The organism is Gordonia sp. SID5947, from assembly GCF_009862785.1.
Lineage (GTDB): Bacteria > Actinomycetota > Actinomycetes > Mycobacteriales > Mycobacteriaceae > Gordonia.
The window spans coordinates 2,242,684-2,300,354 of the sequence record NZ_WWHU01000001.1 but is presented as its reverse complement, the minus strand read 5'-3'; the positions used below and the strand labels follow the sequence as shown (position 1 = coordinate 2,300,354).

The following is a 57,671-nucleotide window of genomic DNA, read 5'->3' as shown; positions in this document are numbered from 1 at the left end:
ATACCGGAAGGGGCAAGATGCGTCGCGAGCTCATGGATGTACTGGGAGAGAGCTCGTTTCGAGAAGACGTAGGCGACGCCGCCCAGATCCTTGCCGGGCACGTCGGTCTTGCTGATGTCCATCAGCGCCGCAATCGATCCGGTGGCGATGATCGATGCGCCCTCGCGCAGATGGGGGAGTGCGACCTGCACTGCGTTCATGGTGCCGATGAGATTGGTGTCCACCACGTCGCACCAGGCCTGAGTCGCGGGCTCTCCCTTCATCCCGGCCACGCCGGCCTGCGCGACGACGATGTCGAGCTTGCCGAGTTCGTTGATGCCGCGCTCGAGTGCACTGCGCAGTTGTGAGGCCTCGCGGACGTCGGCCTCGATGGCCACGACCCGCCGCCCCTCCTTCTCGACCAGTCGGGCGGTCTCCTCGAGGTCTTCGGGGGCGGCCATGGGGTAGCCGATCGTGTCGATGTTCTTGCAGAGGTCGACGGCGATGATGTCGGCGCCCTCTTCGGCCAGCCGTACGGCGTGACTGCGGCCCTGGCCGCGCGCCGCGCCGGTGATGAACGCCACCTTGTCCTGAACGCGTCCCATGTCGAATCTCCTTCTGTGGGGCCGCGTCGTGTTCGATCCGCGGCGTTGGGTGGACGGTTTCCGGCCGACTCGGGGAAACCGGGTGATCAGGTGTTCCGGCCTCCGTTGACGCCGAGGATCTGTCCGGTGATGTAGCTGGCCTCGTCGGAGATGAGAAAGGCGCACGCGGCGGCGATGTCTTCGGGTCGACCGACCCGTCGCACCGGTGTCCGCTCGATGTGATCGTCGACCGTTCCACCGAGACGCTTGTGCCCCTCGGCATTTCGCAGCATCGGGGTGTCGATGAACCCGGGTGGTACCGCGTTGACGGTGATGCCCTGCGGGCCCAGCTCGAGGGCCAGTGCCTTGGTCAGTCCGTTGACCGCGGACTTGGCTGCGACGTAATGCGTCATATACGGCTGACCTGAATGGGCGCTCGAGGACGAGATGTTGACGATCCGTCCCCAACCCGCGTCGACCATGTCCGGTAGTACCGCCTGGGTGCAATGGAAGACGCCGTTGAGGTTGACGTCGATGACCTTCTGCCATTCGGCGAAGTCGAGTTTCGCGAATCGCTTGAACCCGTCGACTCCTGCCGCGTTGACCAGAATGGTGATCGGTCCGAGGTTTTCGCGGATCTTCCCCATGGCGGTGTCCACCTGCTCGCGGTCGGTGACGTCGGCGGCCTCGGCCGACGACTCGTCACCGGGTCGGAGATCGATGGTCGCCACGTGATAGCCCTGACTGCGGAGGCGTTCGGCGACCGCGAGCCCGATTCCGGAGCCGCCGCCGGTGACGACAGCGTTCTTCACGACCACGCCTCGTCTCCGGCTATGGTCGTCCGGTGCATGGTCCGTTCCGACGACGGGTCGTAGGGCAGTGCGCGATGTAGCATCCCGGTGTTGTCCCAGATCACCACGTCGTCCTTTTCCCACTCGTGGACATAGGAGAACCGCTCCTGAGTCGACCAGGCGAGTAGCTCGTCGAGCAACTCGCGACTCTCTTCCGGGCGCATGCCGACGATGTGATCAGCGGTCGCCCCGATCACCAGCGACCGTCGTCCGTCCCGTCGCTGCCACACCAAAGCACTCTCATGCGAGGGCAGGGTGCGCCAGGCGGAGAGCTGCTCGTCGGTCGGATCCGGATGCACCAGCCGCTGTGACGCCTCGAAGGTGTGTACGACGCGGAGGCCGTCGTACCGCTTGCGATCCTGTTCGGGCAGGTTCTCGTAGGCGGCGTAGGTGCTGGCGAACTCGGTGCCGCCGCCGACCATCGCCACATGACGCGCCGTCAGCATGGTCGCCCGCGCGGGGACGTCGTTGGTGGTGTCGTCGATATGCCAGTGGAAGGTGCCTTTGAGGTACTCCGCCGACCGGGACTTCGCCGGATCGAGTGACACCACGAAGACCTCTTTGCCGGCAGGTGCGAGGACCGGTCCGAGCTGTTTGCTGAACGCCACCTGGGCCTCGTCGTCGAGGTGCAGGCCCCGGATGAGCAGGACGCCGCGCCATTTCAACGCTTCGAGGCACCGACCGATCACCGCAGGATCGCGTAGATCGTCGATTCCGGACACTTTCACGCCCATCGCGGGGGTGAGGGCTGAGGTCTCGATCACAAGAATCTCCCTTCCATAGGTGAGAACGGTACTCTCGAAAAATAGTAATCGGCAAGTGTCAGATGGGGTTGATCTGTCGTGAAGCCACTGTCCGACTTGCGGCCTGTGTGGCATCTGTGGCCGGCCGCCTCCCTTGCGTCCTCGGTCATTGTATGCGAATGTGACGTTAGTCATATACGAGAATGACATTTTCAATCAAGGGAGTGGGAGGGCGCGTGGTGGCCCAGGACACGATGACGACCAGCGGCTCGAATGCGGTCGATTCGAGGCAGGTTTCCGGCGGTATCCAGAAGCGACTGTTGATCGACGGGCAGCTCGTCACATCGGCGGAAACCTTCGAGACGATCAATCCGGCAACAGGTGAGGTGCTGGGCTCGGCACCGGACGCCGGCGTGGACGACGCGAATGCCGCGATCGCCGCTGCGCGAACGGCATTCGAGAAGTCAGGGTGGGCCACCGACATCGCGCTCCGCGCACGGTGCCTCGATCAACTGCACAAGGCGCTGCTCGAGCACGCGGAGGAACTCCGTGACCTGACGATCGCCGAGGTCGGCGCCACCAAGATGCTCACGAAGGGCAACCAGCTCGACGCCCCCATCGAGATCGTCCGCTATTACGCCGATCTCCTGGAGAACCACTCGTTCACCGAGGATCTCGGGGAGATCGAGATCCGCGGGCAGCAGCACCGTCGCTGGACCGAACGCGAACCCGCGGGTGTGGTTTCGGCCATCATCGCCTACAACTACCCGAACCAGTTGGCGCTGGCGAAGCTCGCGCCCTCGCTGGCGGCAGGTTGCACGGTGGTCCTCAAGGGTGCTCCGGACACACCCCTGGTGACGCTGGCGCTGGGTGAGATCATCGCCGAGCACACCGACATCCCGGCAGGCGTCGTCAACATCATCACCTCGTCGAAGGTCGAGGTCGGCCAGACGATGGTGGCACATCCCGATGTGGACGTCGTCACCTTCACCGGGTCGACACCGGTGGGCAAGCAGATCATGGCCGATGCAGCCGGCTCGCTGAAGCGGGTCTTCCTCGAACTGGGCGGAAAGTCGGCACTCATCGTCCTCGACGACGCGGACCTGATGAAGGCAGCTCAGTTCGCGGCGTTCACGATCTGCAGTCACGCGGGCCAGGGGTGTGCACTGACCACTCGGCTGATCGTGCCGCGCGACAAGCACGATCAGCTCGCGGAGATGGTCGGGGCGATGCTCGACCATGTGACCGTCGGTGACCCGACCGACGACAAGACCTACATGGGACCGCTGATCAGTGAGCGCCAGCGTGACAAGGTCGACGGGCTGGTCCAGCGTGCCGTCGAGGCCGGCGCTCGCCTCGTCCGTGGCGGACAGCGCATCGATCCCGGATTCTTCTACGCGCCTACGCTTCTCGCCGGTGTCGATCCCGACAGCGAGATCGCGCAGGAAGAGGTCTTCGGCCCGGTGCTGGCAATGATCCCGCATGACGGAGACGAGCACGCCATCGCGATCGCCAACAACTCGAGATACGGGTTGTCGGGCGGTGTCCTCACCACGGATTCGGCTCGAGGTGCCGCGGTCGGCCGGGCGATCCGGACGGGTACGTTCAGCATCAACGGCGGCAACTACTTCTCCGCCGACGTGCCGTTCGGTGGATACAAGGAGTCCGGAATCGGCCGGGAGATGGGCGTCGCGGGGCTGCACGAGTTCACCGAGATCAAGGCCTTCGCCGAGGCGGTGGAATCATGAAGCCGCTGGAGGGTTTCACCATCCTCGAGGTCGCGATGTACGGGTTCGTGCCCTCCGCGGGTGCGGTCCTGCGCGAGTGGGGAGCCGAGGTCATCAAGGTCGAGCACGCGGTGACCGGCGACCCGCAGCGCGGACTGCGCCAGACCGGTACCTTCCGCGTCGAGGGCGATCCCAATCCCAATGTCGAACATGCCAACCGGGGTAAGCGCAGTATCGGCATCGACATGTCGCGTCCGGAGGGGCGCGAGGTGGTCTACGAGCTGGTGCGCAAGGCCGACGTCTTCCTCACCAGTTTCCTGCCGGGGCCGCGGGCGAGGTTCGGGATCGATGTCGACGACATCCGAGACGTGAACCCGTCGATCGTCTATGCGCGGGGGAGCGCGCTCGGTCCGAGGGGTGCCGAGTCCGACAAGGGTGGTTATGACATGACCGCCTTCTGGTCACGCGGTGGCATCGCGGCGACGCTGACACCATCTGGCACCGAGGGCCTCATCAGCCCGCCCGGCCCGGCGTTCGGTGACACGATCTCGGGAACCAACCTGGCCGGGGGTATCGCCGCCGCGCTGCTCAAGCGGGAACGGACCGGTGAGCCCTCGGTGGTCGACGTCTCTCTCCTGGGCAGCGGCCTGTGGTCGATGGGTCACACCGTGGCCCTCTCGCTGCATCTCGACAAGCCGATGGAGGCGCCTGCGCAGGGCGGCCACGGGTCGCCGACCAACCCGTTGTCGGGGCTCTACAAGACCGCCGACAACCGCTACATCTCATTCGTCATGCTGCAGGCCGGGAAGTTCTGGCCCGACGTATGTAAACACGTCGAACGTCCGGAACTCGCTGAGGACCCGAGGTTTGCCAGCGCAGAGTTGCTGGCGGAGAACACGTCCGAGGCGGTGGCCATCCTGCGGGAGATCATCGCCGAACGCACCCTCGGAGACTGGACGGAACGATTCGCGACCCTGGCGGGTCCGTGGGCGCCGGTGCAGGATTCGCGGCAGGTCGGTGACGATCCCCAGATCCGGGCCAACGACTACATCGTGAACGCGGGTGAACTCGAACTGGTGGGAAATCCGGTCCAGTTCGACGTCGCTGCGGCGGCGGTCACCGCCGCACCCGAGTTCGCCGAGCACACCGACGAGATCCTCCAGGAACTCGGGATGGACTGGGACCGGATCATCGAATTGAAGACCGCGGGCGCGGTCACCTGAGATCGGACGAGGAACACCCATGCCGTTCATCACCACGATAGGTACATATCTGCCCAGATGGGGTTCGGGGAATCGCCGCGTGGCCGGCGACGACGAAGATGCGATCACGCTGGCGGTCGAGGCCGGACGTGCCGCGTTGGAATCGGGCGGATCGGTCGATTCCGTCGTCGTGGTCAGTCGAGAACTCCCTCTGCTCGAGAGTAGCAACGCCGCAGTGCTGTTGGCCGGGTTGGATCTCGATCCGGAGCTCGAGGTGGTCGAGCGTCTCGGCGGCGCACCGGCCACGCTGGATGCGTTGAGTTCCGCCCGATCCCGGACGCTGATCATCGGCGTCGATCTCGATCCGGCCGGCGCCTCAGCGGTTCTCACCGCGGACCGAGGGCTCGGCGTGCGCACATCCGGCCGGATCGCCCGCAGCCTCCCGGTGCGTACACGTAAATCCACTGGTGCCGTGCACGATTACGGTGATCCCCGACTTCTGCACGATCGCGGCCTGGTCGCATCGCTGGCCGAGTCCTGGCTGGATCGGCCGACTGTGGTGGCCGGGGTCGAGGACAAACACGCCGCCGACCTTGCCGAGGTCGATGCCGGCCTGCCGACCATCGGCGCCAGTTCGGTCCTGTTCGCACTGGCGTACATGGCCGAGCACGGTCTCGACGGCCGGCTGGTGGCCGTCGAACAGGCGAGTCTGTCGGGAGTGACCGCCACCGAAGGCGATGTCACGGTGCATCGCCGGGAGCCGTCGGCACGTCCGAAGTCGGAGGAGCCGATGGCGTCCGACGACGAACTGCGGATCTCGCTGGCCGCCTACGAGCGAGCCTTTGTCGCCAAGGTGCGCTGGGAGGCAGGGAGGTTCGCCGACAGTGACGTCCTCGACTTCCCGCCCCGGTATCACGTGGCCGCCGGAGGTGAACTGCGCACCGACTATGAGCTCGTACCGTTGCCCCGTTCCGGCGTCGTCTATTCGGAGGCCACCGTTCATGTCCCCATCCCGGGCCTGCCGTCGCCCTATTCGCTTGTCCTCGTCGAGCTCGACGAAGTCGGCGTGCGTGCGTTGGTGAAGGTGACGGGCGCGCACGTGGGATTGGTGGGGATCGGGGACCGGGGGCGTCTGGTGCTGCGCCGGCTGGCCGTCCGGTCCGGCGTACCCGACTACGGCTACGCCTTCGAGCCGGAAGGATTGACCGCATGAAGAGAGTGGCGATCGTAGGCGCCGGGATGACGCCGTTCGCAGAGCATTTCGCGCTCGGGGTCAAAGATCTCGTACCGATGGCGTTCGCGGACTGCGCCGCCTCGGTCGACAAGGGTATCGACAAGGGAGACATCGAGGCGGCCTGGTTCGGCGCGGTCGGGACGACCGACGGGTTTGCATCGGGAATCGTCGCAGACTCGCTCGGAATCGACGGGATACCGGTGACGCGAGTCGAGAACTCTTGTGCCACCGGCAATGACGCCGTGCGCAACGCGGTGTACGCGATCGCCTCGGGCGCGGTGGACGTCGCGCTGGTGGCAGGTGCCGACAAGCTGCGTGAGACCGCGTCGAAGAATGTCGTGTGGGAGTGGGAAGCCATGTCACGGGACATGGCCTGGGAGTACCCCCTCGGCCTGGTGGCACCTGCCGGTGTGGCATTGCATGTGAACCGATATCTCCACGAGTCTCCGGCCACACGAGAGCATCTGGCCATGGTCGCGGTCAAGAATCATCACCACGGGACCACCAACCCCAAGGCCCGGCTGCAATTCGAGATCACCCGGGAACAGGCGCTGTCGGCACCCACCGTGGTCGAACCGTTCAGCGTGTACGACTGCGCGCCGTTGAGCGACGGGGCGGCCGCACTGATCCTGGTGTCCGAGGACGTTGTCGATCGGTACACCGACAGGCCGGTCTGGGTTGCCGGCGTGGGCCTCGGGCTCGACTCTGTGATGCATCAGCACAAGACCGATCTGACATCGTTCCCCGCGACGGTGCGTGCGGCGCAGCGTGCATTCGACATGGCGGGCCTGTCGCCAGGCGACATCGACGTGGCCGAGGTGCATGACTTCTTCACCGGAATCGAACTCATCAGCTACGAGGATCTGGGGTTCGCCAACCGATTCGAGGGCTACAAGCTGCTCGAGGCGGGGGAGACGACGATCGGCGGGTCGCTACCGGTGAACACGAGCGGCGGTCTGAAGTCGAAGGGCCACCCGCCCGGTGCGACAGGTGTGGCACAGTGCGTCGAGTTGTTCGAGCAGTTGCGGGGACCGCGGCCAATCAGGTCGACGGCGCGCGGACCGGTCTGGCACACAATGTCGGGGGCCGACATCGGTCGCAGCGGTGACGATCCTCTGCGGGCCGGGCACCATGGCGAGGTGAACGCAGACGTGGTGCCGGCCACCCACGGGCAACCGGCACCACGCCATCGGAGAGAGACCTGCTACCTCGCCGCCAGACGTGCCGAGAGTGATTCCGCATGATGACCCGTCGACGGAGCACTGGCGACCTCGAAGTCCTCTACGGCGTGGGCCACTGACACCGGCAGCCCCGATACTTCGAGCGCGCGACGCTTGAAGGCCTGCGCCGCGACACTCAGGTGATAACGCGTCGACGACGCGCTCAGTTCGAGGACGTCCGACGGTGCTGCGGCCCATGTGCGCAGATCGACCCGGCCGGTTTCGACTGCCGCCACCGCGCTCATCCGAAGTCGCTCGTGGACATCCAGGACGCTTGCCGAGATCGCCAGCGATTGTGGCCATGGATCATCCGTTGGGTGGTCGAGGGAGTAGCGCAGATCGAACACCCGCGCGCCCAAGATCTCCAACGGCAGGATCGGACCGTCCTCGAGCACGTGGACGCTGATATCCCAGCCTGCCATCGAATGATCGAACAACCACCCCCCGGCAAAAACGACCGCCTCCATCGGATCTCGGGCGATCGCCGCGAGACGGTAGCGCAGGGGGCGCTTCCGTGCCGAAGAACGTGCGCGAGCGACTTCACGTGCGCCGTGCACGTGCGGACCCGCGAAACTTGTTGTCAAAATGGTCACGTGGTCTCCGTCTTCCAGGTGTGGCGAGGCTGACCCTGGCCCGCCGGGCCAGGTCAGCCTCGCAGGCTTCTCAGAGCTGGGCGTACACGGTCTTGGTCTTCAGATAACTCTCGACACCGTCCCGGCCCCATTCGTGTCCCCAACCCGACTGTTTGTAACCGCCGAACGGCATCGATTGATCGAACACCATCTGGCAGTTGAGCGTCACGGTTCCCGCCTCGAGTCGCTTCGCCAGCCGATGGGCGCGGCCGAGGTCCTTGGTCCAGGCGGTCGCCGCGAGTCCGTAGTCGGAGTCGTTGGCAAGCGCTATGACCTCGTCGTCATCGTCGAAGGGCATGACCGCCACGACAGGTCCGAAGACCTCCTGCTGGAACAAGTCCATCGTCGGTCGGACGTCTGTGACGACGGTCGGGTGAACGAAATAGCCGCGGCGATCGAGGCGATGGCCTCCGGTCACCACCTCCACTCCGTCGCGTTTGCCCTCCTCGATGAAACCGGTGACACGGTTGAGCTGTTTCTCACTGATCAGCGGGCCGATCAGGGCGTCCTCTTCCGGGCCGCCGAGCGTGACCCCGTCGGCGACCATGGAGAGGCCTTCGAGGACCTGGTCGTACACGCCACGCTGGACGAAGATCCGGGACCCGCAGATGCATCCCTGACCGGAGTGGATGAAGATCCCCATCCCTGCCATCGTGATGGCCTGCTCGAGATCGGCGTCGTCATAGATCAGTACCGGCGACTTCCCGCCGAGTTCGAGCATCACCCGCTTGAGGTTGCCTGCTGCAGCTGCGACGATTTGCCTGCCGACCTCGGTGGAACCGGTGAAGGCGACCTTGTCGACGTCCGGATGCTCCGTGATCGCCTTCCCCGCGGTGTGGCCATAGCCGAGCACCAGATTGACGACTCCGTCGGGTACACCGGCCTCGGCGAGTATCCGCTCCAGAAGGAGGGCCGAAAGAGGCGTCTCCTCAGCTGGTTTGACCACCGCACTGCATCCTGCCGCAAGTGCCGGGGCGAGTTTGGCCGCAAAATTGAACACCGGTCCGTTCCACGGGAAGATCAGACCCACCACGCCGTACGGCTCTTTCAGAGTGTAGGCATGCATGTTCGAATACGCACCGGTGATACCGCCGGTCATCTGGACGTCGTGTGCTATCCCGTTCAGCTTGGTGCACCAGCCACCGTAGTACCGGAAGACTTCGGCACTCGTCCCGATGATCGACTTGGCCTGGTCACGGTTCATGCCGGTGTTGAGGGAATCGAGCGAGGCGAGATCGTCGGCGTGCCGGTCCATCAGATCCGCCACGCGCCACATGATCCTGGCGCGTTCGTTCCCGGGTAGTCCGTGCCAGACAGCGGCGTCATACGATGCGCGGGCTCGTGCGACCGCTTCGTCGACTGCCTTCGCACCGCCGTCGGGGAACTCGGCTATCGGTTCTTCGGTGACGGGGTTGATGATCGTGATCGCCTCGCCGTCGCCGGCGCGGCTGCGGAGATCATCCAGAATCGATTCAACACTGGTCATCACTTCTCACTTCTTCTCGTCGAACTCGATGTGCAATTCGGTCAGACCCCGCAGCAGGAAGGTTGGCTCGTAGGCAAAGCTTCGTTGCCCGGCCGACCCGTGGATCGATTCGTCGATTCTGATGTCGGTCATGCGATCGAGCAGTCGGTTGATCGTCACCCGACCCTCGACGCGGGCGAGCGGGGCGCCCGCGCAGGTGTGAATCCCACGGCCGAATGCGATGTGCTCGCGGACGTTCTTCCGATCCAGCCGGAACTCATTGGGATTCTCGAACTTTCGCGGATCACGGTTGGCTGCGCCGAGGCACAGCATGATGACGGAACCGGCGGCGATGTCGATGCCGCCGAGCGTGGTCGACTTGCGAGCCAATCGGAAGTCCACCTTCGTGGGACTCTCCATGCGCAGCGCCTCTTCGATGAACGGGACGATCAGCGTGCGATCGGCGCGCAACTCATCCTGGAGATCGGGTCGCTCACACAAGACCACCAGTGCCGAGCTGAGGAGTTTGGTGACCGTCTCCTGGCCGGCGGCGAACAGGAATGTTGCGGGATGAACCACCTCGATCACGGGTGGCACCGACCCGTCGGGGTAGGTGGCCGAGGCGAGTCCGCCGAGGACGTCGTCCCGGGGGGCTTCCCGCCGAGCCGTGATGTAACTCGCGAAGAGGTCATCGAGGTACTGAAGCGGGTTGCTTCCGACCGGCTCGTGATCGAGTGCCCCGACTCTGCTACCCGGCGCGTTGCCTGCGCCGAGATTGCGACGGACTTCATCGCGGTCTGCCTCTGGTACGCCGAGGAGATCGGCGATGGCAAGAGTGGCGAACGGCTTTCCGTAATCGGTGAGGAACTCGCAGCGCCGACGCTCGATGAACTCGTCTATCTGCCGGTCCGCGAGATTCCAGACGAACTCCTCGTTCTCTTGGAGTCGACGTGGTGTCAGCAGTCGGAGCAGGAGGGAGCGCGCCTTGTGGTGGTCCGGCGGGTCCATCGTGACCATGTGCTCGAAGATCGGGAACTCGTGCCGGTGGGCTTCGATCTGCTCGGTGATGTCGTCACCGTCGGGTTGGAAGGGCAGCGGGGGGAAAGGTCCGCCAATGGCGTTGACGGCCGAAAAAGAGTCGGTGTCCTTGAAGGCTTCCTGCGCTTCCTGGTATCCGGTCACTGCTATGACGTTCTGATAGGGCTCTCGGGTCACCGGGCCCAGACTCCGTAGATGGTCCCAATAGGCGTACGGGTCTTGGGACACGGCGCTGTCGGAGAAGTAGTCGACTGTGGCTGGGTTTGTCATCGCTGATGGACCTTTCAACATGCTTACAACACGGGCTGGGGAGATGGCGCCGGATTCGAACCGGGCGGACACGGAATCGAGCGAGACGACGCGGTCGGAAAGGACGGGATCGTCACAACGATGTCGGGAGGGCACAGGTTTCGGATGGCCGCCACTTCTAGAGTCCGATGCGGGTGTTCTTGACCTGTTGGAACTCGTGAAGTCCTTCAATGCCTCCCGACCTCCCGGTTCCGCTCTTCTTGAAGCCGCCGTAGGGGCCTTGAGGCGAAATGTCACTGTTTCGGTTGATCCAGACCGATCCGGATTCGAGAGCGCGTGAAAGCCTATGTGCCCGTTTGAGGTTTGCTGTCGCAACATAGGCATTCAAACCGAACTCGGTGTCGTTGGCGATGGCGATGGCATCGTCGTCCTCGTGGAATCTCATCACCGACACCACCGGACCGAAGGTCTCCTCGGTCGCAAGGGGCGAACGGTTGTCGACGTCGGCGAACACTGTCGGTTCGATGTAATAGCCCGTGCCGAGTTCTCCGCCGGCTCGATGACCTCCGGTGGTCAGCACACCGTGCCTGCTGTCGACTGCGTCATCGATGACGCCGAGGATTCGATGTAGTGCCGACTCGCTGATCACCGGGCCCACCATGACGGCGGGGTCGAACGGATCTCCCATCGGCGCCGCGTCCAGTACCGCGAGGAAGCGTTGCATGAACTCGTCGTAGACCGACTGCTGAACCAGGATTCGGCTACCGCAGGCGCAACTCTGGCCCGATTGCCCGAGGGGGCCCTGCCAGGCCGCGAGGATCGCGGCCTGTTCGAGGTCGGCATCGGCGAAGATGATGTTCGCCGATTTGCCGCCGAGTTCGGTGGCCACCGGAGTCAGGTTCGCCGCGGCGGTCGCCAATACCTTGCGCGCAGTGGTGCCGCCGCCGGTGAAGTGAATCTTTCCGATCCCAGGATGCGACACGAGCGCGTGCCCTCCGTCGGCGTCAGCCGGAAGGACATTCACCAGCCCGGGCGGCAGTCCGGCTTCGAGGCAAATCTCGCCGAATCGCAATGCGCTGAACGGTGACATCTCGGATGGCTTGAGGATGACCGCATTGCCCGCGGCCAGCGCGGGTGCGACGTTCAAACCGACGACCACCATCGGCCCGTTCCACGGAGCGATGACGCCGACCACACCGTAGGGTTCCCTGTCGATGATGTTGAGGTCGTGTCTACCCGAGACCGGTGAATTCTCCCCATGCGCTTTGTCGACGTGGCCGGCGTAGTACCGGATGAAGCTCTCCGCGAGCATGGCGTGCCCGGGTGCAGTACGTATGGGCACGGCGAAATCGTGGACGCTCAGTCGCCCGAGTATGTCGAGTTCGGCGTGTACCGCGTCGGCCAGGTCGAACAGGATGTCGCGTCGCCGACCCGTGGTCAGCGACATCCACTCGCGCTGGGCTTCGCGCGCCGCGGCGACGGCGCGATCGACCTCGTCGAAGCCGGCGAGTGTGACAGTGGCATTGGGCTTCCCGGTGGCCGGATAGATGTGTTCGTGGCTTCCCGCGGATGAATGGTTCACCCGGTCGCCGCCGATCAGCAGACCGGTCGGCAGCACATCGGCGGGAAGGGACTCAGTTCCGATGGTCATGAGTGCCTCTGTTCTCAAGGGAGGGAACAGTTGTCATCGCACCGTGAACCCCGCGTCGAGCGCCCACTGGGTGCCGGTGATGAACTTCGCCTCGTCGGACACCAGATACGAGACGGCACCGGCGACGTCCTCGGGTTCGAGCATCTGGATCGGTAGGGCATTCTGCATGCCGGAGATGGTGTTCGCGCCGCCGGCGGCCGCCTCGGCCATCAATTTCTGCATCGCTTCGTTGATCGTCATCCCGCTTGCCACCCCTGTCGGGTGGATCGTATTGACTCGAATCCACTCCGGAGCCAGATAGTTCGCCAGACCCTGCATGAGGGCGACGACGCCTCGCTTGGCCGACGCGTAGGCGTTGCCGCTTGCGTTGATCGAGGCCGAGGCCTTGATGCCGGCCGATGAACTCGTGATCACGATCGAACCGCCGCGCCCGCCCTGGCGCAGTGCAGGCAAGGCCGCCCGGATCGTGTAGAAGACGCCGGTCAGATTCGTGTCGATGACGTCGTTCCATTCGGCGAGGAAGTTGTCCGGGTCCTCAGGACCCATCTTGATGATGCCCGCATTCGCGATGATGATGTCGACGCGGCCGAACTCGTCGAACCCTTCTTGAAACGCTGCGGACAGCGCCGCGAAGTCACGGACATCCGCAGTGCGGGCCACGATGCGGCGCCCTTCCTTCTCGACCAGCCGCACCGTCTCGTCGAGATCCTCCGAGGAGCTGTTCGGATACGTCATCGATGCCACGTTCTCGCAGATGTCCACAGCGATGATGTCCGCGCCGTCCTGGGCGAGACGAATGGCGTGCGCACGGCCTTGGCCACGTGCCGCTCCGGTGATGAACGCGACGCGTCCCTCGAGTTGTGACATGTTGATGCTCTTCTACTTTCGTGTCGACGGCCGAGAGGGGCCGTGATGGTTCACCGATGGTGAGACGGCCGGCTACGGATTGAGCCGCGCCCAGGCTTCCTCGCTGGCGCAATGCAAGGCTTCCCCCTTGGCGAAGCCCGCATAGGCCGCGAGTTGTAGGACCACCTCATCCATCTCCGGTTTGGTGATGTCGCCGGACTCGAGCGCCGACCCCGTATGCGAATGCAATGGTGTGACGGCGTCGCACACGGCCACGGAGGCGACGGTGATGAATCGACGATCACGGCGGCACAGTGCTGGGCGCTGCCACACGTGGCCGAATACGAAGTTCAGGATTCCTGCGTGGATGTAGGGGGTGTCCGGTCCGGGCGCCTCAATCAGATTGACAGATTTGAATTCCTCTGTGCCCCGAAATATTCGAGCGTCCCAGTCGCTGATGCCGAGACTGGAGTTCTCTGGCTTGGGCACCGCACCGGAGCCGCCGCGTTCGCGATCGATGGTCGCCCAGGAGCGACGGACGACTCCCTCGAGGTGTGATGCTTTGGGCCACCCGTTGTAGACGGCGAAGTGCAATACGAACTCCAGCATCTCGTCGATCGTGATGTCGCCACTGCGCAGTGCGTCGTCGACCTGATCGTCGATCGGCTTCTGCGCGTCCGCGGCACCCACACACGTCAATGTCACCCAGCGGCGCTCGCGTCTGCCCAGGCCCGGCCGTTCCCAGATCTGGTCGAGGAGCCAGTCATGTTTCGCCTGTTCAAAGGGGTCCGAGACGTTGGTGCGGCAGCGCTGCGAATGCTATAGGTGTCCGTGGAAGTGCGTGACATGTGATCCACCTCTCAGTGCGGGTGACTGAATATTAAGTCGACGGACCTAGAATGTCTATGGTTTGATTGATTTATGTCCACAGAGGGTCGATCGGCCAAGCAACGACTGGTGCTGACCGCGGAGCGGCTGTACGCGTGTCACGGGCTCGACGGTGTTCCCTTGCGGCAGATAGCAGTTGAGGCCGGAACGGCCAACAAGTCGGCGGTCCAGTACCACTTCGGGTCGAAGGAGGCGTTGGTGACGGCGGTGCTCGCCAACCGGGTCGATGATCTCGATCGCCGTCGTGCGTTGCTGTTTGCGCGTACCGACCTCCAGGACTTGCGCGCGGTCGTCGAGGCGCAACATCTACCGTTGATAGAGCTCGGCGAGGACGAGAACTGCTACTACCTGCAGTTCATCGAACAGCTCGGACGGAGTATGCATCCGTTCCGGCAGCTGCCTGCAGTGAATCAGCAGACCGAGCAGGCGTATTACGACCGCGTCGGCGCCCTCCTGGACGGCGTGCCCGAAGAGTTGCGCGAGATTCGGATCAAGCAGGCGACCGCAGTCTGCCTGCACGTATGTGCGGACCGCCACCGAACCAAGGCTTTGGGGGAGGCGGTGCCGGCCTACGCTCTGCACGTGAGTCAGCTGCTCGACAGTCTGGTTGCACTGTTGGCTGATGCGCCGTCGGACGAAACGCTCGCGGCGATGCAGGTGGCTGCACCACAGGTCCTCTGAGAAATGTTGTGGACCAATGCGACTGGGATTTGTGGCAGCGGCCGACGGATTCGACATCTCCGTGACTTGCTGTCGCCCTGAAGCTTTGGCTCATGGGCAATCGGTAGCGCGCCCCGGTCGCCGGCCGGTGGCTACGAACGTGCGCTGATACCCCCTCGGATAAGCCGAAAACACTTGTACATCAGGCTATTTCAGCGAATTGAGTCGTTGACACCGGGTGTGATACGTGTAACACTCACTTCTGAGTGGTCGGCATTCTGGCCGACGTCGCCGATCGCACGGCGGCCTCGACTCATTCATCAAAAACTTCTGAAAGTTGGTAGATCACATGGCTGGTCGTATGCAGGGCAAAGTCGCATTTGTCACCGGTGCCGCGCGGGGGCAAGGTCGTAGCCACGCGGTGCGGTTGGCAGAAGAAGGCGCGGACATCATCGCGGTCGACATCTGTGGGCCGGTCACTGCCGACACCTCGATCGCGGCTTCGACGCCTGAGGACCTGGCGGAGACGGTCGAGCTGGTAAAACGGCAGAACCGTCGCATCGTCGCGTCCGAGGTCGACGTTCGTGAGTTCGATCAACTGAAGACGGCCGTTGACAACGGGGTGGAGCAGCTCGGACGCCTGGATGTGGTCGTGGCCAATGCCGGTATCGGGAACGGCGGGGCGACGCTCGACAAGACCAGCGAGAAGGACTGGCAGGACATGATCGACGTCAACCTGTCCGGTGTGTGGAAGTCCGTGAAAGCTGCTGTTCCCCATCTTCTTTCATCCGGTGGTGGATCGGTGATCCTGACCAGCTCGGTTGGCGGGATGAAGGCGTACCCCAACACTGGGCACTACATCGCTGCCAAGCACGGTGTCATCGGGCTGATGCGGAGCTTCGCCGTCGAACTGGGGGCACAGTCGATTCGGGTGAACTCGGTACTTCCCACCAACGTGAACACTCCTATGTTCATGAATGAAGGCACCATGAAGATGTTCCGTCCGGATCTGGAGAACCCGGGTCCGGACGATCTCGCGGTTGTGGCGCAGATGATGCATGTGATGCCGACCGGCTGGGTGGAGCCGCGAGACATCAGCAATGCTGTCCTGTTCCTGGCCTCCGATGAGTCACGCTTCGTCACCGGACTCGCCCTGGCCGTGGATGCCGGCAGTCTTCTCAAATAGTGGCCAGCCGAAAGGATGCCCGATGAACGTGAAGAACGCGGCGGGAGCAGCGCCGTGACCGCCGATGGTCTGCGGGTGGAAATCGACAGGGGGCTGTGTGAAGGGCACGGTTTGTGTGCACAGCTCGCGCCGGAAGTGTTCGATGTCGGCGACGACGACCTGGCAGTATGCGACGACCATCCGCCGGAACACCTGCGCGCCGCCGTCGAAGCGTCCGTGAATGCGTGCCCACGACAGGCGATCTCGGTCAGCTGAGACGGGCGGTCAGGAGTTGGATCGGGGGCCAACCTGATCTCGATACGGTCCCTCGCCTGGCGGCTCGGGGCCTACTCGATCGGCGGGTGAAAGCGGCGGGGACCCGTCGGTCGAGTAGCTGCGAACGGAGTGAACGGTGGGGACCCGTCGGTCGAGTAGCTGCGAACGGAGTGAGCGGCGTATCGAGACCGCGCCCGCCGGCCCCACTGCGACTCAACCGAGTTCGGACTTCATCACCTTGCCGGTGGCGTTGACAGGCAGTCGGTCGAGAAACGAGATCGACCTCGGCGCCTTGAAGGCGGCCATCCGTTCGCGGCTCCAGGAGACGAGTTCCTCCTCGGTGATCGCCGAGCGGGTCACCACGAACGCCTTGCCTACCTGACCGAGTCGCTCGTCGGGAACACCTATCACCGCGACCTGCTCTACTGCGGGATGCTCGAGCAGGTAGCTCTCGATCTCGGCGGGATAGGCGTTGAAGCCGCCGACGATGAACATGTCCTTCATGCGGCCGACGATCCGCAGGCGCCCTCCCTCGGCGATCTCACCGATGTCGCCGGTGTGCAGCCAACCGTCGTCGTCGATCGCCGCGGCGGTCGCGTCCGGATCGTCGAGGTATCCCTGCATCACGTTGTACCCACGGATGAGCACCTCGCCGTCGTCGCCGATGCGGATGTCGATGTCTGCGCAGGGGGTTCCGACGGTGGTGGCGATCTGGTCGAACGTGTCGCCCGGCCTGGATGCCGTCACGGTGCCGGCCTCGGTGAGTCCGTAGCCGGTCATGATCGTCTCGAACGGGAGTTCGTGCTGGATTCGACGGATGAGGTCGACCGGGATGTCCGCGGAGCCGGTGACCGCGGCGCGTAACGACGAGAGGTCTCGCGAACCGTCGTTGGCGGACAGCAGGGACTGATACAGCGTCGGCGGACCCGGGAGCATGGTGATCTTCTCGGTCTCGACGATGTCGAGCACCTGATCGACGTCGAGAACCGGCACCGGGTGGATCGTGGCACCGCGGATGAACGAGGCGATGACCCCGGCCTTGTAGCCGAACATGTGGAAGAACGGATTGACCATCAGGTACCGATCCCCTTCACGGAGATCGGCGAGGTCGCACCACTCCGAGAACAGACGCAACACCTGTTCGTGGTTCATCATGACGCCCTTCGGGCGTCCGGTGGTGCCGGAGGTGTACATGATGTCGGCGATGTCGGAAGGGTCGACAGCCGCCGCGAAAGGTTCACCGCTGGAGAGAAACGCACCCTTGATGTCGAGGACTTCCACGCCGGCCGGTACGTCGAAGTCGAGTCCGAGGAAGTCCGGCTGCACCAGTACGGCTTTCGCGCCGCTGCGCACGATGATGTCGGCGGCCTCATCCCGTTTGTATCGGGTATTGACCGGGACGAGTGTCCCGCCGGCGGTGAGCAGTCCGAAGACGGCGATGATCCATTCGGCGGAATTCGGGGCCCAGATCGCCACGCGGTCGCCCTTGCGAATTCCGAGGTCGGCGAATGAGCCGGCGGCACAGCGGATTCGATGAACCATCTCGCGAAAGGTGAGGCGCAAGTGCCCGTCGACGACCGCTTCGGCATCGCCGAAGCGGTCGGCCGACGACAGGACCATCTCGGGGATGGTCTTCCAGGTCATACCTTGAGGAGCCGTGCCATGTTGCCGCCCATCACGAGCTTCTGATCCTCGAACGGCAGATGCTCGATGTGGCTGATGTAGGTCGTCGGCTCGGCGAGACCTTCGGGATGCGGATAGTCCGAGCCGAACAGCACGCGCTCGGCGCCGATCAGCGCGGTCAGCTTGCTGAAGTCCTCTTCCCAGAACGGACTCACGTGAATGCTCTTCTTGATGGCGGCCACCGGATCCTGCATGCCGAAGCCCTCGGGCGCCTTCTTGAAGACGTCGGTGAGTGTCTGCAGCACGTGCGGGAGCCAGCTGGCGCCGTTCTCGATGACGGCGATCCGCAGTTCCGGGAACCGGAGCAGTGCACCGTGGCACACCCAGGAGGAGACCGCGTCCTGGATCGGTCGCCATTCGCTGACCATGCGGAAGGCATTGGTCTGGAACGGCAACATCTCGTCGCTGCTACCTTCCCAATCCTGGTTGTACCGGGCATAGCCGCTGTCCGACGAATGCTGGGTGACGAGCACGTCGAGTTCGACGACGCGCTTCCAGAACGGATCGAACTCCGGCAGGGCAAACGAGCGGGGGCCCTTGAACCCGGGGACCGGGGCCGGGCGCACCAGGATCGCCTTCGCTCCGCGCTCGACGCACCACTCCAGTTCTTCGATCGCCTTGTCGACGATGGGCAGACTGATGACGGGAACGGTGAAGATCCGTTCCTTGTAGTTGAACGACCATGTCTCGTAGAGCCATTGGTTCAGCGAGTGGACCACCGCGTGGATCAGTTCCGGGTTGTCACGCATGCGCTCCTCGACGAGGCTGGCCAAGGTGGGGAACATCAGCGTGCGATCGATCTTGAGCTCGTCCATCAGCTCCAACCGCGGAGCGGGTTCGCGAAACGCGGGGACGGATTTGATCGGCTTGCCGAAGATCTCGCGCTTGCTCTTGCCCTCGGGGTTGCCGTTCTTGAAGTAGTCCTCCATGGCGCCGGGACGCGCGACCACGTCAAAGGTGGGGTTGGGGATGTACTCGCTGATCTGTCCGCGGATGGCGATCTTGGTGCGGCCCTCGACCTCGACATACTGGATGGCCTTCTTGTACTTGTCGGGCAGGAACTTGGTGAGCGCCTCCTTGGTCTCGTACAGGTGGTTGTCCGCGTCGAACAGCGGGTAGGGCAGCTGGCTCGGTGACATGTGAAACTCTCCTTTGTTACTTTCGAGAATACTATTCTCACATTCGTGCATCATGCAATGCCGTGCGGATCTTGAATTTCTGGACCTTGCCGCTCGGCGTGCGGGGGAAGTCGTCGAGGACGTGGACCTCTTCAGGCCATTTCTGCTTGGCCATACCCACCGCGGCGAGGTGTGAACGGAGGTCCTCGACGGTCGGGATGCCCCGATCGGCGTGGACTCGCAGGACAGCCGCCGCGCGCTCGCCGAGTCGTTCGTCCGGGACTGCCACGACGACGACGTCGGCCACGGCGTCCATCCCGAGCAGCGCGTCCTCCACCTCGAGGGCGCTGATGTTCTCGCCGCCCCGGATGATGATGTCGGACTTCCGGTCCGTGATGCTGAGGTAGCCGTCCTCATCGAGGACGCCGATGTCTCCGGTGTGGTACCAGCCATCGTCGTCGAACATGCGCTCGGTCAGTTCTTCGTCGGTGTAACCCATGCAGAGATCCGGTCCGCGGCTGAGGATCTCACCGTCCTCGTCCAATCTGATCTCGACGCCGGGTAGCGGCCGGCCATCGGTGTAGAGGCGTTTGTCCTCCGCGGCACCGGGATGTGATCCGGTGATCGACGGGTGCTCGGTGCTTCCGTACGAGCGGAAGACCGTGATACCGAGACCGGCGAGTCGGCTCGTGATCGCCGCCGGCACAGACGATCCACCCAGCCCGGCGTACTTCATGTGGGGGAGGTGGGCCGCAGAGAAGTCGGGATGATCGAGCAGGCTCGTCATGTAGTAGGTTGCTCCGCCTCCGACGGTGACGTTCTCGGCTCGCATCAGCCGCAATGCCTCACCGGGATCCCAGACATCGGTGAGATTGACGTCGGTGCCGTCGAGAACGGGGATGAGGAACGCGTTGATCATGCCGATGAAGTGTCCGACCGGTGCGGCGGTGAGTTGCCTGCCCCGGTCGTCGGGATACATCCCGGAGAGCTGGCGTGTCTCGTGGACGAGTGAATGATGGCTGTGCAACACGCCTTTGGGGTTGGTGGTGGTCCCGGAGGTGAACGCGATGAGTGCGCAGGCGGATGGATCCGCCGCGAGTGTCTCGTCCAGCGGCTCGTCGTCGAGGAGCTCGTCGAAGTCCTTGTCGATCACACCGACGATCGGCACGTCCGCGCATACGGACAGGTCGTAGGAGATGCGACCGAAGCGTTCGGGCGTGACGAACACTTTCGGTCGCACCTCGCCGAGAATGTAGGAAACCTCTTTGCGGCCATAGAAATGCACGATCGGGACGACCGCCGCTCCCAGAAAGGCCGATGCCCAGAACGTGGCTGCCGCCTCCATCGAGTTCGGCAACTGGAACGCGACGACGTCCCCGGGACCCACTCCTCGTCGACGTAGTCCCGCTGCCAGGCGGCGCGCGACGATCTCGACGTCGTGGAAGGTCCCCGACCAGGGGCGGGTCGCCGAGTGCACCACAAAACCCGCATCCGGTGCCGCGGCGAGGCCGTCGCGAAGCAGGTCGCCGAGGGTCTCGTCGGTCCACCATCCGTTGGCGGCGTACTTCTCGGCGAGTTCCGTCGGTACCTGCCTGGTCATGTGGCCCCCATGCGCTCGACCGGGACGCTGCCTCCGACTCATCCGTCATCGGCCCCGGATTCGATGATGATACTGTTCTCTCCAAACGAGAATAGCAATCTCACTTCCGGAGAGCGAGCGGTTATGGTGAAGTTGGAGACAGTCGACGGCCTGGCCGTGATCACGATCGATCGACCCGAGGCGCGTAATGCCATCGCGCCGTCGACGATGGACGAGCTCGACGAGGCGATCGACGCGGCCGCCGGCGCGCAGGCCCTCGCCATCACCGGCGGTGGCGACCGGGTCTTTGTCTCCGGAGGCGACCTCAAGGAACTGGCAAAGCTCCGCACCCTCGACGAGGCGCGGGCGATGGCCTGGCGGATGCGGCGGATCTGTGACCGCATCAGTGCCTTCCCGGGTCCCGTGGTGGCCGCGCTGAACGGACACGCCCTCGGCGGCGGTGCCGAGGTCGCGGTGGCCGCCGACATCCGCATCGCGGCCGACGACATCACGATCGGCTTCAATCAGTCGAGCCTGGCGATCATGCCTGCCTGGGGAGGGGCCGAGCGGCTGGCCGCCCTGGTCGGGCCGTCGCAGGCCCTGCTGCTCGCCGGTGCAGGCCGGAAATTGTCCGCGACGGAGGCGATGTCGGTTGGTCTGGTCGACCAGGTCGTCGAACGGTCCCGGTTCGACGAGGAGTGGCGTGCGGTCGCCGAGTCGCTCGCGTCGGCGCCTGCGACCGCGATCAAGAAGGTCATCCGCGGCGTCGAGCCCGGCGAGGCCGTGGAGGAGTTCGCGAACCTGTGGGTGGCCGACGAACACTGGGCGGCCGCTGACCGGGTACTCAAGCGCGCCAAGTGATCCGAGAGGTGGCGAGGGTGAGTACCGACGATATGCTGGCGGCGGCGCACAGATCGCTCTACGAGGCAGGCCTGGATGTCCGATCCGAGGTCGTCGGCGCCGATTACGTCGCCGAGTCGCTGGCCCGCAGCGCCGGCTCGGACGGCGAACCGTTGCAACAGTTCGTCACGGAGACGGTGTGGGGTTCGGTCTGGACCCGCCCCGGCCTCGATCGGCGCAGCCGGAGTCTCATGACGATCGGCATGCTGGTGGCCCTCAACCACCACGCGGAACTGGCCGTCCATGTGCGTGCGGGCCTCGGCAACGGCCTGAACCGCGATGAGATCGTCGAGGCGATCATCCATGCCACCGCGTACTGCGGTGTGCCGGCGGGCATCGCCGCCATGCGGATCACGCAGGACGTGCTGATCCGGGAGCTGGGGGAGCGTCGCGACGGCGAATCTGTCCGGGAGGAAGCGTCATGACCGGATCGCCGATACCCCAGCGCCGCATCGGCATGATCGGGTTGGGCGCGATGGGCTCACCGATCGCGGCCAACTTCGTCGCGGCGGGGCAGCCGTTGGTGGTCGCGGACACGGACCCGGCGGCGGTGCGCAGCTTTCTCGCGACACATCCCGACCTGGCGACGACAGGCGATCCCGCCGGCTGCGACATCGTCGTCCTCTCCCTGCCCACGAGTGATGTCGTCGACGATGTCGTCCTCGGTGAGACGGGCTTGCTGAGCCGGCTCGCACCCGGGTCGATCATCGTCGACATGAGTTCCAGTGTCCCGGCACGTACCCGGGCGCTCGGGGAGGAGGCCGCCCGGCTGGGCGTCTCCGTCGTCGACGCACCGGTCAGTGGTGGCGTGGCTCGTGCGGTCGTCGCCGACCTGGCGGTGATGGTCGGAGGGGAGACCGACGCCGTCGAGAACGTCCGGCCTCTGCTGGCGGTCACCGCGCGCGAGATCATCCACGTGGGACCGACGGGATCGGCCCACGCCGCAAAGGCGCTCAACAACCTGCTGTCGGCGGTGGGATTGTTCGCGGCCGCGGAAGTGCTGGTGGTGGGGGCCAAGTTCGGCATCGATCCCGCGACCTTGCTGTCGGTGCTCAACGCGGGAAGCGGGCGAAACCAGGCCACCGAGGCCAAGTTCGGCACGTTCGTCTTGAACCGTGGGTTCGATTCGGGTTTCACCGCGACGCTGATGAACAAGGACATCGGTATCGCGTTGGACCTCGCACACGATTGCGGCGTTGATCTCGACATCGGGTCAGCACTGGGGCGGGCGTGGGCGTCGGCCACCGCCGCGGTCGGCCCGGGCGCCGATCAGACCGAGGTCGTGCGGATCCTCGAACAGGCCGCCGGGGTCGAACTCCGTTGAGCGTAACCACTGGTCGGTTGTGCCCGACGTCAGAACACTTGCCTGCCCGGTGTTTTCGGGGGCTTGCACGGGAACTGCCCAGACGGCAATGTTGCTGGAGACCGGAACAACCCCGAAACTCATGAGGTGTACCAGAAGATGACCCGCCTGTTCACGAGACCGTCGCCCGACAACACCGCTGTGCAACTGCTAATGCGCGCGGCCATCGGAGGAACGATGATCGCCCATGGCGTCAAGCACGGGCGCAGCCTCGACGGCACGGCCGGCTGGTTCGGCTCGATCGGATTCAAGCAACCCAAGCTGCAGGCCCAGGCGTCCGCGGTGGTCGAGGTGGGTGCCGGCGCTGCCATCGTGGCCGGGGCGGCCACCCCGGTTGCCGCGTCGGCGGTGGTCGGCACGATGGCTGTCGCTGCTCGCTCGGTCCATCTCCCCAACGGTTTCTTCATCACCTCAGAAGGGTGGGAGTACGTCGCCAACCTGTCGGTGGCGGCCATCGCCCTCGCGGCCCTCGGACCGGGCAGGTGGAGCGTGGATCGCGCGCTCGGACTCGACCGCAAACTCACCGGGAACCGGGCGGCTGCTCTCGCCGCCGGTCTGGGTCTCGGGGCGGCGGGCGCCCAGCTGGCCGCGTTCCATCGACCCCGAACGCAACTGCCTGACACGTGCGGGGCCGCTGTCGGTCACTGCCGGCAGCGGCCGGGTGGGCCTCAGGCCGGCCAGGTGTGGACGGGTTCGCCCTCGTGCATCAGCGTGACGTAGTCGCGGAGCATTCCGTGCAGGGCCGCGTCGCGGTCCTCCCCGGCGGCCTCGCGGGCGAGGACCGCACGGCGCTGCCATGCCGACCCGGTCTGCCGATTGATACAGCGTCCTTCGATGACCGAGAGATAGCGCGCGCGTGCTTTGGCCGAGACGCCATAGGAACGGAGTCCGTCGTCGGCGAGTGGGAGCAGCCGCCGGAGAGTGAGTTCGTCGGGACGCACCCATCCGACGTTCGGCCAGTACAACTGGGCCTCCAGACCGGCACGGGCCCCCGACTGCAGGTTCTCGGCGGCCGCGTTGAAGGACATCTGCGACCAGAGCGGGCGGTCGGACTCGACGAGTCCGCGGACCAGGCCGTAGTAGAACGCCGCGTTGGCCATCGTGTCCACGACCGTCGGACCGGCCGGGAGTACGCGGTTCTCCACCCGCAGGTGCGCGTGGCCGTCGATGACGTCGTACACCGGCCGGTTCCAGCGGTACACCGTGCCGTTGTGCAGGCGCAGCTCCTCGAGGGACGGAGTCTTGCCCTCGTCCAGTTCGGCGAGCGGGTCGATGTCGGTCGAGACGGGGAGCAGTGCCGGGAAGTACCGGGTGTTCTCCTCGAAGAGGTCGAAGATGGTGTTGATCCATCGCTCGCCGAACCAGACCCGTGGCCGGACGCCCTGATTCTTCAGTTCCAGGGGCCGCGTGTCGGTGGCCTGCTCGAACACCGGGATTCGGCTCTCGTGCCAGAGGGCTGCGCCGGCGAGGAAGGGAGAGTTGCCGGCGAGGGCCACCTGCACCCCCGAGATGCTCTGGGCGGCATTCCAATACGCGGCAAAGTCCTCGGGGGCGACCCGCAGGTGCAGTTGTAGTGAGGTGCAGGCCGCCTCGGGGAGGATCGAGTCGGTGGTGGTGTGCAGACGCTCGGTGTGATGGCCGTCGCCGAGCGGTATCCCGCTGATGTCGATCTCGATCGCCTCGCCGCGGGCGTCGAAGATCTGCTCGTTCAGTAGATCGTAGCGCGGGTTTGCCGAAATCCATTGATGGGCAAAGTGTTCTGCGTTCAGCGTGGGCAGCATGCCGATCATCACGAGATGGTTGTCGGTCTGGGCAGCCCGACTCTCGGCGCGGTTGAGCGAGGTGCGTAGGGCCTGCTCGAGGGAGATGGTGTCGTCGGTGACGAAGGGTCGCGGCGAGACGTTGATCTCGATGTTGAACTGCCCTAGTTCGGTCTGGTAGTCGGGATCGGCGATGGCGTCGAGGACGGTGGCGTTGGCCATCGCGGGATTCATGTCGTCGTCGACCAGGTTGAGTTCCACCTCCATACCCAACAGTGGCTCCGGGGGACGGCCGTGATCGGTGAACACTCCGTCGGCCAGCATGCGGGCGATCGCCTCGGTGCCGCGACTGACCTGCCTGCGGAATCGGACGCGATCCTCGCCGGTGAACTCACGTTTCGAGACGTCGGTTCCCATTGCTCAATGGTGCATGATGGTCGGCGTGGCAGCGCGCAAACCGATCGATCCGGCGCAGGCGCGACAGGCTGTCGTCGCCGTGGCCGAGTGGATCCGTGACGATGCGGCCCAGACGCCTGCCCGGCCGGAGATCGCCGCTGCGGTCCGTCTCACGGCCCGCACCCTCGCCCACGTGGCGCCGGGCAACTCCGTCGAAGTGCGGGTGCCGCCCTACGTCGCCGTCCAGTGCATCGAAGGACCCCGGCACACCCGTGGGACGCCGCCGAATGTGGTCGAGACCGATGCCCGCAGCTGGCTGCGGATGGTCACCGGGGTCGGTGAGATGGCTGCTCTGATCGACGCCGGGAAAGTCACCGCGTCCGGATCGCGGGCGGGGGAGGTTGCGCGCTGGATGCCCCTGTTCCCGCTGTGAGGCGAGTCGGTTCACGCGCCCGTGGCGTTCGGGTCGCCGTCGCGCGTCGCGTAGCGGGAATACGGCACGTCGGCACGCCGTTGCCGGATTCGCGTAACGACGCGACCGGTCGGTACGCTTGGTGCGTCTCCCCAGCCCACCTGCGTCCTCGATCTCAGGGAGCCCATTGATGACCGACTTGTCGATCAACAGCACAAATCTCCTCGCTCCCACGCGATCCTGCGGTACCGCGCAGCCGTCCGACGAGCTCGAGAACGAGCCACGCGAGGAGTGCGGTGTCTTCGGGGTGTGGGCGCCGGGCGAAGATGTGGCCAAGCTCTCGTATTACGGGCTCTATGCGCTGCAACACCGTGGCCAGGAGGCGGCGGGGATCGCTGTCGGGGACGGGTCGCAGGTGCTGGTGTTCAAGGACCTCGGACTGGTGAGCCAGGTGTTCGACGAGCAGACCTTGGGCGCCATGGTCGGCCACGTCGCGATCGGTCACTGCCGCTATTCCACAACTGGGTCGACCACGTGGGAGAACTCCCAGCCGATCTTCCGCACGACCGACGCGGGCACCGGTGTCGCACTCGGGCACAACGGCAATCTGGTGAACACCGCCGATCTCGCCAGCCGGGCGCGCGGGCTCGGCGTGATGAGTTCGGCGGCGACGTCGGATTCGGATCTGGTGGGCGCGTTGCTGGCACACGGCGCGGCGGACAGCACGCTGGAACAGGCGGCGATGGATCTGCTGCCCAGCCTGCAGGGTGCGTTCTGCCTCACCTTCATGGACGAGCACACCCTGTACGCGGCGCGGGACCCGCACGGGGTGCGGCCACTGTCGCTCGGCCGGCTGGACCGCGGCTGGGTGGTTGCCTCCGAGACCGCCGCGTTCGACATCGTCGGTGCGTCCTTCGTGCGTGACATCGAACCGGGTGAACTCCTGGCGATCGACGCGGACGGCGTCCGCAGTTCGCGTTTTGCCGAGGCCAAGCCGCGGGGCTGTGTCTTCGAGTACGTCTACCTCGCGCGGCCGGACAGCGTGATCCACGGTCGGTCGGTGCACTCGACTCGCGTGGAGATCGGTCGTCGACTCGCGCGCGAACATCCCGCCGAAGGCGACCTGGTGATCCCGGTACCCGAGTCCGGCACGCCCGCCGCGGTCGGCTTCGCCCAGGAGTCCGGCATCCCGTACGGGCAGGGCCTCATGAAGAACGCCTATGTCGGCCGCACCTTCATTCAGCCGTCGCAGACGATCCGCCAACTCGGCATCCGCCTCAAGCTCAACCCGCTCAAAGAGGTCATTCGGGGCAAACGCCTTGTGGTCGTGGATGATTCGATCGTGCGAGGCAACACTCAGCGCGCGCTGATTCGGATGCTGCGCGAGGCGGGAGCCGCCGAGGTGCATGTGCGCATCGCGTCCAGCCCGGTGCGATGGCCCTGCTTCTACGGCATCGACTTCGCCTCGCCCGCCGAACTGATCGCCAACGGCATGGAATCCGAGGCCGGCATGGTCGAGGGCGTGCGGCAGGCGATCGGCGCCGATTCGCTCGGTTACATCAGTATCGACGAGATGATCGGGGCGACCGAGCAGGGTGCGGAGAATCTCTGTGCGGCGTGCTTCGACGGTGACTACCCGATCGACCTGCCCAAGGAGACCTCCATGGGCAAGGCGGTGCTCGAACAGATGCTCGCGAGCGCCGTGGGCGACGGTCGCGCCGACCCGCTGACCGTGGCCAACGACAACGTCAGCGCGGTGATGCGGCCCTGATCGCGGGTCGTCGAACCGCCTGCCCGCGCCACACACCGAACGGTACGGCCGGCGTGCGGTCGGGTAGCGTGTCTGAGCGGTGGTGACTCGCTTTGCCGACGCCGGAATCGCGGGCCACCGGACCACGCGCGAGACCGCGCGCGACGACGGAGCCTCCGATCAGCCGGAGATCCGACCACCTGGATTTCGACAAGGGGTGCTCAGCTAGATGACCGATCGGGATTCGGCTGCCGACAGTCCGGCAAACAACCCGCACGCCGGCGACGGTGGTGCCTCGTACGCGTCCGCGGGCGTCGACATCGACGCAGGTGAACGTGCGGTCGAGCTGTTCGCGCCGCACGCCAAGCGTGCGTCCCGTCCAGAGGTGATGGGCGGGCTCGGCGGGTTCTCCGGGCTGTTCGCGCTCAAGGGCAACTACCGGGAACCCGTCCTCTCCGCAGCGAGTGACGGCGTCGGGACCAAGCTCGCCATCGCGCAGGCGATGAACAAACACGACACGGTGGGGCGCGACCTGGTCGCCATGTGCGTCGACGATCTGGTCGTCTGCGGGGCCGAGCCGCTCTTCCTGCAGGACTACATCGCCGTCGGCAAGGTGGTGCCGGAGACCGTCGCGCAGATCGTCGCGGGTATCGCAGATGGTTGCGTGGACGCCGGATGTGCTCTGCTCGGCGGCGAGACAGCCGAACATCCCGGCCTCATGGGCGAGGATCATTACGACCTGTCGGCGACCGCGATCGGCGTCGTCGAGGCGGACCAGATCCTGTCGCCGGAGCGTGTGCGTCCCGGCGACGTGATCATCGGGATGGGGTCGTCGGGCCTGCACTCCAACGGCTATTCGCTGGCGCGCAAGGTGCTCCTCGAGTGGGGGCACATGGACCTCGCCGGGCATGTGGAGGAGTTCGGTCGCTCGCTCGGAGAAGAGTTGCTCGAACCGACCCGGATCTATGCACGCGATTGTCTCGCGTTGGCCGCCGAGACCGATGTCCGCACCTTTGCGCATGTCACCGGCGGTGGCCTCGCCGAGAACCTCGCGCGGGTGATCCCCGCCGGGCTGGTCGCCGAGATCGAGCGTGGCACCTGGACGCCGGCCCCGGTCTTCGCCATGATCGCCCAGCGCGGGCGGGTGCAGCGCGAGGAGATGGAACGCACCTTCAACATGGGCGTCGGGATGGTCGCCGTGGTGGCCCCGAGGACACCGAGCGTGCACAGGCGGTGTTGACCGCCCGTCACGTCGACAACTGGGTTCTCGGCGCGATCAAACGCTCCACGGAGCCCAAGAACACCGAGCTGCCCAGAGTCGTGCTGTCGGGCGAGCATCCCCGCTTCTGAACCAGTCCCTCGACGACGGAGTCGCCGGAATCGCGTCGATCGGGTATCGCCAGAGCTGGGCTCGGTGGTCGTCGAACATGCCCACTCGTGAGTTTCTGAGCCCGTCGGCGAAGACCCGATCGGCGAAGAACTGTGCCCGACGGGCATCCGGTTGGCGCACGCGGTCCGCGACTGGTGATGGACGGCGACGGCCGACAGGCGATGACCAACGCACAACCACACCTGAGCACCTCGCGCGTGGAACTGTCCACGGACGAACTGCTCAGGTGTGGTTGTCGCGTTGGTGGGCACCGAGATCGGTGCTGAGAGTAGAGGGTGGAGTCGACGACTCAGGGGAGCGTCAGGCTCGACGCCACTCGTCCTCGTCGGCCCACTCGTCCACCGGATCCCGGCGATCCGCCGAGTCCTCCGACCCGGACAACTCGCGCTGCAAGCTGTCGAAGTCGGTATTTGGAGTGGAGTACTTCAGCTGACGAGCAACCTTCGTCTGCTTCGCTTTCGCCCGGCCGCGGCCCATATGGGACCCCCTCGCACAATGACGGGGCGGCCAAACACTTGGCGGCCCCGTTCTCTAGGTAATGAATCTGTCGTGGCACCAGTTTAGCGCGCTCGTTCCGATAATGCGGATCGCCCTGCCGACTGTGCCGTGGCGAGTCGGGAAGCAGATGGCCGGTTCAGGCTCTGGCCAGTTTCCGCGTGGCCTCCCGTCGGACCTTGGGGCCGAGATCGTCGCAGGCCAGCAGCGTGGTGAGAGCATCGGCGTCGGCGTCGGTGCCGGTGATCAGATCACGGATCGTGACCCCGTGCGAAGGTTGCCCGACGATGCGGACGATGTCTCCCGCGCCGACGCTGCCCGGAGTGACAACGCGCAGGTAGGCGCCGGTATCGGCGCGTTGCTGGAAGCGCTTCACCCACTGTGGCTCGTCGGCCCACGCTGCGAAGACCCGGCACGGGGTGCGTGGAATCGTCGTCTCGAGGACGAGCCCGTCGTCGCCGATCGCCCAGCGTTCACCGACCACCGAGTCGGTGATCGGCATCCCATCGACTCGCAGATTCTCGCCGAACCAGCCGAACGGCAGGTCGCGACCGAGTTCCTCCGCCCAGCGCGCCGCCTCGCGTTCGCTGTAGGCGTAGACGGCCTGCTCGATTCCGCCGTGGTATTTGGTGTCGACCACGTGGTCGGTCGCAAGCCCGAGCTCGCCGACCGCGATCCGATCTGCCTGCGGACGCTTGTCGATCCCGCTGGATCGGATGTTGTCGAAGGTCACATCGTCGGTCGCGACACACACAGCGAGTACGACGCCTGTTGTCGGATCGTCCAGCGTCACGACTCCGACGCTCCGCCGTGGCGGAGGCGGTCGATCGCTGCGCGGCCCGCCTGCACGCGCTCCTCGTCGCGAACCGAATCAGGATCGATGCGGGCACTCACCGGATGCTCTCCGTCGACGAGCAGATCGACTTCGGGGCCCACCGACCGCTTGACCAGCGCCAGCGCGATCGGACCGAGCTCGTAGTGGTCGACGACCGTCCCGACGCGGCCGACGGCACGTCCGCCCGCGGTGACCGGATCGCCGGTGGCGGGCCGTTCGTCGGTGCTGCCGTCGAGATGGAGCAGCACCAGCCGGCGCGGCGACTTACCGAGGTTGTGGACCCGCGCGACGGTTTCCTGTCCGCGGTAACACCCCTTGTCGAGGTGGACCGCCCCCAACTGGTCGGGGCCGCCGATCCAGTTCACCTCGTGCGGGATGGTGCGGTCATCGGTGTCGACCCCGTGCCGCGGACGCAGCCCGGCGACACGCAGCGCATCGTATGCCCAGGTGCCGGCCATCCGGGCGCCGGCGCCGGTGAGCTGAGTCCACCATGCTTCGACGGAGGATTCGGGGACCACGAGGTCGATCACCGGCAGACGCGCACCTTCACCGATCGGAGGCATCACCCGCCAGAAACCGAGGGGCTCTTCCTCATGATGGAGTTCGGGCAGATCGCCGGCGGTGTAGACCGGCGCGTCGGGGGTGAGGTCGATGAGGTCGGCGATCGGACCGCGCACGATGTCCGGGCCGATGAGGGTGAGGACCGCCATGTCGGGTCGCGCGGCTGGCTCCACCTTCGCCCAGAAGACCATCTTGGACAGGAAGTCCAACAGGATCTGCCCGCGGTGACCTTCGCAGTCGATCCACGTCACCCCGTCGACGTCGGTCAGCACGAAGTGCTCCTCGACACGACCGTTCGCGTCGAGGGACAGGTTCTCGGCGCTGGTCCGATCCGCCAGCGACTCCACGTGCTGGCTGGAGATGGTGTGCAGCCAGGTCAGTCGATCGGCACCCGGCAACTCGATCACAGCCCGGTCCGAACGGTCGACAACGGCCGCCGAACGTTCGGCCGTCCGCTGCTCTCCGAGGGGATCTCCGTGATGCCAGGGGACCTCGACCTGGTCGTCATCACCGTCTCGGGGTGGTCCGGGCACGGCGCCCTGGTCGGAATACCTGGTCAAAATGCGCGACTGGGTCACACGACGAGTCTACGGGGCGACACGAACCGGCGACTGCCGGTCGTGGCGGACCGACCTCACCTAGCCTCGAGACCATGGCGCAGCAGATTCTGGTCACCCTCGACGGCACGGTGCACGATCCGGATGTCCCGTTCCTCCACGCCGACGATCTGGCGGCGGTTCGCGGCGACGGGGTGTTCGAGACACTCCTCATCCGCTCAGGCAGCACGCGGCGGGTCGATGCACACCTCGATCGGCTCGCCCGGAGCGCAGCGATGATGGATCTGCCCGAGCCAGACCGGGACGCGTGGCAGATGGCGATCGAGGTGGCCGAGAAGGAATGGTCGGCCGTCGGTGGGGACGGGGAGGCGTGGCTGCGGCTGGTGTACTCACGTGGGCGGGAGAGCGCGCCAGAAGCGGGGCCGACGGCATATCTGGTCGCCGGCGCGGTGGCCGAACGCGCGCGAAGGGCCCGTTCGGAAGGGTTGTCGGTGATGATGCTGGATCGCGGTTACTCGACCGACCTCGCCGGGCAGGCGCCCTGGCAACTCCTCGGTGCGAAGTCCCTCAGCTACGCGACGAACATGGCCGCACTGCGTCACGCCGAGCATCAGGGTTTCGACGACGTCATCTACCTCAGCAGTGAAGGTGCGGTGCTGGAGGGACCGCGCTCGACGGTCATCACGGTGACCGGGAAGTCCCTGGCCACCCCGCCGCCGGAGACCGGAATACTGCCCGGGACCACCCAGCGGGCGGTCTTCGACCTCGCCGAACAGGAGGGCTGGGCCACCGCGACGAAGACCCTGCGGCGAGCAGATCTCCTGGGGGCCGATTCGGTCTGGCTGGTCAGCAGCGTCACGTTGGCCGCGCGGGTGCATTCGCTCAATCGCCATGTGCTGCCGACGTCGACGGCAGATGACGAATTCGTTGATTTGGTGGACCGCGCGATTTGCGTTGACTGACAATGGGAGCGGCGTCCGTCCGTGGTCGGTGATCCGTCGCCGGCCTGCGGGTGAACGGGATCCAGACCACAATTGCATCCAGGAGCGATCAAGGCTTGATCGCTTGAAGTAGTCGATCCGCGCAGCGTAGCGTGGGTCCGGTACGACTACTACGTCTAGTAGTAGATCAGTGGCTCGGCAATCAGGATGCCGCGCAGGCGGCCCGGCACGTGCATCGCAGCCCGATGCACCGACTCTGATAGAGGCGACATGGACGCTCTTGATGTCTCGCGATGGCAGTTCGGGATCACCACCGTCTACCACTTCATCCTGGTCCCGTTGACCATCGGCCTGGCGCCGATGATCGCCGTCATGCAGACGGTCTGGCACGTCACCGGCAACGAGCAATGGCTGCGTGCGACCAAGTTCTTCGGGAAACTGTTCCTGATCAATTTCGCCCTCGGCGTCGCCACCGGCATCGTGCAGGAATTCCAGTTCGGCATGAACTGGAGCGAGTACAGCCGCTACGTCGCGGACGTGTTCGGTGCGCCCCTGGCCTTCGAGGGGCTGGTCGCCTTCTTCCTCGAATCCACGTTCATCGGTCTGTGGATCTTCGGCTGGGGTCGACTGCCGCGCAGGGCCCACCTGGCGTGCATTTGGCTCGCCGCGATCGGTGTCAATGCGTCCGCGTACTTCATCATCGCTGCGAACTCGTGGATGCAGCATCCGGTCGGGGTGGAATGGGACACCGAGCGCGATCGTCCGAAGATGAACGATTTCTGGGCTGTCCTCACCAACAACACAACGCTGGCGGCGTTCCCACATGTGATCGCGGGTGCGCTCCTCACCGCCGGCACGTTCGTCGCGGCCATCGGATGTTGGTGGATGGCCCGGGACATGTGGCGTGCGAAGAAGCTCCGTGCGGCGATCGAGACCGGTGACACGTCGGAGATGCCGAAGACGACCTCGCCCAGCCAGATCGACGCGACGCCCGAGGATCTCGAGCATGACGCGCGCAGGCTGTGGCGCCCGGTGACGCGGTTCGCGCTGTGGGTGACGATGGTCTCGGGCGTCGCCCTGTTCATCACCGGCGACATCCAGGCCGAGATCATGTTCGAGCAGCAGCCGATGAAGATGGCGTCGGCGGAATCTTTGTGCAACACCGAGACCGGCGCGGCGTTCTCGGTCCTCAGTGTGGGCAGGCAGAACAACTGCGACAACGTCCACCCGGTCATCGAGATCCCGAACATGTTGTCGTTCTTGGCCAACCGGGACATCCACAGCACAGTGCAGGGTGTGAACCAACTGCAGGCGCAGTACGAGGCCGCCCTGAACATGCCAGGACAGAATTTCGCGCCCAATCTGTTCGTCACCTACTGGGGTTTCCGCGCGATGATCACCTGGGCACTCGGTTCGGCACTGCTCGCATTGGGCGGGCTGTGGCTGACGCGCAGCAAGCGGGTCGTCGAGTCGAGGAAGTTCGGGTTGTTTGCCCTGTGGATGATCCCGACACCGTTTCTGGCGAACGCTTCTGGCTGGATCTTCACCGAGATGGGTCGTCAACCGTGGGTGGTCGCGCCGAACTGGGCCGAAGATCTCGACCCGTTGCGAATTCACATGCTCGTCCAGGATGGTGTGTCCAACCATGTGGCCGCGACGGTCTGGGTGACACTGATCGGCTTCACCGTGCTCTATGGTGCGCTCGGCGTCGTGTGGTTCATGCTGCAGCGGCGCTACATCATCGAGGGTCCGGCGACCTACGACGCCATCCCGCCGGACGAGCCGTCGCCAGATGATTCGGATGAGCCCAAACAACTCTCGTTCGCGTACTGAGGAGACGTCCGATGGGTCTACAGGAGTTCTGGTTTCTGATCATCGCGTTGCTGTTCGTCGGCTACTTCGTGCTCGAGGGTTTCGACTTCGGGGTCGGCATGTTGATGCCCTTCCTGGGGCGCAGCCACACCGGCGGTGACGAGAAGGTCGATCCGTCGGGGGATCTCGCCGATCCGGACAAGCGACGCCGGGCGATCCTCAACACCATCGGTCCGGTGTGGGACGGCAACGAGGTGTGGGTGATCACCGGCGGCGCCGCCATCTTCGCGGCGTTCGGAGGCTGGTACGCAACGATGTTCTCGGCCTTCTACCTGCCGCTGTTCCTCATCCTGGTCGGGCTCATCACCCGCGTGTGCGCGATCGAATGGCGGGGCAAGATCAACGATCCGAAGTGGCGAGCGTGGGCGGATGTCGGCATCGGACTCGGTTCCTGGATACCGGCCATTCTGTGGGGCGTCGCGTTCGCCAACGTCGTCCGCGGCCTTCCGATCGATGCCGATGCGCAATACACGGCGGGCTTTTTCAATCTGCTCAACCCGTATGCGTTGCTCGGCGGTCTGACGACGCTGCTGGCCTTTCTCACGCACGGTGCCGTTTTCCTGGCGCTGAAGACGAGTGGGGTGCTGCGGGAGGATTCGATGAAATACGCCTCACGCCTGGCCATCCCGACGCTGGTGGTCGCGGCTGTCTTCCTGCTGTGGACCCAATTCGCGTACGGCGAAGGCTGGACCTGGATTCCGGTGGTGATAGCTGCGGTGGCCGCGGTGGTCATGGTGCTTGCCACCCAGGTGCACCGTGAGGGCATCGCGTTCTTCGCGACCTGCGTGGCCATCGCGGGGACCGTGGGCACCTTGTTCTCCGTGCTCTACCCGAACGTGATGCCGTCGACGACAGATCCGGCCTACAACCTGACCATCGACAACACGTCGTCGAGCCACTACACGTTGACGATCATGACCTGGGCGGCAGTCGTCATCACACCGGTGGTGATCTGCTACCAGGCGTGGAGCTACTGGGTCTTCCGTAAGCGGATCTCCGTCGAGCAGATCCCGGCACCGAGTGGTCTGTCGTCGCTGCGCGTACCGACTGAATGACGGGGCCGACGAGCACAGCTGCGAGCACCGGCGAACCGGCCGACGCGGACAGCCTCCCGCGGCCGCGGCGCACGGGCCCGGTCGACCCCCGGCTGCTCCGTCATTCGCCTGCCGCTCGCGGTTACGTGGTGGCCACGGCGGCCTTCTCGTTCGCCACCGTGGTGGCGATCATCGTCACGGCGGCGATGGCGGCCTCGATCGTGTCCGAGCTCATCGTCGACCCGGGTCGGCGATCGGTTGCAGCCCAACAGGTTCACCTGTACGTGCTTGCGGCTGCGGTGGCCGGACGAGTGGCGACGACCTACCTGCACGACCGTTATGCACAACGGGCGTCCGCCCGGGTGATCGCCCAGTTGCGGGCTCGTGCCCTCGACGTCCTCACCGACCCCGCGACGACGCCACCCCGCGATCTCCTTGCGACCCGAGAACGTGCGAGCACCATCGTGCTGCGCGGGCTCGACAGTCTCGCGCCCTATCTGTCGGGTTATCTTCCCGCGCTGATCGTCACCCTCACCGTCACCCCGACGGTGGTGCTCGTGATCGCGGTCACCGATTGGCCGTCGGCACTGGCCATTCTGATCACGTTGCCGTTGATACCGCTCTTCATGGTGCTGATCGGATTGACGACCCGTGACCGGACCGATCGAAAACTGCAGGCGATGAGCCGTCTGAACGCGCAGTTGCTCGATCTGATCGCCGGTCTACCGACGCTGCGGGCACTGAACCGGTCGCGCGGCCCCGCCGAACGAGTCGCCCGGCTCGGACGTACCCACCGGCGCACCACGATGTCGGCGCTGCGGGTGGCCTTCCTGTCCGGTGCCGTCCTCGAACTGCTCGCGACGTTGTGTGTGGCACTGGTGGCGGTCGGTATCGGCATACGTCTCGTCTATGGCGAGATGAGTTTGTACGCAGGGGTTCTCGCGCTGATCCTCGCGCCGGAGGCCTACCACCCGCTCCGGCAGATCGGTGCCCAGTTCCACGACTCGGCCGACGGTGTGGCGGCGGCAGACGAGGTCGTCGAGCTGATCGAGTCGGCAGGCGCCCCGGCCTTGCCGCGTGCCGGCCATCGCACCTGTTCGGTTGCCGGGCAACAGATCACACTGCTCGATGTCGGTGTCCACGGTCGCGACGGGTGGGCGCCCTATCGACTCGCGGCACGCATCGACCCCGGCGCGCTGACCATGCTGACCGGACCCAACGGGGTTGGCAAGTCGACAACGCTGCTTGCCGTCATGGGTCTGATCGAACCCGATGAGGGATCTGTGCTGATCGGTGCGATCTCGGTCGCCGAACTCGATCCGGCCGCACTGCATGAGCAGATCGCCTGGCTGCCACAGCTGCCGGTGATCGTCCCAGGGACGGTGACGGAGAACCTCGAACTGTTCGGCGCGCTCGACCCCTCGGCGCTCCGGAGTGCCGCCGAGGCAACCGGTTTCGACAATGTGATCGACGAGCTGCCACGGGGTGCGGAGACCGTGCTCGGCGCGGGCGGGGTCGGGCTGTCCGCCGGTCAGCGGCAGCGCCTCGCGCTCACCCGGGTACTGGCCGCGCCGTCGCCGCTCATTCTCCTCGACGAGCCGACCGCGCATCTCGACGAAGGGTCCGCGGCGGCAGTGCTCGAAGCACTCGCGGCGCGGGCAAGGGCGGGTGACACGGTGGTGGTGGTGACCCATCATCAGATCGCCCGGGCCCATGCCGACCGCATCGTCGACCTGGGGGAGGGGCACCGTGCGCAGTGAAGCCGATGAACGCGACGCCGACCGGCGGCCCGATCCCTTGCGGCGGGCCTTCGCCTTTCTCGGGTTACGCGGCCGGCCGCTGGTGCGGTCGGTCCTGTTGGGTGTGGGCGGATCGCTGTCCGCGTTGGGACTGGCGGCCCTGTCTGCGTGGTTGATCACGCGTGCCTGGCAGATGCCCCCGGTCCTCTACCTGTCGGTGGCGATCACCGCGGTACGCGCGCTCGGGATCTCGCGGGGCGTCTTCCGGTACCTCGAACGCCTGGCGACACACGACCTCGCCCTGGGGGCGATGGCGACGGCACGCGAACGCGTCTACCGCAGGCTAGCCACCGGGGCGCCCGCATATTCGGTGACACTGCGGCGGGGCGACCTGCTGGCCCGCACCGGCGACGACATCGACGAGATCGGCAACGCTCTGATCCGTGGGGTGATCCCGATCGTCGTCGGCGCGATCACCGGCGTCGCGGCGGTGGTCATCATGGCCTTCGTGTCGTGGTGGGCGGCGCTGATCCTCGCGGTCGCGTTGGTCGTCAGCGGGGTCGTCGCGCCGTGGCTTGCCGCGCGCGGTTCGGCGCGATCGATCGGTGACTCCTCGGATGCCGCGACCCGCGCTTCCGAGGCGGCGCTCGCCGCGCTCTGGCATGCGCCGGAACTGACCGTCGCGCGGCGCCGCGAGCACGTCCTCGCCGGTGCCCGGGCCGCCGACACCGAGGCGCTGGCCGCAGCTGATCGAGGATTGCGTCATGAGGCCGCGGCCGCTGCGGCGACACCGCTGGCCATGGGGGCCTCGTTGCTCGCCGCATGCCTGATCGGCATCGGTTTCGCGTCGTCGGTGCCGGGTTCGTTGGCGTCGGTGGCCTCAGGCGAGGGGCTCACTCCGATGATCCTCGGCGTCCTCATCCTGCTGCCGCTCTCGGCCTTCGAATCGACCGGTCCGCTCACCGAGGCGGGTGTCCAGATCGAGCGCAGCCGGCAGAGCGCCGCCCGGGTCATGGCACTGGTCGACGGCGCAGGTCTGCCCGAACCCGGCCCCGACGAGGGGCCGTGGGATCGCGTCATCCACCGGGATCCGGTGACGATCGACGTCGAGGCGCTGCGGTGGGGATGGTCGTCGACGAAGGTTCTCGGTCCGGCCGATGGCGTGTCCTTCCGTCTGCCGCCGGGTGCACGGATGGTGGTGGTCGGGCCGAGTGGAGCAGGGAAATCGGCGCTGATGCTGAGCCTTGCGGGGCTCCTGGACGCCCGCAAGGGCACCGTCGCCTGCACCGATGCCGACGGTGATCCGGTCGATCTGCGCTCGGCGGTCTGCTACGTCGCCGAGGAGGGACACGTCTTCTCCACCACGGTCCGGGAGAACCTCCTGGTGGCCCGAGGCGACGCCGACGACGCCGAGCTGTCGGCCGCTCTCGACACGGTGGGCCTCGGGACGTGGATCGCGGGGTTGCCCGACGGTATCGACACAGCCCTGACCGGCGGGGCCGATGCGGTCAGCGGCGGTCAGCGTCGGCGGCTGCTCCTGGCCCGGGCGTTGTTGCACCCGGCGCCGGTCGTACTGCTCGACGAGCCGACCGAGCATCTCGACGCCGACGACGCGCGAGAGCTCCTGCGCAGGCTCGTCGCCACCGAAGGCGGACTGTTCGGACCGTCCAAGATCGTCGTGATCGTCACGCATCACGTTGGGGTGCACGATTTTTCGATGGTCAATCCGAGCTGTGCGGTTCTCGAGGTCGAACCCGTCGCGGCCCGATGAAAAAGACGTTGCCGCGGCGTCACGGGCAAGCGTATCTTCGGCTGTACACGAGGAAGGAGGTGGTTCGAAGTTGTATGACTATTGGACACGTGAGGTGACCATCCGCTAGCGCGGATCGTGGCATTCACTGCCACGGGAGTGCGCCGACAGGCCGCACCCGCCGTGCCGGCGAATCCCAGATGGTCACCCGACCCCCGTACCCCGATCGAGTCCGATCGGTTCGGCCCCGCTGACGGGCGGTACGGGGGTCGTTTCCGTCCCGGGCCCTTTGCGCTCGGATGACTCCAGGCGGTCCCGACCTGTGTAACGCGCGTCACCGTGAACTCGATCGGTAATTCAAGTAGTCGACTACTCGTGCTCATGCAGCCACTCTGGCGTGAACTCGACATCAGACCGTGATCGACACCGATCAGGCCCGACCCATCCGAACCGGGTCGCGACACGAACTGCAGGCGACCGAAACTCTTTCGGCGAGGGAGACCGACATGACCGCGACATTTGCCCAGGTGGCAGCCGAACACGACGCGTCGAGCGTGCCCCGGATGCCCGTGCCGCTTCCGCACGAGATCGTCGCCGACCACGTGGACGGCGAGGTCCGCGCGCGCTTCCTGACCCCCGACGATCCGGACTGGACCAACGACGGCGCGGCCACCTGGACCACCGGCCATGTCTCGGGTCTCACCTATTCGCACACGTCGGGGTCCGACCAACTGGTCCTCCACAACCGTGGCGCCCACGAGCTCGGTGTGCTGTCCACGCCCGAACTGCCGAGCACCGACGGAACTGTGTTCACACATCTGCCGGTCGGGTCATCGGTCGACCTTCCCGTCGCCGAGTCGCACATCTTGCAGGCGGCCCGGGCCGGGGGGCGGCCGGTCCTAGTCGGACAGATCGTCTGTGGGCGTGATCCCGAGAGCACCGAACCGCTGTTCACCCTCGACGGTCCCGTCCCGGACGAGGTCGACTGGTCCGCAGCCGATCCGGAGGATGTCTACTGGAAGCCGGGCGACATCGATTTCGGCGCGCCGACCGCCCCGCAGTTCGTGTTCGCCGATCCGTTCGCCCACGGCGTCCACCACACGCGCATCGACGGCGAGGTGGCGATCCACAATCGCGGCGACAGCCAGGTGGCGGTACTGACCGTCGGTATCGATGGTCCGCTCGACCTGGTGATCGCACGCCCAGGTGAATCGGTCCCGGTTCCGCCGGGGGACGTCGTCTGCTACGTGCAGGCGCCGCGAACCGATTGCAGCCCCACGTTGTTGGGCGTCATGTGGCTCCGCGGCGGCGAGCTGATGCCGAGCGTCCTGCCGATTCCGTCGCGGCGTGATCACCTCGACTACCACTACCTGACCCCGTGGAGCGCCGACTGGGATTGCGGCTATCCGCAGCAGATCCATCTCGACCCCGAGGCGAGTGGTGTGACCTACCAGTACCGGGCGGGGGCGGATCGGATGACGATCCGCAACACCGGTGACGAGGCGATCGCGGTGATCTACAACCGTGATGGCGAGCGTGTCGTCGCCGAGGTGACGGCGGGCAGCCGGATGACCTTCCCGGTCTGCGCGGACGCCGACACCGGACAGGTGTTCTCCGTCGTCGGTGAGCGGGTGGACAGTCGGCCGGGCCGGTCGGCGAGTTTCGCGTCGTCGGGTGCGGTGATCCCGGGTACGCGTGGGAAGCCGGGGACGGCGACCAACTACGGGTCGGTCGTGATCATGCTCGGAACTGTGGTCTACAGCGCCGTCCCCAAGAAGAACCTCTACCTGGCGTGGTCGGATCGGCGTCGGTGGCTGCGGCGGGCCACGGTGTGAGAACCGGCGCCGTCAGCCTACGTAGCGGCGGAGCTTGGCCGACATACGTGGGATGAGGTCGCCATCGGCGTCGACGCGTTCTTCGACGTAAGCGAGGTCGCCGTCCTCGACGAGCCCGTACAGCCGTTTTGCGCCGCCGGTGCGACGCCCGGAATCTGCTCTGATGACCACGTCGGTGGCGAGTTCCCACGACGTCTGGTTCAGGGGCTGACCATAGAACAGCTCGATCGATCCCTCCGCATGAGCCAGCAGCAGTTCGATCGTGTCGTCGTCGCCGATCCGCCAGAACCCGGTCTCACGCAGATCGGGACCGACGAAACGTGCATCGTCGTCGATCACCCACGAGCGGGCCTGCCAGTTGAGAAAGTTCTGGCCGTCATGACTGACGATGATCTGCTGGGCGAAGTGGTAGTCCTCGCCGGTGTCAGGATCGTTGCCCTCGCCCTCGCCTTGCCAGACCCCGACCATCGGTAAGAGCGCCAGCAGGCCGGAATGCAGATCTGCGCCCAGGCGCAGATTGGCGGTGTCGTGCTGGAGCGGCAGCTCGCCCCACTCGGGAAGGTTGCGGTCCGCGGTCTCGCGGGCACGCTCGGCGGCCTGGTTGATCGCGTCGTCGCCGGACCGGCGCGGTGCGCCGTCCGGTTGATCCGCAGGTCGGGTCACGACTCGTCGTTGATCAGACGGTAGAGGACGTAGACACCGAACCAGGCGATCAGGATCGACGCCAGAATCAGCAGGATCTCGAAGAAAATGACCACGCGCAGAGTTTAGCGCGCGAGTTCGGCGGCCATCGACCCGAGGTTCGTGTGCGGCGGTGCTTGGATGGAGGCATGAGCGATGAACAGCGCATCTCGACGGCGAGCCGGCGGATCGTCGCCCCGGCCGCACGCATCTTCGAGCTGATCGCCGACCCGGCTCGGCAGCCCGAGTGGGACGGCAATGACAACCTGTCCGACGCGGCGCCGGGTGGGCGCGTGACCGCGGTCGGCGAGGTGTTCGCGATGACCCTCACGAACGGAGCGGTACGGGAGAACCATGTCGTCGAATTCGAGGAAGGCCGTCTGATCGCCTGGAAGCCCGCCGAAGAGGGTGCCGAACCCGTCGGCCACCTGTGGCGGTGGGAACTCGAGCCAGACGGTGACACCTCGACGCTGGTGACCCACACCTACGACTGGACGGATCTGCACGATCCCTCCCGTCTTGCGCGGGCGCGGGCGACAACGCCCGACCGGTTGCGGTCGTCGATCGACCGGCTCGCCGGCATCGCGGAGAATGGCTGACGGACGGCCACCACGTCGACGACGAAGGCCCCCGGGGACGAACCCCAGGGGCCTTCGGTCGTGTGGAACGAACTACTTCTTGACCACGATGTCGTGCTCGTGGACGCCGGGGCCCTCCGGCGAGATCGTCACGTCGCCGTTGCCGACCGAGGACAGCGCGCGCAGCGTCCACGTGCCGGGAGCGGCGAAGAAGCGGAAATCGCCGGTCGGGCTGGCGACGACCTCGGCGGTGAACTCACCGGTCGAGTCGAGCAGCCGGACGAACGCGCCGGCCACCGGCGTGCCCTCGGAGTCGTTGACCTGCCCGGTGAGGACGGTCTCCTTCTCGACGTCGACGCCGGCGGGCAGCTTCTGCCCTTGCTTGGGTGCAGCACACATGATTACTTTCCTTCTCCGAGCTCGACGGGCACGCCGACCAGCGAGCCGTATTCGGTCCAGCTGCCGTCGTAGTTCTTCACGTTCTGGTGGCCGAGGAGTTCCTTCAGCACGAACCAGGTGTGGCTCGAACGCTCGCCGATGCGGCAGTAGGCGATGGTCTCCTTCTCGCCGTCCAGACCGGCTTCGGAGTACAGCTCGGCGAGGTCCTCGTCGCTCTTGAACGTGCCGTCCTCGTTTGCGGCCTTGCTCCACGGCACGTTGATGGCGCCGGGGATGTGGCCGGGACGCTGGCTCTGCTCCTGGGGGAGGTGAGCCGGTGCGAGGATCTTGCCGGAGAACTCGTCTGGGCTGCGCACGTCGACGAGGTTCTTGTTGCCGATGGCCGCGACGGTCTCGTCACGGAACGCGCGGATGGTCAGATCCGGCTCGGCGGCCTTGTAGGTGGTGGCCGGACGGCTCACCGCGTCGGTCGACAGCGGGCGGCCGTCGAGCTCCCACTTCTTGCGGCCGCCGTCGAGGAGCTTGACGTCGTTGTGGCCGTACAGCTTGAAGTACCAGTAGGCGTAGGCGGCGAACCAGTTGTTGTTGCCGCCGTAGAGGACGACGGTGTCGTCGTTGGCGATGCCCCGCTCGCTCAGCAGCTTGGAGAACTGCTCGGCGTCGACGAAGTCGCGGCGGACCGGATCCTGCAGGTCGGTCTTCCAGTCGACCTTCACGGCGCCGGCGATGTGGCCGCCGTCGTAGGCGGAGGTGTCCTCGTCGACCTCGACGAAGACGATTCCGTCGGTGTTGAGGTTCTGCTCAGCCCAATCGGCGCTGACCAGGACGTCGGAACGTGCCATGGTGGGGTCCTTCCCAGATACATGTGGACATTTTGGTGGAGAGAGATGTGGAACGCCGATGATGCCGACCGGGAGATTCGTCGCGGATTGGTTCGGTCACCCGAGTGATGTCCGGATGAGACGCGAGAGGTCAGAGATGCAAAGAACCGCACCGGCCACCATCGTCAGATGAACGCGCCGACAGCGCCGCGTTCGGGAGACTAACGACAGCAACAATCGGCGACGCGACAGAAGTCGATCGCACGACGGCGAGTGAGCATGAACTCACGGCGCAGTTGCATGCCAACGAGGGTACACAGCAGTCAGCGGCGTCCTCAAACCCCTCCCGCATCGTCGCCGAGCGGACCCACGAACTCGTCGATCGTGCGCAAGTCTTCGTCGACCGGGCACACAAACTCGTCGACCGGGCGCACAGCTTCGCCGATCGTGCGGCGAGTCCGGGTGCCCGGTAGGCGATGTGGGCGTGGGTCAGAAATCGCGCGGGACGAGATCGGCAGGCCCTCGCTCACCGGCCAGGAGAACGTCGCTGCCCTCACTGTGGGCCTCGGTGGCCGTCGTCTGCCAGGGGAGCGGCATGGGTGGGAGCGTCGCGGTGAACCGGGAGAGGACATACCCGCGGAGCTCGTCGGCGATCTCGGCGTCGACGTGCTCCTCGGGCCCTCGATAGAAGTCCGTCGCAGAGATGCGCAGGCGTCCGTTGACGACGGAGAGATCCACGACGACGCTGACCTTCACCTTCGGGCCCGGATACGCCGACGCCGACGGCGGTATCCGGGTGTCGGTGGCGATCGGGGGCAGGGGGACGGTTCCGGTCAGCAACACCCCCGACGTCCTGGTGAGCAGACCGTCACCCGGGCCGCCGCCCCGGCTTTGTCCTCCGGGGCCGGGGTGTTGACGGTCAGGTCGAGGATGCCGAGCATGCGTCCGAGGTTCACCGAATCCAGCCGGGTGTAGGCCTCCATCGAGGAAGTGTGCAATAAGTCACCCGACTCGATGTCGAAGCCGTTCGGAGCCGACCACGAGCCCAAGGTCGCGCCGAGTTCGGCACGACAGCCGGCCGGCGAAGCGCAGTCGACCGGGACGCCGCGGGCAGTGATCACCGCGCCGGCGAAGTCTCCTGTGCGCGCGTCGGCCAGGAACGGAAAACCGCTGATGGTGACCTCGGGCTCATAGGTGAGACGAGGTGACGTGACCAAAGCACGGGAGAAATCGTGTTCGGTACGCATGGCCGCGACGGTGTCGGTCAGGAGCAACACGAGCGCGACGACGACCACCCCGACGATGCCGACACCCAGAATCCGGCGCCCCCGGTACCGGTGTTCGTGGCGGCGCCGGGATTCATGCTGTCGGCCTCCCCCGGACGCCTTGTTAACAGCGGAACGCGACATTGGCGCTATTCTGTCACCTATCGCGCACACGTTGGTAAGGCGGCGTAAACAAACCGTCGGCCGCGTGAGCAGTGCCGGACCGGTCCGCACGTGGGGTCGGGAACGGGTGTCCACGGGTCGGGGAACGACGAGATCGGAGTGCTCATGGATCTCTTATTGTTGACAGCCGATCCGAATCCAGAGGCAGTACTGCCGTCCCTGTCGCTTCTCGCACACACCGTGCGCGTGGCGCCGACCGAGGTCTCCTCTCTGATGGAGGCGGGCAACGCCGACGTCGCGATCGTCGACGCCCGCACGGATCTCGCTGCGGCCCGCGGACTCTGCCGGTTGCTCGGCAGCACCGGGTCGGCCGCGCCGGTGGCGGCGGTGCTCACCGAGGGCGGGCTCGTCGCGGTGAATGCCGACTGGGGGCTCGACGAATTCCTGTTGCCCGGCACCGGACCTGCCGAACTCGACGCCCGTCTGCGGTTGCTGGTGGTGCGTACTCGCGGTATGACGACCGAGGAGGCGAGTGGCAAGGTCACCCTCGGCGAGCTGATCATCGACGAGGGCACCTACACGGCCCGGCTGCGCGGCCGCCCACTGGATCTGACCTACAAGGAGTTCGAACTCCTCAAGTACCTGGCCCAGAATGCCGGTCGCGTTTTCACCAGAGCTCAACTCCTGCAGGAGGTCTGGGGATATGACTTCTTCGGCGGTACCCGTACTGTCGACGTCCACGTCCGCCGCCTCCGCGCAAAGCTGGGCAGCGAACACGAATCCCTGATCGGTACGGTACGCAATGTCGGGTACAAAGCGGTCCGCCCGAACCGCGGTAGGGGGTCGGCCGAACCCGACACCTCGGTCGACGTGATGCCCGACGGGGCAGACGGATTCGATGCCGATGACTTCGACGGACCGCTCGACGAGGAGTTCAGTGCCACCACAAACGGGAACTGACGGCGCCGAGCCCACGGTCGTCGACCGGCTGACGCCCGAGACCGCCGACTTCGCGCGCGGGCTGGTGAGGTCCGCGACCGACGCCGACGGTGTCGCCCCGCTTTCCGAACAGTCGGTGACGGCCATCGAGTCAGGATCGGAACAGGGTGTCCGTCACCTGGTCTCGACCGCGGGTTATGCCAACGTGATCGCCGGACGGTCGGGCGAGCCGGCGATGATCGAGGCGGTGGTCGATCCGACCCGCCGTCGGCAGGGGTACGGCCGCTCGCTGCTCGCCGCGGCTTTCGACGTGGCACGCGAGATCACCGCCGATCCGGCGCCGCGGGTCTGGGCACACGGCGACCTCCCGGGTGCGGTGGCGCTCGCGGCGAGTATAGGTCTCGCGCGTCGACGCGAATTGATGCAACTCCGGCGACCGCTCCCGCCGGCCGGCGACGCACTCCCGCCGCTCGAGATCGACGACCAGACCGTGTTGCGCACCTACGCGGGCGCCGCCGACGACGCGGAGATCCTGCGGGTCAACAATGCCGCGTTCGACTGGCATCCCGAACAGGGGGGATGGACGCAGGCGCAGATCACCGAGCGGGTCCGCAGCGATTGGTTCGACGCGAAGGGGCTGTTCCTCGCATCCGACGCGGGGGACCCGGACCGGTTGCTCGGCTTCCATTGGACCAAGGTGCATGACCCGAGCCTGGGGGAGGTCTACATCGTCGGGGTCGATCCCGCAGCCCAGGGGCGCGGCCTCGGTCGGCTGCTGACCCTGGCGGGACTGCATCATCTCGCCGCTCTCGGTATCGGCGAGGTGGAGCTCTATGTGGAGGGCGACAACGCTGCCGCACTGCACACATACGAGCGGCTCGGCTTCACGAGGTACGCGATCGACGTCGCCTACGGGTGACGTCCACGATCCCGCGGCGTCAACTGCCGATACCGTACTTCCGCGTCCGTGCCGGTGTGTCGGTGAGGAAGTCGTCCAGGATTCGCACGACCTCATCGGGCGCCTCGGCGTGCGGATAGTGCCCGACGCCCGGGAGGATTTCGAGTCGGCTCCCCGGGATGGCCTCGTGCGCCGCGATTCCGTGTGCCACCGGGATGATGTTGTCCTTGTCGCCCCAGATCAGCTGCGTCGGCAACTCGGCGTTGAGGTACAGGCGGTTCAGCGCGCTGACGGCCTGGCCGCGGTGATCGACGACCGCACGCAGCGTTCGCAGGAAGGCCCGACGCGTCGCGGCATCCGACAACGAGGCGTAAGCGCGCCACGTCTGATCGGCTCGCGGTGAACGGATGCCTGCCGAGGCGGCCCAGGAGCGTACGGTCTCGCCCACCCGCAGAACGGGTTTCGGCGCGATCACCGGGAGGATGAGTTCGGCGCCGGGGGCAGCCAGCATTCTCAGCATCCAGTTGACGTCGGGACCCAGCCCGCCGCTGCCGATCAACACGAGGCGCTCGCAGTAGTCGGGGTGCTGATAGGTGAACTGCATCGCCACCCGCCGCCGAGGGACTGGCCGATGACCGTCACCGTGTGGATCCCGAGCTCGTCGAGCAGATCACGCAAGAACGCCGCGAACGCGCCCAACGAATAGTCACCGCGTGGCTTGTCCGACCGACCGTGTCCGGGAAGATCCGGGGCGATGACGCGATACCGCCGGGACAGTGCGGGGATCACCGCATCCCAGGTGGCCGAGCTGCCTGCCATGCCGTGGATGAGCAGTAACGTGTCGCCGGCGCCGACATCACGAAATGCGACTCGGTCACCGTGCAGGTCGAGATGTTTGTACTCGTTCGTCACGGACGTCGCTCCCCACGCAGTCGGTCTGATGTCCGGCACTCCGGGTCACCCGCCGACCCTACCGGTCTTGCCTCGCGCGGGCGATATGGCCGTATCGGACCACGGTCCGGCCAATTCACCCTGCGTTCATCTGGTGTCGGTGATCAGTCCACCAGCCCCGCCTAGCGTCAATTCGGACACTCCGGGATAACGGAGTCATTCGATCGAAAGGCACGAGTAGCGGTGAAGATCAATCGGAACGGTGCGTTGGCAGCGGTATCGACCATTGCAATGGTCGCCTTGGTCAGCGCATGCAGTAGTGGCGGGGACACCACGACGATCGGCGGCGAGGGCTCGACAGCCCAGCAGAAGGCGATGGAGCACTTCAGCGATGTGTTGACCGACAACGGCGACATCGTGATGGATTACACGGGCAGTGGCTCGGGCGACGGCATCAAGAAGTTCATCGCGGGCGATGTCGACTTCGCCGGATCGGATTCGGCGCTCAAGCCCGATGAGGTCACCGCGGCAAAGGAACGTTGCAACGGCAACGACGCCTGGCACATCCCGCTGGTCGCCGGTCCGGTGGCCGTCGCCTACAACGTCGACGGTGTCGACAACCTCACCCTGAACTCGACGGTTCTGGCCGGCATCTTCGACTCGAAGATCACCAAGTGGAACGACCCCGCGATCGCGGCGCTCAATCCCGGCGTGACCCTGCCTGCCGAGAACATCGTGCCGGTCCACCGCAGTGACAGCTCGGGCACCACCGACAACTTCCAGCGGTTCCTGCAGGCATCGGCGCCCCAGGCCTGGCCGTACGAGCACAGCAAAGAATTCCAGGGCAAGGGCGGCTCGGCCGCGTCCAAGTCGACGGGCGTCGGCGACACCGTCAAGAAGACCCCGGGTTCGATCACCTATGTCGAGTGGGGCTTCGCGACCGAGAACAATCTGGGTGTCGCCAAGGTCGACTTCGGTGCGGGTCCGGTCGCGCTGACCTCCGAGACGGCCGGCAAGGCCCTCGACTCGGTCAAGTTCAAGCAGCCGGGCAGCAAGGACCTCGTGGTGGACACCGACGCACTCTTCGCGTCGAAGACTGCCGGCGCTTACCCGTTGCTGCTGACCACCTACGAGATCGTGTGCTCCACGGGCTACTCCGACGAGAACATCAGCTCGACCCTCAAGGATGCGTTCACCACCATCCTGAACTCGGGTCAGGATGGCCTCGCCGACATCGGGTACGTGCAGCTGCCGGACGCCTACAAGGCGACCCTGCAGGGCACTGTCGACAGTCTGGGCGGCGGCTCGGGCGGTCAGAACTCCTGAGTCTCACATCACCGTGGTCGCGGGGCCGGAGCGTTTGCGGCCCCGCGACCACGGTTGAGACACTAGGCCGATCCACGATCTCGGAAGTGGCGCGATGACCAGAGCAGAACCAGAAGGACGCATGACCTCACTCAGCCAGAACCAGGGCGAGCACGCCGAGGGTGGTCCGCTGGGCACGGCGCCATCACCGGACCTCCCACCCGAGGCGCAGCAACCCGGTGATCTCACGACGGCCAAGCACAGCAGGCTCGGCGATCAGATTTTCCGTACCCTCTCGGTCGGGTCGGGTGTGCTGGTCTCCGTCGTCATCGCGCTGATCGCGCTCTTCCTTCTCGCCCAAGCGATTCCGTCGCTTGCCAAGAACACCGCGAACTTCTTCACGTATCAGGGGAGTGGGTCACCACCGGCTCCGAGCTGAAGTTCGGTATCCCGCAACTCTTCTACGCCACCGTCGTGGTGTCGGTGATCGCACTGCTGCTGGCCATGCCTGTCGCATTGGGGATCTCGATATTCGTCACGGAGTACGCACCGAAGCGCTTTGTCGGACCGATCACGTACACCGTCGACCTCCTGGCCGCGATCCCGTCCATCGTGTACGGCCTGTGGGGCATCCTGGTCCTCGGGCCCGCGCTGGTCCCGGTCAACAACTGGCTGGTCGACAACCTGGGCTTCCTCCCGTTCTTCCAGCAGCCGTCCCAGATCGCGAACATGTCGACGGGCGGGACGATGCTCACCGCCGGCATCGTGCTGGGCATCATGATCCTGCCGATCATCACCGCGGTGACCCGTGAGGTGTTCATGCAGACGCCGGTCGGCCACCGCGAGGCCGCGCTGGCGCTCGGTGCAACCAAGTGGGAGGTCGTGCGCGTCGCGGTGCTCCCGTTCGGGTTGTCCGGTTACATCAGCGGCGGCATGCTCGGCCTCGGCCGGGCGCTCGGCGAGACGATGGCGCTGCTGCTGATCATCTCCACCGCCGGTCCGATCGACTTCAACCTGATGGAGAGTGGCGAGACCTTCGCGACGAAGATCGCGAACAACGCCGCCGAGTTCGATTCACCGGCGAAGACCGGCGCCTACATCTCGGCCGGCCTGGCCCTGTTCGTGCTGACGTTCGTCGTCAATGCCGCCGCCCGCGCGGTGGTCACCCGGAGGAACAAGTGACATGTCCGTGACCCTCGATACACGGCCGAGTGAACCGGTCAAACGTCACCGGTCCGGTTTTCAGCCGGTGGCCGGCCGACGCAAGGTCGTCAACCAGGCAACGAAGATCCTCGTCTCGCTGGCGTTGTTGATCGCTCTGGTGCCTCTGGTGTGGCTGGTCGTCACGCTCGTCGCCCGGGGGATCGAACCCATTCTGGACCCGCAGTGGTGGACTGCCGCCGAACGCCGGGGCGGCGCAGCCAACGCGATAGTCGGCACGCTCGTGCAGACCGCTCTGGCCGCGGTGATCTCCGTCCCGCTCGGCATCTTCGTGGCGATCTACCTGGTCGAGTACAGCAACGGCAAGTCTTTCCTCGCCCGCACCACGACCTTCATGGTCGACATCCTGTCCGGTGTCCCGTCGATCGTGGCCGCACTGTTCATCTACGCGGTCTGGCGCACGTCGCTCGGACTCCCGCGAATGGGCTTCGTCGTCTCGCTCGCGCTGGTGCTCCTGATGGTGCCGTTGGTGGTGCGCGCAACCGAGGAGATGCTGAAGATCGTCCCGCAGGACCTGCGAGAGGCGTCTTATGCGTTGGGCATCCCGAAGTGGAAGACCATCGCGCGAGTGGTCCTCCCGACGGCGCTGTCGGGCATCGTCACCGGCGTGATGTTGGCAATCGCGCGTGTCATGGGTGAATCCGCGCCCGTGCTGATCCTGGTCGGCTCGACACGGGCGTTGAACTGGAATCCCTTCGCGGGCAACCAGGAATCGCTCCCGCTGATGATGGTGCAGCAGTACAACAACGGTCCCGGCGCCCTCGACAAGGTGTGGGGTGGGGCGCTGACCCTGGTCATCCTGGTCGCGATCGTGTACTTCGGTGCCAAAGCCGTGGCGAAGTTGTTCGCCCCCAAGACCTCCTGACCCTTCGAGGCGCCTTCACGCTCACCGGTGAGCGGAGCGCCTCCACCGCGAGAACGGATAGAGACAATGGCAAAGCGCCTCGACATCAAAGACCTCAACATCTACTACGGCGCATTCCACGCGGTGAAGGATGTGACGCTGGAGGTTCCGCCGCGTTGCATCACCGCCTTCATCGGCCCGTCGGGCTGCGGCAAGTCGACGGTGCTGCGCACGCTCAATCGCATGCACGAGGTGACCCCCGGCGCGTACGCGACCGGCAAGGTGCTCCTCGACAGCGAGGACATCTATGCCAAGGGCGTCGACCCGGTCAGCGTCCGCGCGACCATCGGAATGGTCTTCCAGCGCCCGAACCCGTTTCCCACCATGTCGATTCGCGACAACGTGGTGGCCGGTCTGAAGCTTCAGGGCTTGCGGAACAAGGCCCAGCTCGACGAGGTCGCCGAGCGCAGTCTGCGCGGCGCCAATCTGTGGGACGAGGTGAAGGATCGACTCGACAAGCCCGGCGGTGGGCTGTCCGGTGGTCAGCAGCAGCGACTCTGCATCGCGCGGGCGATCGCGGTGTCGCCGGATGTCTTGCTGATGGACGAGCCGTGTTCGGCGCTCGATCCCATCTCGACGTTGGCGATCGAGGACCTGATGGGTGAGCTCAAGAAGGAGTACACGATCGTCATCGTCACCCACAACATGCAGCAGGCGGCCCGCGTCAGCGATCAGACCGCATTCTTCAACCTGGAAGGTATCGGCCAGCCGGGTCAGCTCGTCGAGCTGAACGACACCGAGACGATGTTCTCCAGCCCGCTCAAGCAGGAGACCGAGGACTACATCTCGGGCCGCTTCGGCTGAGCCGGTACACCGGCAGCCGGAATACCGGCTGTCACATGCTCAACAACAGGATGATCAGCAGGGCGATCAGCGCGAGGGTGAAACCCAGATAGCTGAGGATCTGCCGTCGGTGTGCCGCGGCGGCCTGCTCATCGTCGGTGACCGGCGAGAAGCTCGCTGTGCTCCCGGCGCTCGTACTGGATCGGAGCCCGCTCGCTACGCTCCCGGCGCCCGCACCGAATCCGAGCCCGCTCGCTACGCTCCCGGCGCTCGTACTGGATCGGAGCCCGCTCGCTGCGCTCCCGGTGCTCGGGTCGAAGTCTCGTTCCGCAGAGGGATGCTGAGCCATGTCGCCACCCTAGCGTCGGGTCGGCGGGGTCACGAAATTCTGCGCCGCCGCAGGTGAGCGGCATCTCACGACAGAAAAAACGCGGTCCGGATCGCATCCGGACCGCGTGGGAGATCTCCTCGACCTCTCCGTCAGGAGACCTCGAGGAACTGCTCCGGTGTCTGCCCGGTGGCCTGGAACACCACCCGGCGTCCGATGAGCACGGCGTGGTCGGCGAAGCGCTCGTAATACCGCCCGAGCAGGGTCACATCGACAGCAGCGGCGACCCCGTGGCTCCATTCACGATCCATCAGCACCGTGAACAGGTGCCGGTGGAGATCGTCCATCGCGTCGTCGTCCTCTTGCAGACGGACCGCTTCCTCCGGGTTCTGAGTGGTCAGGACCTCGCGCGCGGTCTCCGCGAGCTGCACCGCGAGCCGGCCCATCTCGGCAAAGTAGCCGTTGACCTCCTCGGGGAGCGCCTTGGCCGGGTGGCGACGGCGCGCCACCTTCGCCACATGCAGGGCGAGTGCACCCATCCGGTCGACATCCGCAGCGATCTGGAATGCACTGACGATCCCGCGTAGGTCACCGGCGACCGGGGCCTGCAGCGCCAGCAGCGCAAACGCCTGCTCCTCGGCGCGGGTCGACAACTCGTTCATCCGGTCGTTGTCGGTGATGACTTCCTCGGCGACGGCGAGATCGGCCTGGAGTAGTGCCTGAGTGGCGCGCGCCATGGTGGCGCCGGCGAGATCGCACATCTCGCCGAGAATCGAATTGAGCAGGTCGAGCTGCTCGAGGTACGCGGTACGCATAACGTCCAGGATACTTGGTCGAGCGACCCGTACCCCGCGACCGCGGATGAACACACCGTGAACGGGTGGTGCGTTTCGGATTTGTCCTATTTTGTGCAGGTCAGGAGCACGTGGCGTCGCCCGCGTTGGTCACCGCGAGATCGTTCGGCAGTCCCGACGATGCCGACACCGCCGGGAGCTGCTCCACCGAGATGGTGCTGCCGGAAGCAGGGGGCGAGTCCAGCGAGCCGTCGAAATTCGAACCGAGGATCACTTCGACGCCCGACTTCACGTTCGGGTCGAGTTGGATCGATGCGCCGGGGAACATCGTCGCGAGAGTGGCCGCCGAATCCTGCTCGCCTGCGCCGTAGCGGATGACGGTCTCGTCACGGTTCTCCGAGGCGTCGGCGACACCACGGACATCGAATCCTTGCGACACCAGCTGGTCGGAGGTCTCCGACGCGACGCCGCTGCGGGTGGTGCCGTTGAGCACGCGCACTCCCACGTTGCCCGGGCTCTGCGCGGTCGCCGACAACTTGGTCGGTGCGGCCTCGGTGGACGGCCCGGACGAACTGCTCGATGCCTTCTTGCTGGCGGAACTCGACTTCTGCTTCTTGGCCTTCTCGCCGGGAAGCGGGTCGTCGTCGATGATCGAGTTGAAGATCGCGTTGATGGCCTCGGTCCGCGGGATCTCGTTGTTCAGACCGTCGGTCGTGGTGCCCGATGTCGGGATGGTCAGGAACGTGACGCGGCCCGCTTCGATGCCCTGCATCGACTCGGCGAGATTGAGCAGCGAGCGGGTGTCGACACCATCGACGAAGCTGTACTCGATGAAGGTGTTGACGATGCCGTTCAGCTTGTTCGGGTTCGACAACACGTTGCCCGACAGCGTGGCCCGCAGCAGCGACGACATGAACAGCTGCTGTCGCTTGATGCGGCCGTAGTCACCGGTGCCCTCGGATGCGATGTTGCGTGCGCGGACGTAGTTCAGGGCCCGGCGTCCGCTGAGCTTCTGCTTTCCGGGCTTCCGGAGGATCTGGCCGAGTTCGTAATCGTAGAGCGGGGCGGTGGAACAGACGTCGACGCCGCCCACCGACTTGACGACCTTCTCGAAACCGTAGAAGTCCATCGCGATGAAGTGGTTGATGTTCAGGCCGCTCATCTGGGTGATCGCCTGCACCAGGCACTTCGGTCCGCCGCTGGCATACAGGCTGTTGAGCTTCACGCCGGTCTCGGGCGGTATCGCGTCGCCGTAGGTGCCCGCGGTGTTGTCCCATTGCTGGCACTCGGGGCGGTCGACCTGGAGATCGCGGGGAAACGAGACGGCGACCACACGGCTGCGATTGGCCGGCACGTTGACCAGGATCACGGTGTCCGATCGCGCGCCCTCGGCGTCGGCGGTGGTGCCGGCGCCGACCTTGCCGTTCTTACCCGTCCGGGTGTCGGTTCCCACGATGAGGTAGTTCTCGTCGCCGTACTGGGCGTCTTTCTTGCGGATGTTCGAATCGTCCGGGTTGACCGCATTGATGGTCTTCCAGTTGCCATCCCACGACTGCAGATAGCCCCAGACGAAACCGGTACCGATGAGCGCCATCACGCAGGCGACTGCGACCATGACCCGGCCGGTGACGGTGACGTTGCGGCTGAGGTTTCGCCGACGGTCCTCCGGTCCGGGATGCCGGAACGGGCGCGACCGCGGCGGGATGGTGTCGGAGAGATCGGGAGTCGGCTGCAACGGCCGGGCGCGGCTGCCCTGCCCGCGCGACTCTTCGGTGACCCGCTCCCGCGTCGCGTCGTCCGAGAGGTCGACGTCGACGTCGGCCGCCTCGGCGCGGATGGTCGGGATCTTCTGGGTGACATCGTTCGCGTTGGGGACCTCGTCGAGGTCGTCGAACCGATGGACGGTGGTGGGGTTCTCGTCGGCGGGCGGCTGTGGCTCCGGCGAACGTTTGGGCGGCCGCCGTCTGGCCTGCCCCTGCTGTGGACGATCGGACGGCTGCGGTGCGTCGCCGCCGGCCGCGTTCATCTGTTCCATCAGCTCACGGACGGTGAGCCGGGTGCGACCGCGGACGTAGCGATCGGTACCGCGCGGCTCGTGGAGTGCGCCGTGTGTGGGTCCGCCGTTCACCGGTGGTTCGCCGAACATCTCCTTGAAGTCGTTGGCACCACCGGTGCGCCCGGCCCGCCGGCTACGACGAGGCGTACTGCCTTCGTCGGACGGCTCGTCCGGTCCCGATGACTTACGACTCAACTGACATTCCCTTGAACCCCGAACTTCCGGTGACACCGCCGATGGGCTGATACGGCGCACCATGACATGGCTCCGCGCATGCAGAACCTCGAGTCATATTACTGATTGCACCTGAGAACATGTCTCAGCTACCGCGTGGCGGTTTGCTTTCCCCGCTCAGCCGCCCGAATGCATGATCTCGGCGCCGTCGGGAACGATGTCCTCGTCCGGATCGTCGAGCCAGCCGTCGGGGAGTGCGACCTTCGCAGGCGATCCCTGACGACCGCGCGGCCCGTGCCCGTCGGCCGGGAACTGGGCGTCTGCCGGGAGCGTGCCGACGAGTTCGCGCAGTTCATCGAGGGTGTTGACCAGCGCCAGGCGATTGCGCAGATCTGATCCGGCCGGGAAACCTCGCAGATACCAGGCGACATGCTTGCGGATCTCTCGCATGCCCTTGCCCTCGCCATGATGTGCCGAGAGCAGCTCACCGTGCCGGACGATGATCTGTGCCACTTCTCCGAGATCCGGGGCGGCTGGCGCCTCGAATCCGTTCAATTCGGCAGCGAGTTCGGCGAACAACCAGGGTCGGCCGAGGCAGCCGCGGCCGATCACCACACCGTCGCAACCGGTGCGGCGCATCATCTCGACGGCATCGGCGGGCTCGAAGATGTCACCGTTGCCGAGGACCGGAACGTCGGTCACATGCTCTTTGAGCCGGGCGATCTCATCCCAATCCGCGGTTCCCGAATAGCGCTGCGACGCAGTGCGGGCATGCAGGGCGACGGCCTGGGCGCCCTCGGCGGCTGCGATACGTCCGGCGTCGAGATGCGTGTGGTGCTCGTCGTCGATGCCGATCCGGAACTTCACTGTCACGGGGATCGAGGTGCCCTCGGTGGCGCGCACCGCGGCCGCGACGATCCGTCGGAACAGGTTGCGCTTGTAGGGAATCGCCGATCCGCCACCCTTGCGGGTCACCTTGGGGACCGGGCAACCGAAGTTCATGTCGATGTGATCGGCGAGGTTCTCGTCGGCGATCATCTTGGCCGCGGCGTAGGTGTTCTCCGGATCGACGGTGTAGAGCTGCATCGACCGTGGGGACTCGTCGGGGCCGAAGGTGGTCATGTGCATCGTGACCGGGTGGCGCTCGACGAGCGCACGCGCAGTGACCATCTCGCACACGTAGAGCCCGGATACCGTGCCGGTGCGGGCGAGCTCGAGCTCTCGGCACAACGTACGGAAAGCGACGTTGGTGACACCCGCCATGGGTGCCAACACCACCGGGCTGGCGAGTTCGATGGACCCGATGTTCAGGGGACGACCAGACGACACCGAACCGGCGCCCGCGGAGAGATCCGTGGACGCCGGTCCGTCGTGCCGCTCGCGAACTCGCTCGTGCGGGAGCGGTCGGAGCGTGGTGGTACTCAGGATGCCTGCTGCTCCCGCTTCTTGGCTTCGCGAGCAAGCGACCGATCGCGCATCTCTTCGAAGCGAATGGTGTCCTTCTCGAGCTGCTCGAGGAACGCGGCGAGCTCCTCGCGGGTCTTCTCGCCTTCGGCGGTGAAGTCCTCACGCTCGAAGACCTTCCACTTACGCAGGACCGGCATGATGACCTCTTCGAGGTGCTGGCGCAGATCGTAGATGCCGTGCTTGGCCATCAGCACGCCGTGGCGACGGAAGTTCGGCATGCCGGCGCCCGGCATCTGGAAGTTGGTGACGATGTCGGTCACCGCACGCAGCGTCTGGTCGGGGGAGATGTCCATACCCGCGCCGCAGATGTTGCGGTAGAAGATCATGTGCAGGTTCTCGTCGGCGGCGATGCGCTGGAGCATCTTGTCCGCGATCGGGTCGTTGCAGGCCTTGCCGGTGTTGCGGTGGCTGACGCGGGTCGCGAGTTCCTGGAACGTCACGTAGGCGACGGAGTGCAGGATGCCGAGTTCGTCGGCATGCTCCTGGAGTTCGTCGACGCGACCGGCGGCCGCCAGCATCGGGTCATAACCGTTGGTCATGTGGATCATCCGCGCCTCCTCGAGGGCGACGGGATCCACGCCGCGGGTCACCACGAGGTAATCACGCATGACGATGCCATGCCGGTTCTCCTCGGCGGTCCAACGGCCCACCCAGTGGCCCCACGCCGAATCCATCGAGAAGTTGTCGGCGATGACCCGGTGGTAGGATGGCAGGTTGTCCTCCGTCAGGAGGTTGGTGATCATCGCGGCCTTCGCGACCTCGTCGAGCTGCGACTGCTCGGGGTCGTAATCCACCCCACCGAGTGCTGCGAAGTTCTTGCCCTCGTCCCAGGGCACGTAGTCGTGCGGGTTCCAGTTCTTGGCGATCTTGAGGTGCCGGTTGACGTTCTCCTCGGCGACCGGTGCCAGCTCCTTGAGCAGTTCCAGCTGGGTCAGCTCGCGTGCCATTCTTTCCTCCGAACGGTGGTGGTCCGTATGTCATGCCTGTCAGTGGTGAGCTCGGCGCGGGACTGACATGATGGTCAGTGGTCCAGGGTACGACACCTGGCCGACCCGGCCCAAGTCCGTACCTACGCAATCGTAACCATGGGCACGCGCCGTTACGTTCACCTCACGTGTCATCGGTCACGATCGTTGATCGACACACGCCTTCCCCTGTGCGACGCGGTTTTCACGGCTGACTCGCAGGCCTCTCACATGCCGTCACATGAGCTCCCCGAGGCCACCACGTCATCTACGCCGTGCGAACATCACCCCGATGGTCTCCATCCACCGGGCCGCGTCGTCGTCAAGGGTACCCAGTTTCGCCGATTTCTCGCACCATCTCATCGCGGCCTGCCCGAATTCCATCGGGTTGTAGACATCCTCTTCCCGGCTCCACTGATTGTTTCCGGCATAGGTGAGGATGGTGATGTTGGTTGCGGTGATCTGTGTGCCGTCACCGGGGTCGCGCATCGGATTGTCGACCTCGCAGATCACCCGCCCCGTCGGAGCGTCCACCACATGCCACAGGGAAGGAAACCCGGTCATGTGGCTGCCGGGGAAGGCCGTCATCGTCTTCCAGATCCAGGCCCGGATCTCCTCGCGGCCGGACATGGTGCCGAGGGCGTGCTCGACGTAGTCGGCGTCGTCGGTGAACAGCTCGGCGAACCGGTCCCAGTCGCG

Annotated in this window: 51 protein-coding genes and 4 pseudogenes (2 of these 55 only partly in view); 27 read left to right on the top strand and 28 right to left on the bottom strand. The window is 65.7% G+C overall.

Annotation, left to right across the window (positions count from 1 at the left end; genetic code table 11):
• From GTV32_RS10655 to GTV32_RS10645, 3 genes are all read right to left on the bottom strand, one after another.
• Positions 1–584, bottom strand: partial view of a mycofactocin-coupled SDR family oxidoreductase gene (locus GTV32_RS10655; RefSeq protein WP_161060304.1) — the 5' portion only. Its footprint begins 277 nt before the window's first position; only the first 584 of its 861 coding nucleotides appear in the window; it begins with the start codon at positions 582–584; the stop codon falls past the left edge of the window.
• 86 nt (positions 585–670) lie between these two features.
• Positions 671–1,375 (bottom strand): SDR family NAD(P)-dependent oxidoreductase, encoded by a 705-nt coding sequence (locus tag GTV32_RS10650; RefSeq protein WP_161060303.1) that lies wholly within the window; start codon positions 1,373–1,375, stop codon positions 671–673.
• Positions 1,372–2,178, bottom strand: coding sequence for a TauD/TfdA family dioxygenase (locus GTV32_RS10645; protein ID WP_161060302.1), 807 nt, complete (start codon positions 2,176–2,178; stop codon positions 1,372–1,374). Before GTV32_RS10645 ends, GTV32_RS10650 begins: the two co-directional genes overlap by 4 nt.
• 182 nt (positions 2,179–2,360) lie before the next feature.
• On the opposite strand from GTV32_RS10645, the gene GTV32_RS10640 reads away from it, so the two are divergent.
• From GTV32_RS10640 to GTV32_RS10625, 4 genes and pseudogenes are all read left to right on the top strand, one after another.
• A complete protein-coding gene (locus tag GTV32_RS10640; protein ID WP_161060301.1) occupies positions 2,361–3,905 on the top strand; it encodes an aldehyde dehydrogenase family protein in 1,545 nt (514 codons plus the stop codon).
• Positions 3,902–5,107, top strand: a complete 1,206-nt coding sequence (locus GTV32_RS10635; protein WP_161060300.1) for a CoA transferase — start codon at positions 3,902–3,904, stop codon at positions 5,105–5,107. The genes GTV32_RS10640 and GTV32_RS10635 overlap by 4 nt, the downstream gene beginning before the upstream one ends.
• 19 nt (positions 5,108–5,126) lie before the next feature.
• Positions 5,127–6,299 (top strand): OB-fold domain-containing protein, encoded by a 1,173-nt coding sequence (locus tag GTV32_RS10630; protein ID WP_161060299.1) that lies wholly within the window; start codon positions 5,127–5,129, stop codon positions 6,297–6,299.
• Positions 6,296–7,463 (top strand): annotated as a pseudogene (locus tag GTV32_RS10625) (beta-ketoacyl synthase N-terminal-like domain-containing protein). The gene GTV32_RS10630 and the pseudogene GTV32_RS10625 overlap by 4 nt, the downstream one beginning before the upstream one ends.
• A gap of 61 nt (positions 7,464–7,524) precedes the next feature.
• On the opposite strand, the gene GTV32_RS10620 reads toward GTV32_RS10625, so the two are convergent.
• The 6 genes from GTV32_RS10620 to GTV32_RS10595 form a co-directional block, all read right to left on the bottom strand.
• The gene (locus tag GTV32_RS10620; protein WP_161060298.1) at positions 7,525–7,962 is read right to left on the bottom strand and encodes a hypothetical protein; all 438 of its coding nucleotides are present in this window, start codon (positions 7,960–7,962) and stop codon (positions 7,525–7,527) included.
• Between the two features lie 241 nt (positions 7,963–8,203).
• Complete coding sequence (locus GTV32_RS10615; RefSeq protein WP_161060297.1) at positions 8,204–9,658, bottom strand: aldehyde dehydrogenase family protein; 1,455 nt, start codon at positions 9,656–9,658, stop codon at positions 8,204–8,206.
• A 6-nt stretch (positions 9,659–9,664) separates the two neighbouring features.
• The gene (locus GTV32_RS10610) at positions 9,665–10,945 is read right to left on the bottom strand and encodes a cytochrome P450 (protein WP_161060296.1); all 1,281 of its coding nucleotides are present in this window, start codon (positions 10,943–10,945) and stop codon (positions 9,665–9,667) included.
• Positions 10,946–11,102: 157 nt separating this feature from the next.
• A complete protein-coding gene (locus GTV32_RS10605) occupies positions 11,103–12,575 on the bottom strand; it encodes an aldehyde dehydrogenase family protein (protein WP_161060295.1) in 1,473 nt (490 codons plus the stop codon).
• Between the two features lie 33 nt (positions 12,576–12,608).
• Positions 12,609–13,442, bottom strand: coding sequence for a mycofactocin-coupled SDR family oxidoreductase (locus GTV32_RS10600; protein WP_161060294.1), 834 nt, complete (start codon positions 13,440–13,442; stop codon positions 12,609–12,611).
• A gap of 72 nt (positions 13,443–13,514) precedes the next feature.
• Positions 13,515–14,111 carry a carboxymuconolactone decarboxylase family protein gene (locus GTV32_RS10595; RefSeq protein WP_161060293.1) on the bottom strand — a complete coding sequence of 199 codons (597 nt, stop codon included), beginning with the start codon at positions 14,109–14,111 and terminating at the stop codon, positions 13,515–13,517.
• 231 nt (positions 14,112–14,342) lie between these two features.
• Here GTV32_RS10595 and GTV32_RS10590 point away from each other — a divergent pair, with 231 nt between their 5' ends.
• The 3 genes from GTV32_RS10590 to GTV32_RS10580 all read left to right on the top strand — a co-directional run bounded on the left by GTV32_RS10590 (position 14,343) and on the right by GTV32_RS10580 (position 16,410).
• Entirely contained in the window at positions 14,343–14,990 is a 648-nt protein-coding gene (locus GTV32_RS10590) for a helix-turn-helix domain-containing protein (protein ID WP_161060292.1), read from the top strand.
• A gap of 328 nt (positions 14,991–15,318) precedes the next feature.
• Positions 15,319–16,155 carry a mycofactocin-coupled SDR family oxidoreductase gene (locus GTV32_RS10585; RefSeq protein ID WP_161060291.1) on the top strand — a complete coding sequence of 279 codons (837 nt, stop codon included), beginning with the start codon at positions 15,319–15,321 and terminating at the stop codon, positions 16,153–16,155.
• A 69-nt stretch (positions 16,156–16,224) separates the two neighbouring features.
• Positions 16,225–16,410 (top strand): ferredoxin, encoded by a 186-nt coding sequence (locus GTV32_RS10580; protein ID WP_161062448.1) that lies wholly within the window; start codon positions 16,225–16,227, stop codon positions 16,408–16,410.
• Between the two features lie 213 nt (positions 16,411–16,623).
• Here GTV32_RS10580 and GTV32_RS10575 read toward each other — a convergent pair whose 3' ends face one another.
• The 3 genes from GTV32_RS10575 to GTV32_RS10565 are packed head-to-tail and all read right to left on the bottom strand — an operon-like array spanning position 16,624 to position 20,811.
• Complete coding sequence (locus GTV32_RS10575; protein ID WP_161060290.1) at positions 16,624–18,054, bottom strand: FadD3 family acyl-CoA ligase; 1,431 nt, start codon at positions 18,052–18,054, stop codon at positions 16,624–16,626.
• On the bottom strand, positions 18,051–19,232 hold the full coding sequence (locus GTV32_RS10570; protein WP_161060289.1) for an amidohydrolase family protein: 1,182 nt from the start codon (positions 19,230–19,232) through the stop codon (positions 18,051–18,053). Before GTV32_RS10570 ends, GTV32_RS10575 begins: the two co-directional genes overlap by 4 nt.
• 37 nt (positions 19,233–19,269) lie before the next feature.
• Positions 19,270–20,811, bottom strand: a complete 1,542-nt coding sequence (locus GTV32_RS10565) for an AMP-binding protein (RefSeq protein ID WP_161060288.1) — start codon at positions 20,809–20,811, stop codon at positions 19,270–19,272.
• A 123-nt stretch (positions 20,812–20,934) separates the two neighbouring features.
• On the opposite strand from GTV32_RS10565, the gene GTV32_RS10560 reads away from it, so the two are divergent.
• The 4 genes from GTV32_RS10560 to GTV32_RS10545 all read left to right on the top strand — a co-directional run bounded on the left by GTV32_RS10560 (position 20,935) and on the right by GTV32_RS10545 (position 23,773).
• On the top strand, positions 20,935–21,651 hold the full coding sequence (locus GTV32_RS10560) for an enoyl-CoA hydratase/isomerase family protein (RefSeq protein ID WP_161060287.1): 717 nt from the start codon (positions 20,935–20,937) through the stop codon (positions 21,649–21,651).
• 32 nt (positions 21,652–21,683) lie between these two features.
• Positions 21,684–22,115: a carboxymuconolactone decarboxylase family protein gene (locus GTV32_RS10555; protein WP_161062447.1), complete on the top strand. Its 432-nt coding sequence runs from the start codon at positions 21,684–21,686 to the stop codon at positions 22,113–22,115.
• A complete protein-coding gene (locus GTV32_RS10550) occupies positions 22,112–23,014 on the top strand; it encodes an NAD(P)-dependent oxidoreductase (RefSeq protein ID WP_161060286.1) in 903 nt (300 codons plus the stop codon). The genes GTV32_RS10555 and GTV32_RS10550 overlap by 4 nt, the downstream gene beginning before the upstream one ends.
• Before the next feature lie 138 nt (positions 23,015–23,152).
• Positions 23,153–23,773, top strand: a complete 621-nt coding sequence (locus GTV32_RS10545) for a DoxX family protein (protein WP_161060285.1) — start codon at positions 23,153–23,155, stop codon at positions 23,771–23,773.
• On the opposite strand, the gene GTV32_RS10540 is transcribed toward GTV32_RS10545, so the two are convergent.
• Positions 23,722–25,230 (bottom strand): glutamate--cysteine ligase, encoded by a 1,509-nt coding sequence (locus tag GTV32_RS10540; protein WP_161060284.1) that lies wholly within the window; start codon positions 25,228–25,230, stop codon positions 23,722–23,724. The genes GTV32_RS10545 and GTV32_RS10540 overlap by 52 nt on opposite strands.
• A gap of 16 nt (positions 25,231–25,246) precedes the next feature.
• On the opposite strand from GTV32_RS10540, the gene GTV32_RS10535 reads away from it, so the two are divergent.
• The 3 genes and pseudogenes from GTV32_RS10535 to purM all read left to right on the top strand — a co-directional run bounded on the left by GTV32_RS10535 (position 25,247) and on the right by purM (position 28,721).
• Positions 25,247–25,642 carry a sterol carrier family protein gene (locus GTV32_RS10535; RefSeq protein WP_161062446.1) on the top strand — a complete coding sequence of 132 codons (396 nt, stop codon included), beginning with the start codon at positions 25,247–25,249 and terminating at the stop codon, positions 25,640–25,642.
• Between the two features lie 169 nt (positions 25,643–25,811).
• Positions 25,812–27,392: an amidophosphoribosyltransferase gene (purF, locus tag GTV32_RS10530; protein ID WP_161060283.1), complete on the top strand. Its 1,581-nt coding sequence runs from the start codon at positions 25,812–25,814 to the stop codon at positions 27,390–27,392.
• Positions 27,393–27,600: 208 nt separating this feature from the next.
• Positions 27,601–28,721, top strand: a pseudogene (gene purM / locus GTV32_RS10525) (phosphoribosylformylglycinamidine cyclo-ligase).
• 340 nt (positions 28,722–29,061) lie between these two features.
• Here purM and GTV32_RS10520 read toward each other — a convergent pair.
• The 3 genes from GTV32_RS10520 to GTV32_RS10510 all read right to left on the bottom strand — a co-directional run bounded on the left by GTV32_RS10520 (position 29,062) and on the right by GTV32_RS10510 (position 31,230).
• Positions 29,062–29,238, bottom strand: coding sequence for a DUF3073 domain-containing protein (locus GTV32_RS10520; protein WP_161060282.1), 177 nt, complete (start codon positions 29,236–29,238; stop codon positions 29,062–29,064).
• A 157-nt stretch (positions 29,239–29,395) separates the two neighbouring features.
• The gene (locus GTV32_RS10515) at positions 29,396–30,049 is read right to left on the bottom strand and encodes an MOSC domain-containing protein (RefSeq protein ID WP_161060281.1); all 654 of its coding nucleotides are present in this window, start codon (positions 30,047–30,049) and stop codon (positions 29,396–29,398) included.
• Positions 30,046–31,230, bottom strand: a complete 1,185-nt coding sequence (locus GTV32_RS10510) for a folate-binding protein YgfZ (protein ID WP_161060280.1) — start codon at positions 31,228–31,230, stop codon at positions 30,046–30,048. Before GTV32_RS10510 ends, GTV32_RS10515 begins: the two co-directional genes overlap by 4 nt.
• A 74-nt stretch (positions 31,231–31,304) precedes the next feature.
• Here GTV32_RS10510 and GTV32_RS10505 point away from each other — a divergent pair, with 74 nt between their 5' ends.
• The 6 genes from GTV32_RS10505 (at position 31,305) to GTV32_RS10480 (ending at position 40,380) form a co-directional block, all read left to right on the top strand.
• Positions 31,305–32,171: an aminodeoxychorismate lyase gene (locus GTV32_RS10505; protein WP_161060279.1), complete on the top strand. Its 867-nt coding sequence runs from the start codon at positions 31,305–31,307 to the stop codon at positions 32,169–32,171.
• Positions 32,172–32,420: 249 nt separating this feature from the next.
• On the top strand, positions 32,421–33,983 hold the full coding sequence (locus GTV32_RS10500) for a cytochrome ubiquinol oxidase subunit I (protein ID WP_161060278.1): 1,563 nt from the start codon (positions 32,421–32,423) through the stop codon (positions 33,981–33,983).
• Between the two features lie 11 nt (positions 33,984–33,994).
• Entirely contained in the window at positions 33,995–35,077 is a 1,083-nt protein-coding gene (cydB, locus tag GTV32_RS10495; protein WP_161060277.1) for a cytochrome d ubiquinol oxidase subunit II, read from the top strand.
• Positions 35,074–36,816, top strand: a complete 1,743-nt coding sequence (cydD, locus tag GTV32_RS10490) for a thiol reductant ABC exporter subunit CydD (protein ID WP_161060276.1) — start codon at positions 35,074–35,076, stop codon at positions 36,814–36,816. The genes cydB and cydD overlap by 4 nt, the downstream gene beginning before the upstream one ends.
• A complete protein-coding gene (gene cydC / locus GTV32_RS10485; protein WP_343287286.1) occupies positions 36,806–38,566 on the top strand; it encodes a thiol reductant ABC exporter subunit CydC in 1,761 nt (586 codons plus the stop codon). Before cydD ends, cydC begins: the two co-directional genes overlap by 11 nt.
• Positions 38,567–39,051: 485 nt before the next feature.
• Positions 39,052–40,380, top strand: coding sequence for a hypothetical protein (locus GTV32_RS10480; RefSeq protein ID WP_161060274.1), 1,329 nt, complete (start codon positions 39,052–39,054; stop codon positions 40,378–40,380).
• Between the two features lie 12 nt (positions 40,381–40,392).
• On the opposite strand, the gene GTV32_RS10475 is transcribed toward GTV32_RS10480, so the two are convergent.
• Positions 40,393–41,043, bottom strand: a complete 651-nt coding sequence (locus GTV32_RS10475) for an FABP family protein (RefSeq protein WP_161060273.1) — start codon at positions 41,041–41,043, stop codon at positions 40,393–40,395.
• A gap of 167 nt (positions 41,044–41,210) precedes the next feature.
• Here GTV32_RS10475 and GTV32_RS10470 point away from each other — a divergent pair, with 167 nt between their 5' ends.
• On the top strand, positions 41,211–41,660 hold the full coding sequence (locus tag GTV32_RS10470; protein ID WP_161060272.1) for an SRPBCC family protein: 450 nt from the start codon (positions 41,211–41,213) through the stop codon (positions 41,658–41,660).
• A gap of 72 nt (positions 41,661–41,732) precedes the next feature.
• Here GTV32_RS10470 and GTV32_RS10465 read toward each other — a convergent pair whose 3' ends face one another.
• The 4 genes from GTV32_RS10465 to GTV32_RS24020 form a co-directional block, all read right to left on the bottom strand.
• Positions 41,733–42,038, bottom strand: coding sequence for a DUF1416 domain-containing protein (locus GTV32_RS10465; protein ID WP_161060271.1), 306 nt, complete (start codon positions 42,036–42,038; stop codon positions 41,733–41,735).
• A 2-nt stretch (positions 42,039–42,040) separates the two neighbouring features.
• Positions 42,041–42,880 (bottom strand): sulfurtransferase, encoded by an 840-nt coding sequence (locus GTV32_RS10460; RefSeq protein ID WP_161060270.1) that lies wholly within the window; start codon positions 42,878–42,880, stop codon positions 42,041–42,043.
• Positions 42,881–43,348: 468 nt separating this feature from the next.
• Positions 43,349–43,702, bottom strand: a complete 354-nt coding sequence (locus tag GTV32_RS24025; RefSeq protein WP_343287285.1) for an LmeA family phospholipid-binding protein — start codon at positions 43,700–43,702, stop codon at positions 43,349–43,351.
• Entirely contained in the window at positions 43,693–44,268 is a 576-nt protein-coding gene (locus GTV32_RS24020) for an LmeA family phospholipid-binding protein (RefSeq protein ID WP_343287284.1), read from the bottom strand. Before GTV32_RS24020 ends, GTV32_RS24025 begins: the two co-directional genes overlap by 10 nt.
• A 144-nt stretch (positions 44,269–44,412) precedes the next feature.
• On the opposite strand from GTV32_RS24020, the gene GTV32_RS10450 reads away from it, so the two are divergent.
• Together GTV32_RS10450 and mshD are read left to right on the top strand one after the other, a co-directional pair.
• Positions 44,413–45,207: a response regulator transcription factor gene (locus GTV32_RS10450; protein WP_161060269.1), complete on the top strand. Its 795-nt coding sequence runs from the start codon at positions 44,413–44,415 to the stop codon at positions 45,205–45,207.
• The gene (gene mshD, locus GTV32_RS10445; protein ID WP_343287283.1) at positions 45,185–46,105 is read left to right on the top strand and encodes a mycothiol synthase; all 921 of its coding nucleotides are present in this window, start codon (positions 45,185–45,187) and stop codon (positions 46,103–46,105) included. Before GTV32_RS10450 ends, mshD begins: the two co-directional genes overlap by 23 nt.
• A 19-nt stretch (positions 46,106–46,124) precedes the next feature.
• On the opposite strand, the pseudogene GTV32_RS10440 reads toward mshD, so the two are convergent.
• Positions 46,125–46,996: pseudogene (locus GTV32_RS10440) on the bottom strand (alpha/beta fold hydrolase).
• Positions 46,997–47,218: 222 nt separating this feature from the next.
• Here GTV32_RS10440 and pstS point away from each other — a divergent pair.
• From pstS to pstB, 4 genes and pseudogenes are all read left to right on the top strand, one after another.
• Positions 47,219–48,301 carry a phosphate ABC transporter substrate-binding protein PstS gene (pstS, locus tag GTV32_RS10435; RefSeq protein WP_161060267.1) on the top strand — a complete coding sequence of 361 codons (1,083 nt, stop codon included), beginning with the start codon at positions 47,219–47,221 and terminating at the stop codon, positions 48,299–48,301.
• A gap of 121 nt (positions 48,302–48,422) precedes the next feature.
• A pseudogene (gene pstC, locus GTV32_RS10430) lies at positions 48,423–49,462 on the top strand (phosphate ABC transporter permease subunit PstC).
• Position 49,463: 1 nt separating this feature from the next.
• Positions 49,464–50,366, top strand: a complete 903-nt coding sequence (gene pstA / locus GTV32_RS10425; RefSeq protein ID WP_161060266.1) for a phosphate ABC transporter permease PstA — start codon at positions 49,464–49,466, stop codon at positions 50,364–50,366.
• Between the two features lie 66 nt (positions 50,367–50,432).
• Positions 50,433–51,209 carry a phosphate ABC transporter ATP-binding protein PstB gene (pstB, locus tag GTV32_RS10420; RefSeq protein ID WP_161060265.1) on the top strand — a complete coding sequence of 259 codons (777 nt, stop codon included), beginning with the start codon at positions 50,433–50,435 and terminating at the stop codon, positions 51,207–51,209.
• Between the two features lie 31 nt (positions 51,210–51,240).
• On the opposite strand, the gene GTV32_RS23130 is transcribed toward pstB, so the two are convergent.
• The 6 genes from GTV32_RS23130 to GTV32_RS10395 all read right to left on the bottom strand — a co-directional run.
• Entirely contained in the window at positions 51,241–51,537 is a 297-nt protein-coding gene (locus GTV32_RS23130) for a hypothetical protein (protein WP_202422906.1), read from the bottom strand.
• Between the two features lie 131 nt (positions 51,538–51,668).
• A complete protein-coding gene (gene phoU / locus GTV32_RS10415) occupies positions 51,669–52,331 on the bottom strand; it encodes a phosphate signaling complex protein PhoU (protein WP_161060264.1) in 663 nt (220 codons plus the stop codon).
• A 100-nt stretch (positions 52,332–52,431) separates the two neighbouring features.
• Complete coding sequence (locus tag GTV32_RS10410; RefSeq protein WP_161060263.1) at positions 52,432–54,561, bottom strand: LCP family protein; 2,130 nt, start codon at positions 54,559–54,561, stop codon at positions 52,432–52,434.
• Positions 54,562–54,717: 156 nt separating this feature from the next.
• On the bottom strand, positions 54,718–55,869 hold the full coding sequence (gene dusB / locus GTV32_RS10405) for a tRNA dihydrouridine synthase DusB (RefSeq protein ID WP_343287282.1): 1,152 nt from the start codon (positions 55,867–55,869) through the stop codon (positions 54,718–54,720).
• A 92-nt stretch (positions 55,870–55,961) separates the two neighbouring features.
• Positions 55,962–56,954: an acyl-ACP desaturase gene (locus GTV32_RS10400; RefSeq protein ID WP_161060262.1), complete on the bottom strand. Its 993-nt coding sequence runs from the start codon at positions 56,952–56,954 to the stop codon at positions 55,962–55,964.
• Positions 56,955–57,236: 282 nt separating this feature from the next.
• Positions 57,237–57,671: the 3' portion of a nuclear transport factor 2 family protein gene (locus GTV32_RS10395; protein ID WP_161060261.1), read on the bottom strand. The gene runs 78 nt beyond the window's last position; only the last 435 of its 513 coding nucleotides appear in the window; its start codon lies beyond the right edge, outside the window — the gene reads right to left on this strand; the stop codon is at positions 57,237–57,239.

Coding starts and splice junctions, on each gene's coding strand:
- GTV32_RS10460 (WP_161060270.1), bottom strand. CDS start 42,880: ATGGCACGTTCCGACGTCCTGGTCAGCGCCGATTGGGCTGAGCAGAAC.
- GTV32_RS10620 (WP_161060298.1), bottom strand. CDS start 7,962: ATGGCAGGCTGGGATATCAGCGTCCACGTGCTCGAGGACGGTCCGATC.
- GTV32_RS10555 (WP_161062447.1), top strand. CDS start 21,684: ATGCTGGCGGCGGCGCACAGATCGCTCTACGAGGCAGGCCTGGATGTC.
- GTV32_RS23130 (WP_202422906.1), bottom strand. CDS start 51,537: ATGGCTCAGCATCCCTCTGCGGAACGAGACTTCGACCCGAGCACCGGG.
- purF (WP_161060283.1), top strand. CDS start 25,812: ATGACCGACTTGTCGATCAACAGCACAAATCTCCTCGCTCCCACGCGA.
- GTV32_RS10500 (WP_161060278.1), top strand. CDS start 32,421: ATGGACGCTCTTGATGTCTCGCGATGGCAGTTCGGGATCACCACCGTC.
- GTV32_RS10505 (WP_161060279.1), top strand. CDS start 31,305: ATGGCGCAGCAGATTCTGGTCACCCTCGACGGCACGGTGCACGATCCG.
- GTV32_RS10545 (WP_161060285.1), top strand. CDS start 23,153: ATGACCCGCCTGTTCACGAGACCGTCGCCCGACAACACCGCTGTGCAA.
- cydB (WP_161060277.1), top strand. CDS start 33,995: ATGGGTCTACAGGAGTTCTGGTTTCTGATCATCGCGTTGCTGTTCGTC.
- cydD (WP_161060276.1), top strand. CDS start 35,074: ATGACGGGGCCGACGAGCACAGCTGCGAGCACCGGCGAACCGGCCGAC.
- GTV32_RS10450 (WP_161060269.1), top strand. CDS start 44,413: ATGGATCTCTTATTGTTGACAGCCGATCCGAATCCAGAGGCAGTACTG.
- GTV32_RS10605 (WP_161060295.1), bottom strand. CDS start 12,575: ATGACCATCGGAACTGAGTCCCTTCCCGCCGATGTGCTGCCGACCGGT.
- GTV32_RS10635 (WP_161060300.1), top strand. CDS start 3,902: ATGAAGCCGCTGGAGGGTTTCACCATCCTCGAGGTCGCGATGTACGGG.
- GTV32_RS10610 (WP_161060296.1), bottom strand. CDS start 10,945: ATGACAAACCCAGCCACAGTCGACTACTTCTCCGACAGCGCCGTGTCC.
- phoU (WP_161060264.1), bottom strand. CDS start 52,331: ATGCGTACCGCGTACCTCGAGCAGCTCGACCTGCTCAATTCGATTCTC.
- GTV32_RS10465 (WP_161060271.1), bottom strand. CDS start 42,038: ATGTGTGCTGCACCCAAGCAAGGGCAGAAGCTGCCCGCCGGCGTCGAC.
- GTV32_RS10630 (WP_161060299.1), top strand. CDS start 5,127: ATGCCGTTCATCACCACGATAGGTACATATCTGCCCAGATGGGGTTCG.
- GTV32_RS10570 (WP_161060289.1), bottom strand. CDS start 19,232: ATGTCACCGAGCCAGCTGCCCTACCCGCTGTTCGACGCGGACAACCAC.
- GTV32_RS10400 (WP_161060262.1), bottom strand. CDS start 56,954: ATGGCACGCGAGCTGACCCAGCTGGAACTGCTCAAGGAGCTGGCACCG.
- GTV32_RS10575 (WP_161060290.1), bottom strand. CDS start 18,054: ATGACCTGGAAGACCATCCCCGAGATGGTCCTGTCGTCGGCCGACCGC.
- GTV32_RS10640 (WP_161060301.1), top strand. CDS start 2,361: ATGACATTTTCAATCAAGGGAGTGGGAGGGCGCGTGGTGGCCCAGGAC.
- GTV32_RS10600 (WP_161060294.1), bottom strand. CDS start 13,442: ATGTCACAACTCGAGGGACGCGTCGCGTTCATCACCGGAGCGGCACGT.
- GTV32_RS10615 (WP_161060297.1), bottom strand. CDS start 9,658: ATGACCAGTGTTGAATCGATTCTGGATGATCTCCGCAGCCGCGCCGGC.
- GTV32_RS10480 (WP_161060274.1), top strand. CDS start 39,052: ATGACCGCGACATTTGCCCAGGTGGCAGCCGAACACGACGCGTCGAGC.
- GTV32_RS10565 (WP_161060288.1), bottom strand. CDS start 20,811: ATGACCAGGCAGGTACCGACGGAACTCGCCGAGAAGTACGCCGCCAAC.
- GTV32_RS10585 (WP_161060291.1), top strand. CDS start 15,319: ATGGCTGGTCGTATGCAGGGCAAAGTCGCATTTGTCACCGGTGCCGCG.
- GTV32_RS24020 (WP_343287284.1), bottom strand. CDS start 44,268: ATGTCGCGTTCCGCTGTTAACAAGGCGTCCGGGGGAGGCCGACAGCAT.
- GTV32_RS10560 (WP_161060287.1), top strand. CDS start 20,935: ATGGTGAAGTTGGAGACAGTCGACGGCCTGGCCGTGATCACGATCGAT.
- GTV32_RS10470 (WP_161060272.1), top strand. CDS start 41,211: ATGAGCGATGAACAGCGCATCTCGACGGCGAGCCGGCGGATCGTCGCC.
- GTV32_RS10535 (WP_161062446.1), top strand. CDS start 25,247: ATGGTCGGCGTGGCAGCGCGCAAACCGATCGATCCGGCGCAGGCGCGA.
- GTV32_RS10550 (WP_161060286.1), top strand. CDS start 22,112: ATGACCGGATCGCCGATACCCCAGCGCCGCATCGGCATGATCGGGTTG.
- GTV32_RS10540 (WP_161060284.1), bottom strand. CDS start 25,230: ATGGGAACCGACGTCTCGAAACGTGAGTTCACCGGCGAGGATCGCGTC.
- GTV32_RS10590 (WP_161060292.1), top strand. CDS start 14,343: ATGTCCACAGAGGGTCGATCGGCCAAGCAACGACTGGTGCTGACCGCG.
- GTV32_RS10520 (WP_161060282.1), bottom strand. CDS start 29,238: ATGGGCCGCGGCCGGGCGAAAGCGAAGCAGACGAAGGTTGCTCGTCAG.
- pstA (WP_161060266.1), top strand. CDS start 49,464: ATGTCCGTGACCCTCGATACACGGCCGAGTGAACCGGTCAAACGTCAC.
- pstB (WP_161060265.1), top strand. CDS start 50,433: ATGGCAAAGCGCCTCGACATCAAAGACCTCAACATCTACTACGGCGCA.